This is a genomic window from Streptomyces sp. NPDC127197 (assembly GCF_042672405.1).
Classification (GTDB): domain Bacteria; phylum Actinomycetota; class Actinomycetes; order Streptomycetales; family Streptomycetaceae; genus Streptomyces; species Streptomyces flavusporus.
Map to the genome: position 1 here is coordinate 54,585 of NZ_JBHXVG010000030.1, position 44,375 is coordinate 98,959.

Below are 44,375 nucleotides of genomic sequence, written 5' to 3' on the forward strand. Positions count from 1 at the left end.
AGAGTTCCAGCAGGCGCTGCACGAGATCGACGACGAGCTCACCGCCCGCATCCGTGGCCTGCAGGCAACGCGAGGGCGCCTGCGCCAGCTCGCCGCCGGGCAGCTGGCACCGCTGCCCACTGAGGTCGGTACCCATATGGAGCACCTGGCCCGCTGGGGATTCACGCCTCGATGGGTGGACCTGCAACGCGACCTGTGGATCCTCGTGTTCGCCACCCACCCAGACCGCGCGATCACCCTGTTTCACGACCAAGCCGAGACCCTGGTCGACCCGGCGCTACGGCAGCTCTTCCTCGACTACGACCACGCGCACGACCTTGACGCCGACGATCCCCGCATCGACGACCTCGCCCGCCGGATCGCCGAGGCACATCGGGAACGCTACGGACCCGACGAACTGCCCGGGCTGGATGCAGCCTTCGAGATCCCTGCCCTCATCCAGGGCACGGTCAACGCCTCGTCCCCGGCATGGCAGCGACTCGACACGCTCATTCGCGCACAACTGGACGCGTGACTCGACATGTATGGACGCACGGTCCCGACTGCGTGCGGAAACCAGTCAGCGCGCCACGAACTGCAGGGCAAACGTTGCTTGATGTGGCAATAACCCGCCCCAACCGGTGGCACGGCATCTTGATGCAGTCGGACTCGCGGCCCTGACCGCAGCCGGCATCCCTGGAGCTCAAGGCGTCGCTGGTGGCGTGGGTCGAATGTGAAGCTGAGGCGTTGGGCAGGCTTCGGCGGGGGCAGCAGGTAATCACCTTCCGGTTGCTGCCCGCTGGGGGCCACCGGCAGGAATCGGTCCCGTCGGCGGAATAGCGATCGACGTAGGTACGGGCTGAGCTCTGCTCGACGGCGTCAGCGGTCACGTCAGTCTCCTCACCTGCAGCGTGCGGTGTTGCAGGACAGGAGTCCGGTTGTGCCCAGACTGGTTGCGGCCGCGGTCACGAGTCATGCCATCGGCGTCATCGGCCAGTCGGATCAGCAGCCCGAAAGCAAGGTCGTGGAAACCGCAGCGCCAGCGCCCGGCACCACGTCCGCGCACTGGGGGAGTTCCGAGTGAGGTGCCGGGCGAGCAGCGCACCCAGCACCTCACCGGGTCGTCGACTGCATGCGGCAGAGCAGGGTCCAGAAGGGAGCGACGACGTCAGACTGATGGCCCTCTTCAGGAGAGGTAGTCGGCGATGAGGGTGGCGAATTCGTCGGGGGTGGCCAGGCGGATGCCGAGGGTTTCGGCTTTGGTGCGTTTGGACCCGGCGCCTTCTCCTGCGACGACCAACGTGGTCTTCTTCGACACAGTGGAGGAGGAGCGGCCGCCGGCGTGTTCGATGAGCTCGTTCATCTGGTTGCGACTGAGCTGTTCCAGGGCGCCGGTCATGGCGCCGGTGACGACGACGGTCATGCCGGTCAGCGGCCCGCCGGCCTGCTCCGGGGCTTCTGCAGGTTCGGCTGCGTCTTCGGGGCCGGCCGTGGTGGGGGCCGGGGTGGCTCCGGGCTCGGCCATGTTGACGCCGGCTTCGGTGAGTTTGTCGATGAGCGGGGTAAGTTCGGCGAGTTCGGCGACGATGGACGAGGCCTTCTCCGTGCCGATGCCCTCGATCTGCTGCAAGGCGTCGGCGTCGGCGGCGCGGATGTGGTCCATGGTGGCGAAGTGGCGGGCGATGCGGCGGGACATGGACCGGCCTGTGCCGCGCACGCCGAGCGCGCACAGCACCCGCGACAGCGGCCGGCTCTTGGCCGTGGCGAGTGCGGTGAGGAGGTTGTCGGTGCTGGTCTCTCCCATCCGCTCCAGGCCAAGGAGCTGCTCGCGGGTGAGGGTGAACAAGTCGGCGAGATCGGCGACCAGGCCGGCCTCGACGAGTTGGACGACGCGGGTGTGGCCGAGGCCTTCGATGTCGAGCTGGTCGCGTCCGGCGGCGTAGGAAAGGGCGGCCACCAGGTGGCAGTTGCGGCCGTTCTCACAGCGCCAGCGCTGCTCGCTGGTGTCGATGCCGGAGCCGCACCGCGGGCACGCCTCGGGGAAGACGATGGGCTGTTCGTCGCCGGTGCGCAGCTGGGCGACGGGGGCTTCGACGCGGGGGATGACGTCGCCGGCGCGATAAACCATGACGTGGTCGTCCAGGCGGAGGTCGCGGCGGGTGATGTCGGCCGGGTTGTGGAGGGTGGCGTAAGTGATGGTGGAGCCGTCGATCTCAACAGGTTCCAAAACAGCCCGGGGGGCGATGATGCCGGTACGGCCGACGTTCCACTCCACCTCCAGCAGCCGGGTGATCTTCTCGACAGCGGGGAGTTTGTAGGCGATTGCCCAGCGCGGGGCACGCGAGCCCGATCCGGCGGCCTGCTGGTCGGCGGCCAAGTCGGCCTTGATGACGACCCCGTCGATGCCGAACGGCAACTGGCCGCGCCGCTCCGCGATCTCCTGCACCCGGGCCAGCACCTGCTCGGCCGTGTCAGCGGTGATGCCGGGCACGGCGGTGTCCGCGGTGGTGTTCACCCCCCACGCGGCGGCCTGCGCCATCAGGTCACTGTGCGGGCGCTCACCCAGCTGCGCGGCGAGTGCCGCCTCGGTGTCGGGCAGGGGCAGCAGCCCGTAGCCGAAGAACGTCATCGGCACCGTGTAGGCGCGGTCCTTAGCGCGCAGGGTGCCCGCCGCGGCGTTACGCGGGTTCGCGAACTGCTGCCCGCCGTGAGCGGTGCGCACCTCGTTGGCGTACTCGAACTGGACGGTGGTCATGAGGACTTCCCCGCGCACCTCCACGCTGACGGGTTCGGACAGCGTGGCCGGCAGACCCTGGATGGTGCCGATCGCGTGCGAGACGTCCTCCCCGGCCGTCCCGTCGCCGCGGGTGATCAGCCGCATCAGCCGGCCCCGGGTGTAGCGGGCGGCAATCGCGATTCCGTCGAGCTTCACCTCGACGCTGAACCGTTCCGCCTCGTGCCCGATTCGGCGCGCCAGCGAGGCCGTCCAGGCGACGAACTGCTCAGGCGTGAAGACGTTGTCCAGGCTCAGCATCGCCACGGTGTGGGGCACATCCCCCTCCGCCGCACCGCCGGCGACCTTCCCGGTCGGCGAGTCGGGCAGCACCTGGCCGGGATGTTCGGCCTCCCATGCTGCGATACCGCGGACCAGCCGGTCGTAGGTGTCGTCGTCCAGGGGTGAGGTGCCGCTGGCGTAGTAGGCGGCCGCGGCCTTCACCGCGTCCTCAACCGCCTGCGCGTAGGCGGCGGCATCCACGATCACTGCTACAGGTGTCGTCATGCCCGTCATCCTGCACGCCACCACTGACAACGCCCTGGCGCGCTTCGCCGCTGGAGGCCTGAGCGCTCACTAGACCGCGCCCCCCGGCGAGCCCGCTTCCAGACACCAGCCGCTCGGTGTCCCCAGATCTCCGGGCCCCTCGCCGTCTTCGGGCGGTGGGACGTTTGGTTTCACCCACATCTAGCCAGGATGCCCCGGCCTTCAGGCCGGGGAAGCGGCCGTACTCACCCAGTACCTCTGTGGTGCAGGCGCTCAGCGTGGTGATGCCCCGGCCTGTGAGCCACACGGCCAGCCGGCACCAGGTCCCGATCGTCTGACAGAGCACCTTGGGTGCCTGGCGTGAGCGCCACGTGGGATGGCGCTCACGCAGGAACACCGCGGGCAGTTCACCGTTGATCAAGGTCCAGGCGGCCAGTCGCATCTCCTCCCGGAACGTGTCGGGGAACGTAGGCCAGTGGATGGTGCTGTGCGTGACCCCCGGGTTGGCGTTCATGGGGATCAGTGGCCAGGCCGGAGCCGCGTAGCGCGCGATGGGACCGGTGTAGCCGTCGACGACCCGGTGGGCGGGGATGACGGGGTGTCGGGTCCGGGAAGGACACAGACAGGGGCTGGTGGCCGTCACGGGGCGAGGTCTCCGTTGAGCAGCAGGGCGATGAGTTCGCGGTCGGTGTTGGTCACGTCGGCCAGGGCGCGGGTCCACACCGCGGCGCCGAGCTGGCCCTTGAGGTGTTCCAGGCCGGCGTGCCCGTCCTCCCACTGGTTTTGCCACTGGTCCGGCTCGATGGCGGTGCGCAAGTTGTCGAGTGCGTGGTGTAGGTGGGCCAGGCGGCTGTGGTGTGCGGGGTGGATGCGGGCGTTGGGGCAGGCCAGGCACATCAGGAACGAGGCCGAGCAGCCTCCGCCGGGGCCGGGATAGGGGCTGTTATCGTAGTCATGGCAGTCGGCGGTGGCTGTCGGCTGATCGGCCGGATCGGCTCCCTCGCGCAGTTCGGCGGCGAACGCGGTTGCGTGGGCTTTGGTCACGACGGCTTCGGCTGCCTCGGCGATGACCGGGATCGCGGCCTGGCGGACCTGGGGATCGGCCAGCGCGTAGACGCGGTCGTGTGTGGCCTGGCTGTTCTGTCCGGGCACGCGCCGGTGCAGGGTGTTCACCGTCCGCCGCCCCCTGCGGAACGGCGAGGAGGAGAAGCCCTGTTGGGTCGCCCAGCTCTTGGCCGTACTGCCGGAGATACCGAACCCGAACACCCCGATGCCCGACTTCTTGCTGGTCTCGTCCTGCGGGTCCAGCGGGGCCTTGGCGGAGCGCCAGATCAGGAAGCGGTCCGTGCCGGGGCTCAGCGTGTGCACGGCCGCGCGGGCGAACACGGTGGCCTCCAGTGCCTGTGTGATGAGCCGCCCGGGGGAGGCGGCTCCGTCGTCGGTGAGGTTGCGGGTCTCGAAGTACCGGCCGGCGCCCCGCTTGTGCTTCTCTAGCTCGACCCGGTAGATCCGCGGGCCGTCGTTGCCGGCGTCCGGGGCCGCTTGCGGCACCTTGAACCGGTTGATCACCGACAGATTCCAGCCGTGCTCGGCCAGCAGCAGCACCCCCAGTGCGACCGTCTCCATCCGGGTCAAGAACAGCCGCTGCCACGTGTGCTCGGGCCGCTCCCCGCCCAGCACCCGCGCATAGCGGTCGAGCACCCGGCCGCGCTGGCGAACCCGGGTGTCGTGGGGAGCCTCACCGGTCCGTGTCAGACAGTCCAGCCCTCACCCAGCAGCCATGCCTCGCTGCCGCGAGTGAACGCCCCCGACCGCCATTGGGTGAGGTGGCGGGCGTTGTCCGTGATTCGTAGATGTGCGGCACGGAACATTCGCTGCGCCATGGTGACGATCGCGTCGAACTCGGCATCCTGGAAGGACACTTCCTTCGCCGTGGGTTGCAGGACGCGGCGGGCGAGCGCTTCTCGTGCCGCCGTGGACAGCCGCGGGTCGTCCAGCAACAGCCCCCGCACGGTGGTGATCTGGCGGTAGCCGAAGCGGGTGTTCGGCCGGCTAAGCCTCCACTGCTTCCAGAACCCGGCGGTCAGCTGGTCGAGGTCGGCAACCGGTGCGTCCAGCGTGGCCAGGTACGCGGTGAACGCCTGCACGGGGAGCCAGAAGTACCTGCTGCTGTGGTGCGAGGTCCACCGGCTCAGCACGCACCGCGCGGCGAACAGGAGGGCCAGCGACCGGCGCAGGGCATCCGCGACCGGCAGCGTACGGAAGTCGTAGACCGCGACGGCCCCGTTCGGTCTCGGTGTTCGACGACGAGGCCGTCACCCACCAGAACCGGTGGCCTGCGCACCGGCGTTGTCGGCATCGGCGCAGTGCGCCCGCGCCGGCTCATCCTGCCGCCCGCGGGGTGACCTGCAGCTTGGCTTCGATGTCCTGGATGCCCTCGGCCTCCCGCGCCAGACGCGCGAACACCTCATCCATCTCCCATGCCGGCCGTTCCCCTTCGCGGAACGGGGGTGCGGTGGTCAGCAGCGACCGCAGCTGAAGGTCGGCGACCGGGGCCAGATACCGTTCGCGGGTCGTCTCAAGGAATGCATGACCCAGCAGGTCCTGCACCATCCGCCACGGATCCCCGTAGAGCAGTCGATAGTCCCGCCGCTCCTGCGGGCTCAGACCGAACCGCTGGTCCATCAAGTGGTGCAGGATCACCAGCATGTGGGCGAAGCTGTGCCGGCAGGAATGCGGCGTCGCATACGGCGCCCGGCTGCGATGCGGGTCCAACCGACGCTCCGGCTCCGGATCCAGCAGCGCCCGGCACCGCCGGTTCGCCGCCGCGAAGATGTTGTTCCACGAATGCGGCTGGAACGGCAGCCCCATCTCGTTCAGCCACAGCCACAACGGCTCCGGCCCCTCCGGGCCTTCGGTGTACCACGTCATCCGTTCGCCCGTGGTAGCCTCCGTCAGTGCAATGCGGCCGGTGACGCCCTGGCGGTCGCACCAGTACACCGTCGGCTTCGGCCCCGGCTCACCCGGGTGACCAGCCGCATATTCCGCACGCCGTCGTACCGGCCCTGTGCCTGGGCCGTGCGAATGGCCTCGGGGCGCGAGGACTCGACGTAGCTCTCGATATCGCCCACCACATGAGCCTCGACATAGTAGGTACGGGCCTTCTTGGAACGAGTGACGGCCGCGGCGAGGCGCCCCGTGTAGTAACGGCTGCCCTCCAGGCGCAGTGACGGCACCTCGAACGTCAACAGCGAGGCGCCCTCCAGCCGCCGCATCCCCGAAGAGGTCAACAAGCGCACGAACGCAACGTTGCGGCCCTCCAGCCGACCCACCCATCCCTGCGCGGGCAGCCCGTCAGCGCTGTACCCGCGCAGCCCGACATTCATCCACAGCCGGAACATCCGAGGCGTCAACCAGTGGACATTGCTACCCCGGGTGTCCTTCGCCTTCCCGTCCGGCACCTCGACGACCTGCCCATGCTGGCCCACCACCCGATGCACCGGCACCGGATTGCGCGGAAGGAACTCGTTACCCGGCTTCGTCGCCCACGTGTACAAGTTCATCAGCGCGGCCAGCTCACGATTCCACTTGTTCCCGCCCACCCGCACTGGGTTTTCGGGCGAGGTCATGTCCCGCGGGGTGATGTAGTCACGGCAGCTGTTTCGGTTCCGGTTGTGGGGTGATCTGCGGTTCGGGTGTGGTCGGCTTGTCGGTGAACAGCTCTGCCATGGAGGCTTCCGACAGGTAGCGGCGGTCGAAGACCTGCCACTCGTCGTGGAGTTCGGCCAGGACCGCGGCAGCCAGCCGGTCCAGGGCGGCGGGGTTGGCAAACACCTGGACCACGTCGGCCCGCCGTTTGATCTCCCGGTTCAGCCGTTCCAGCGGGTTGGTGCTCCAGATCTTCTTCCAGTGCGCCGGCGGGAAGTCCGCGAACGCGGTGATGTCCGTAGCAGCGTCCAGCAGCATGGCCTTGACCTGGGGGAACTGTCGTCCGAGCATGTCGGCCACCACGTTCAGCTGGGTGCGCACCTGCTCGGCGGTGGTCTGCGCGAAGATGGTGCGGATGGTCGCTGCGACCATCTCCCCGGAGCCCTTTTCGATCACCGAGAAGACGTCTCGCACGAAGTGAACGCGGCACCTTTGCCAGGCCGCGCCGAGGAAGACGGTGCGGATCGCGGCCACCAGGCCGCTGTGGCTGTCGGAGATGACCAGCTGGACGTTCTCCAGACCGCCGGCCCGAAGCGAGCGCAGGAACTTGGTCCAGAACGGCTTCGATTCGCTGTCACCGACCATCAGCCCGAGGATCTCGCGGTGCCCGGTGGCGGAGATCCCGGTGGCGATGACCACCGCCTGGGACACGATCCGGTGGTTGACCCTCGCCTTGCAGTAGGTGGCGTCCAGGAACACGTAGGGGAAGACAGTGTGGTCCAACGGCCGCTCTTTGAACGCCTCCAGCTCGTGGTCGAGCTCGCCGCAGATCCGCGACACCTCCGACTTGGAGATCCCGCTGTCCGCACCGAGCGCTTTGACCAGGTCGTCCACACTGCGGGTGGACACCCCGTGCACGTATGCCTCCATCACCACGGCGAACAACGCCCGGTCGATGCGCCGTCGACGTTCCAGCAGGGAGGGGAAGAAGGAACCGCTCCGCACCTTCGGGATCTTCAGGTCCAGGTCGCCGGCCTGGGTGGTCAGCAGCCGCTCCCGGTGCCCGTTGCGCCAGGTCGTGCGCTTGTCGGAGTGCTCGCCCGGGGCGGCACCGATCACCTCGGTGGCCTCGGCCTCGATGAGCTCCTGCAGGATGCGCTCGCACGCCACCCTGATTGCCTCAACTCCGTCGGCCCGACGTAGTGACTCCAGCAGCCGCATCAGCTCAGACTGGGACAGGGCCATCGTGCGCTCCTCCGGCTGAACTGCCCGTTCACCAGGGAGACTTGCGCGATGGCCTGCCCTTGCTCAGGGAGCATGCACGGTCAGCGGATGCACGCCCCGGGCAGACACCCGCGCGTTCCGGGACCACGCCCGGCTACACCACTTCATGGGACGCGATCTCGGGCGACGTCTGGCGCCAGAACTGGAAGTCGACGACATCCGCCTCTACCGCCTGCGTCCAGACCTTCCCGCGCTGCCACAGAAAGTTGAGGAACAGGCACAGGTCCGTGATGTAGTTGCGCTTCGTCTCTTTTGTGAATGCCCGGAACGGGCTGCCGCGCGTGTACAGGCTGAGGAGTTCGTCGATGCGGTAGTCCGGTGCCAGCAGAATCGGGTTACCAGGCCGGATCCCGGTTGACTCTTCGAGCTCCGCCAGGTCAGCCCATCCCGCTAGTACGGGTACGCGCGGTGGGGTAGTCAGCGCCGGCTCGGGGACCCAGAACACACGTCACTTGCTCATCGCGCCACCCTGTCAGATCGGCTTCAACACGCCGATTCAATAGGGATGGTGCGCCACTTCTCCCAGTCGCCGTGTGCATCGAGGAGGGCGTCGTGGTCGCCGGTGTCGGCCAGGTAGGCCGGGACGGTCTCCGGCTCCTGGGGGGCCGGTTCGGGCTTGGCTGGGGTGAGGGTGAGTGGGGCGCGGGCTTGGGCGGCGGCGCGCCCCCGGACAGGACCCGGGGGCCGTACGGCGCGTGATCGGGGCCGGGCAGCCTGCCCGGCCCCGATCGCATGTCACAGCGGCGTGATCACGTACTTCTCGCCCGCCTGGGCGTCGAACGCGACGACGGCGCTCTCGGGGCGCTTCACGTCAGTGCGTGCACCGCCCTCGGCGTGCACCGCGACCGGTGCCGCGGTGCGCAGCCGGACCGCGCCGGTCCGGCGTGCCGCAAGGCGGGCGTGGGTCAGCGCGCCGTCGCTCCAGGAGACGTCGACGGTGAGGGCGCCGCGGGCGAGGAGGCCGGTGACCTGGCCCTGCGGAAGCTGCGGGGGCAGCGCCGGCAGGAGGTGGACCTCGTTGGTATGGGACTGCACCAGCCATTCGGTCACTCCCGCGGTGGCGCCGAAGTTGCCGTCGATCTGGAACGGCGGGTGCAGGTCGAACAGGTTCGGAGCGGTGCGGTCGGGAGTGAGGAGGTCGGTGAGGAGTTTGTAGGAACGCGATCCGTCTTCCGCGCGCGCCCAGAAATTGATCTTCCAGGCGAGGGACCAGCCGGTACCGGCGTCCCCGCGCATCTCCAGCGTCTTCAGTGCGGCCCGGAACAGTTCGGGGGTGCCACGCTTGGAGATCTGGTTACTCGGATGCAGACCGTACAGGTGGGAGACATGGCGGTGCTGTTGCTCGGGTGCGCCGGCGTCCCAGTCCTGCTGCCACTCCTGCAACTGCCCCAGCGCGCCGATCTTCATGGGCGGAAGCTGGGCTCGGGCCTGGCGCACCTGGGCGGCGTACGGGCTGGTGACGCCGAGCGCGTCACAGGCGGCGAGGTAACCGTCGAACAGGTCGCGCAGGATCTGGTTGTCCATGGTGGGGCCCGCGCAGGCGGACACGCCGGCGTGGTGGGCGTTCTCCGGCGACACGGACGGGCAGGTCACCAGATACCCGGTGGTGGGGTCCGTGACGAGGGCGTCGAGGAAGAAGCGGACGGCGCCCTCGACGACCGGCAGGCGTCGGCGCAGCGCCTCGCGGTCACCGGTGAAGCGGTAGTGCTCCCAGACCGAGGTGGCCAGCCAGGCGCCACCGGTGGGCCACATGCCCCAGAACGCGCCGTCGACCGGCGCGGTGCCGCGCCAGGCGTCGGTGTTGTGGTGGGCGACCCAGCCGTTCGCGCCGTACTGCACCCGCGCGGTCTTCTGTCCCGCCTGGGCGAGGTCGTCGAGCAGGGCGAAGATCGGCTCCCAGCACTCCAGAAGGTTGGTGGTGGAGGCCGGCCAGTAGTTCATCTCCGTGTTGATGTTGATCGTGTACTTGGAGTCCCAGGGCGGGGAGAGCTGGTCGTTCCAGATGCCCTGCAGGTTGGCGGGCTGGGTGCCGGGGCGGGAGGAGGCGATGAGGAGATAGCGGCCGAACTGGTAGTGCAGGGCCACCAGATGAGGATCGTCGGACTGGGCGAAGGCGGCCACCCGCTGGTCGGTCGGTGCGTTGGCGGCATCCGTGACGCCGAGGTCGAGGGTGACGCGCCGGAAGAGGGCGCGGTGGTCGCGCACATGGCGGGCGCGCAGCTGTCCGTAGGGGGTGTCGGCGGCGGCGTTCAGCGGGCGCTCGGCGCGGGCGCGATGGTCGCCGGAGGCGTCGCGGTAGTCGTTGTAGCTGGTGCCCACGGACACCAGCAGGGTCACCGCGTCGGCTGCGGTCACGGTGAGGGTGCCGTTCTCGCTGCGCACGGTGCCGCCTTCGGCGCGGGCACGGACCAGCGCGCGGAAGCGGACCCGGCCGGTGATGCCCTCGCGGGTCTGCCCGGTGCCCTCCAGCGCGGCGGTGACCCGGTCGGGGGAGGACTTCTGGGTCTGCTGGGGGCTGTCGAAAGTGGCGGTGAGCGAGAGGGCGCCGGGGGTGTCGGCGGTCAGCCGGACCACGATCAGCTGGTCGGCATGGCTGGCGAACGCCTCGCGGCGGTAGGCCACCCCGCCGCGTGTGTACGTCGTGGTGGCCACGGCGGTGTCGAGGTCCAACTCCCGTCGGTAGGAGCCGACGTCACCCGTGCCGGGGAACGTCAGGCGCAGATCGCCGACCGTCTGGTACATCAACTCCCCGACCGGGTTGCCCAGGAAGGTCGAGTTGATCAGGTCCTGGGCCGAGCCCCACTGGCCGGCGAAGATCTGGCGCCGGATCTCGGGGAGGTTCGCCAGGCCCTGCGGGTTGGCCGGTTCGTAGGGGCCTCCCGCCCACAGTGTGTCCTCGTTGAGCTGGAGCCGGTCGGTGTCGACTCCGCCGAACACCATGGCGCCGAGGCGGCCGTTGCCGAGGGGCAGGGCCTCCAGCCACTGGCCTGCGGGCTTGCTGTACCACAGGGCCAGGCGCGAGGCGTCCGACACGGCGGCGTCCTCCGCCTCCGTCGCGGCCTGTGGGGCCGCGGCGGCCGGGAGACCGACGGCCAGTGCGGCCGATGTCGCTGCGGAGGTGACGAGAAAGTCTCTTCGTTCCATAAGAATGCCTGCCTTTCGAGTGCGGGTTGGGCTGGTCATTCGGGAGTGGTGCGGGCGGGTGCACAACAGCGGGCGGTGTCTAGTCCTGCGCCTTGCCTCCGGTGATGCGGGACAGCGCCAGGGCGACGAGGATGATCGCGCCGTTGAGGGCGCCGATCCACTGGGCGGGGACACCGCCGAGGGTGAGGACGTTCTGGATCAGGAACAGCAGCAGGATGCCGGTGAACGCGCCGAAGACCGTTCCCTTGCCGCCGTTGAGGCTGATGCCGCCGATGACGGCGGCGGCGAACACGGTGAAGATGTAGCCGTTGCCCTGGGCGGAGGCCACCGAGGCCAGGCGTCCCGAGAGCAGCAGGCCGCTCAGCGCGGCGAGGACGCTCGCGGTGACGATGACGATCCACAGCACCCGGTCGGTGCGGATGCCGGCCGCCTTCGCCGCGTCGACGTTGCCGCCGATCGCGTAGAGGGAGCGGCCGAAGCTGGTGAAGCCGAGCACGACGATGCCGATGGCGAAGAGGATCAGGCAGATCCACACCGAGGCGGGCATGCCCAGCCACTGGGTGGTGCCGAGGTAGAGCATCGACTGGGGCAGCTGGAAGAAGGTCTGGCCGCCGGAGATGCCGGTCAGGATGCCGCGCAGCACGATCAGCATGCCGAGCGTCACGATGAAGCCGTTGAGCCCGAACCGGATGATGAACAGCGCGTTCACCACGCCGATGAGGAGACCGACCGTCAGGGTGACGGGGATGGACCAGGCGCCGGGCAGCAGTCCGACCCCGTGTGCCGCGCCCGCCGGGACGGTGAGCCAGGCCGCGACGCCGGGGGCGAGTCCGACGGTGGACTCCAGGGAGAGGTCCATCTTCTTGACGATGAGCACCAGGGTCTGGGCGAGGACCAGCAGGGCGATCTCGGACATGGTCTGCAGCACGTTGACCAGGTTGTCGGGCTGCAGGAACACCGGATTGACCAGCTGGCCGACGATCGCCATGACGATGATCGCGGGGATGAGTGCCAGGTCCCGCAGCCGTGCGAAGGCCAGCCTCCGCTCGCCTGCCCTGCCGGTGGCTGGCTGGTCGCTCACGGGGTCCGGCGGGCCGTCGTTAGGACTCTTCGCGGCGGCCGCAGTCGCGCTCTCAGACATCGAGGTCCACTCCTTCCATTGCGGCCACGAGCTCGTGGTCGTGCCAGCCGCGGGCCCTTTCGGCCACTACTCGGCCCTGGAACATCACCAGGACCCGGTCGCACATGCGCAGGTCGTCGAGTTCGTCGGAGGCGATGAGCACCCCGGTGCCGGACTCGGCGATCTCCTCGACCTTGCCGAGGAGGAACCCCTTGGACCGCACGTCGACGCCGGCGGTCGGATTGATCAGGACCAGCACCTTCGGATCGCTGGCCAGGGCGCGGGCCATGACGACCTTCTGCTGGTTGCCCCCGGAGAGCCCGGAGACGGGCAGCTCCGGCCCCGGCGTCTTGATCGCCAGGTTCTCGATCATGGAACGGGCGTAGGTGTCCCGGCGGCGTCCGTCGATGAAGCCGGGCGGACCGAGCCGTTCGGGGATGGTGAGGGTGCCGTTGTCCGCGATGGACATCTCCGGTACGTAGCCCTGGTGGTGGCGGTCCTGCGGGACGAAGCCGGCGCCGGCCTTCAGGGCCGCGGGCACGCTGCCGGGGCGTGGACGCACCCCGGCGATCCGCACCGTGCCGGTGTCGGCGGCGCGCAGTCCGACGACCGTCTCCGCCACTTCGATGCGGCCGCTGCTCGCCGCGCCGGCGAGACCGACGATCTCCCCGCCGCGGATACGGACGGACACGTCCTCGTAGATCCCGTTGAGCGTCACGTCCTCCACGACGAGCACATCGGGGGATTTACTGTCCGTCGGGCGGCGGCGGGCCCTGGCGGCCTCGGTGGCGCCCTCGCCGGTCATGGCGGCGACCAGTTCGGCGCGGGGCAGTTCGGCCACCGGGGCGGTCAGGATGTGCCGGGCGTCGCGGAACACCGTCACCGTGTCGCAGATCTCGTAGATCTCCTGGAGGTGATGGCTGATGAACAGAAATGTCACGCCCTGCCGTTGCAGGTCCCGGATGCGGGCGAACAGTCGGTTGATCGCGGCTCCGTCCAGCTGCGCGGTGGGTTCGTCGAGGATGATGAAGCGGGCCCCGAAGGACAGGGCCCGGGCGATCTCCAGGAACTGGCGCTGTTCGACGTCGAGTTCTCCCGCCGGGGTGCGCACGTCCACGTCGACCGACCAGGCCCGCAGCAGTTCGCGTGCCCTGTCGCGCACCGTCCGCCAGCTGATCAGGCCGCCGCGACCGCGGTCGTGCCGGTTGAGGAAGAGGTTCTCGGCGACCGTCAACTCGGGGATGATGGTGGACTTCTGGTACACGCACGCCACCCGCTGCCGCCAGCCGTCCCGGTCCGCGAGCCGGGGCGCCGGTTCGCCGTTGAAGGTGACCGTGCCCTCGTCCGGTGCGTGCAGTCCGGTGAGGATGGAGACCAGCGTGGACTTGCCCGCGCCGTTGCGCCCGACGAGTGCGTGGGTCTGCCCGGGTGCGATCGTGATCCGGGCGTCGCGCAGCGCCACCGTGGAACCGAACCGCTTCGTTATCGCCGCCGCCTGGGCGACGGGCGCAGCCGTAGACATGTCAGCGAATCGCCTTCCGGTCAGCTGAGGTTGTTGCCCCACAGGGAGCTGTCGTCGCTCTTGAGGCTGGGGACCCCGCCGTAGGTGCCGCCGTCCGCCGTCACCAGGGGCGCGGAGAGCTGGTCCTCCAGAAGGCCCTCGCGGACCTGGATGATCGTGCTGTCGTGGTCGGTCTTGCCGGGTTTGAACGTCTTGCCGTCGATCGCCGCCTTGAGGTAGTAGAGGGCGTACTTGGCATAGAGGTCGGCCGGCTGGGAGACGGTGGCGTCGATCTTGCCCGCGGCGATGTTCTTGAGCTCCTCGGGGATGCCGTCGTTGGAGACCACGAACACGTGCTTCTTGTCCTCGGGGCCGACCAGCAGGCCCTTCTGCTTGAGCACCTGCAGGGTGCCGGAGAGCGCGAAACTGGACTGCATGTAGACGCCCTTGATGTCGGGGTGGGCGGTAAGGTCGGTCTGGAGCTTCTGCGCCGCGACGGCGCCGTCCCAGTTGGTGGCTTCGCCGAAGACCTTGATGTCCGGGTAGTTCTTCTTCATGCAGTCGTTGAACGCCTCCGTGCGGTCACGGCCGTTGACGGAGGCGAGATCGCCCTGGAGCATGACGACCTTGCCCTTGCCGCCCAGCTTGGTCCCCAGGAACCGGCAGGCCTTCTCGCCGTAGGCGCGGTTGTCCGCGCGCACGACCATGTACACGTTGCCGGTGTCGGGGCGGGTGTCCACGGAGACGACCGGGATCTTCTTCGCCTCCAGCTGCGCCAGGGTGGGTGCGATGGCGGCGGTGTCCTGCGGCGCCATCGCGACGCCCTTGACGCCCTGGCTGATGAACGTCTGGACGTCGGCGGTGAGTTTGGCGACGTCGTTCTGCGAGTTGGTGGTCTTCAGGTCGAGTCCGAGTTCCTTGGCGAACTGCGGGGTGTACTTGATGTACGAGTTCCAGAAGTCGGTGTCGGAGCGCGGGTAGTCGACCCCGACCACGGTGGAACCACCGCCCTGGCCCGAGGCCGACGCGGATCCCGAACCCCCGCAGGCGGTGAGTGCGGGGACGGACAGGGCGGCGAGGGCGCCGAGACAGGCGTACCTGGTGAACCTGAGCTGCATTGCTCGCTCTCCTTGCTGACGGGGTCGCGCGGAACGGGCTGCGTGCAGGACCGGTCGTGCGGTGTGCGGGTGCCGGTCGCGAGAGGGGAGGGGAAGGAGCGGGGTCAGGTGCGCGGACGGATCCGCAGGCCCTGCATGCCGCCGTCGACGGGGAGGTCGGTGCCGGTGGTGGAGCCGGACAGAGGGCTTGCGAGGTAGGCGATGGCCGCGGCGACCTCGTCGGCGGAGACGAGACGGCCCATCGGCTGGCGGGCGTTGAGGGCGGCGCGTTCGGCCGCGGGGTCCGCGGCGCGGTCCAGGAGGCGGCCGATCCAGGGAGTGTCGGCGGTGCCGGGGTTGACGCAGTTGACGCGGATCCCGCAGTGCACGAGGTCGGCCGCGGTCGCCCGGGTCAGGGCCAGCACGGCGCCCTTCGTCGCGGAGTACAGCACCCGGTCGGGCAGCCCGGCGGTGGCGGCGATGGAGCAGGTGTTGACGATGGCCGCGCTGTCGGAGCGGCGCAGATGGGGGAGGGCGGCCCGGGTCACCCGGACCATGCCGAGGACGTTGACGTCGAACACCCGGTGCCACTCGTCGTCGGCGTTCTCCTCGATGGTGCCTTGGGCGCCGATGCCGGCGTTGTTGACCAGGATGTCGATGCCGCCGAGGACGCGCGCGGCCTCGGCGACGGCCTCCCGCACGCCCGTGTCGTCGGCCACGTCCGCGCGGATCCCGATGAGGGGATCGGGCAGGCCGTCGGGTTCGAGGTCGAGGCAGGCGACGCGGGCCCCGCGGGCGGACAGCAGGCGTGCGGTGGCCAGTCCGATGCCGGAGGCGCCGCCGGTGACGAGGGCTGTCAGTCCCGCGCAGTCGGGAGCGCTCATCCCTCGGCCTCCCCGCTCCACACCGGGCCGTCGGGGTAGCGGTGGTCCGCCAGGGACTGCGGATGGAGTTCGGCGCTGATGCCGGGGGCGGACGGGGCGAGATAGCGGCCGTCGCGGATGCGGACCGGGTCGGTGAAGTGCTCGTGCAGGTGGTCGACGTACTCGATGACGCGGTTCTCGGTGGTGCCGCTGACGGCCACGTAGTCGAACATCGCCAGGTGCTGCACCATCTCGCACAGTCCGACCCCGCCGGCGTGCGGGCACACCGGGACGCCGAACTTGGCGGCCAGCAGCAGGATGGCGACGTTCTCGGTGACGCCGGCGGTGCGGCTGGCGTCGAGCTGCAGGACGTCGAGGGCTCCCGCCTGGAGGAGCTGTTTGAACATCACCTGGTTGTGGGTGTGTTCACCGGTGGCCACCTTGACCGGCGCCACGGCCCGGCGGATGGCGGCGTGGCCGAGGATGTCGTCCGGCGAGGTGGGCTCCTCGATCCAGTACGGGTCGTAGGGGGCGAGCGACGCCGTCCAGTCGATGGCCTGCTGGACTCCCCATGCCTGGTTGGCGTCGACGGCGATCCTGATGTCCGGGCCGACCGCCGCGCGGGCCAGCCGCATGCGGCGTTGGTCTGCCTCGCGGTCGGCGCCGACCTTCAGCTTGATCTGGCCGAATCCGTCGGCGACCGCCTCCTTGGACAGCCGCACCAGCTTCTCGTCGTCGTAGCCGAGCCAGCCGGGGGTCGTGGTGTACGCGGGGTAGCCGTGCTCCAGCAGGTGCGCGGTGCGCTCGGCGCGGCCGGGCTCGGCGCGGCGCAGGATGTCCAGGGCCTCGTCGCGGGTGAGGGCGTCCTGGAGGTAGCGGAAGTCGACCAGGGCGACCAGCTGTTCGGGGGAGAGTTCGGCCAGCAGCCGCCAGACCGGCTTACCGGTGCGGCGTCCGTACAGGTCCCAGACGGCGTTGACGATTGCCGCGGCGGCCATGTGGATGGCCCCCTTCTCCGGGCCGAGCCAGCGCAGTTGGCTGTCGCCGGTCAACCGCCGGGAGAAGGCGCCGAGATCGGCCAGTACCTCCGCCACCGGGAGCCCCACGATCAGCGGGGCCAGGGCGCGTACGGCGGCGACCTCGACGTCGTTGCCGCGTCCCACGGTGAAGGCGAGTCCGTGTCCCCGGCCCCCGGCACTCGTGCGGATCGTCACGTACGCCGCCGAGTAGTCGGGTTCGGGGTTCATGGCATCGGAGCCATCGAGGTCCCGCGAGGTCGGGAACCGTACGTCCACGGCCTCGAGCGCGCTGATGAGCTCACTCATCGGGCCCGGCACCTTCGGTTCGCAGGGTCCGGTGTCGTGTCGGCTCCATGGCCACCACCCATCGTCGTGTGTCAACGAGATGTCCGCTCTGCTACGGCAGACGCCGGACATGGGATGGATTTATAGAGTCACCCCGCCTTGGTGTCCATACCTCAGGAGAGAAATATGTAAGTGGTCGCTGTCCACCTGCTCATTTGCAGTGAAGGTATATGTGAGAGCGCCTTCGGGTCATCCCATCCCTTCCTGAGTGATGGGATGTATTGCTACGCTGCCGCCGCCTGGGCAACGAGCAGGGAGCAGCCGCATGTCACTGACCGACAAGGCCATCGACCGCATCAGGGACCTCATCCAGTCCGGCGAGCTGCCGCCGGGCGCCAAACTGCCGCCCGAGCAGCAGCTGGCCGCGGAGCTGGGGCTGTCCCGCAACCTGATGCGGGAGGCAGTCAAGGCACTGGTGGTCGCACGCGTGCTGGAGATCCGCCGGGGCGACGGTACATACGTGACCAGCCTCGAACCTGAGCTGCTGCTGAGCAGCATCGGATCGGCGGTGGAACTGCTCCGCGGCGACACCCTGCTGGAGCTGACCGAGGTGCGCCGGCTGTTCGAACCGGTCGCCACCGGACTGGCCGCCACCCGCATCTCGGCCGGGGAACTGGCCGAGGTGGAGCGGCACCTGGACGCGATGCGGGCGGCCCGGGAGGACGTCGAGCGGCTCAACGAACACGACGCGGCGTTCCACCGGGCGGTGGTCGCGGCCACCGGCAACGCCACCCTCGCCACCCTGCTGGAGGGGATCTCCAGCCGGACGGTGCGCGCACGCGTCTGGCGCGGTCTGGTCGACGACAACGCCGCCGCCCGCACCGTCGCCGAACACGAGGCGATCTTCCAGGCACTGGCCGCCGGCGACGCCTGCCTGGCGCAGGCCGCCGCGCTCCTGCACGTCAGCACCACCGAACAGTGGCTGCGCGAGCACCTGGAGCCGAACAGCGCCGTCCCGGACCGGCCGTGAACACCGGGCGGCTCCCGACCACCCTCGTCCATCACACGTCACCAGCCCCGTGCCCGGCCCGGACAGCCGTGGGCCACGGGCAGGCACGTTCGCTCAGTGAGGAGCACTTCGATGAGGTTTCTGCGCGTGGGCCCTGCGGGCTCGGAACGCCCCGCCGTCCTCGGCACCGACGGCCTCGCCTACGACCTGACCCCGCTGACCGCCGACATCGACGGCGCCTTCCTGGCCGGTGACGGCGTGGAGCGCGCCCGCGCCGCGCTGGCCGGGGAAGCCCTGCCGCGCATCGACATCAGCGGGCAGCGTACTGGAGCACCCGTGGCCCGCCCGGGCAAGGTCGTGTGCATCGGGCTGAACTACGCCGATCACGCCGAGGAGACCGCGACCCCGCCCCCGGCGGAGCCGGTTATCTTCATGAAGGCGTCCAGCACGGTGGTCGGACCCGACGACACCGTCCTGATACCGCGCACCAGCACCCGGACGGACTACGAGATCGAACTCGCGGTCGTCGTCGGCCGCACCGCCCGCTACCTGGACTCCCCGGCTGCCGCCGCCGACGTCGTCGCGGGCTACGCCATCGCCGACGACGTCAGCGAGCGCTCCTTCCAGCACGAACGCGGCGGACAGTGGGACAAGGGCAAGTCCTGCGAGACCTTCAACCCGCTCGGGCCCTGGCTGGTGACTCCCGACGAGACCGGGGACCCCCAGGACCTGGCGCTGCGGCTGTGGGTCAACGGCGAACCGCGCCAGCACGGGCACACCAAGAACATGATCTTCGGAGTGCACCACGTCGTCTGGTACTTGAGCCAGTTCATGGTGCTGGACCCCGGCGACGTGATCAACACCGGAACCCCGGCGGGCGTGGCCTTCGGCGCCAACGACTTCCCCTACCTGCGGGCCGGTGACGTGGTCGAGGCCGAGATCGACCGGCTCGGCCGTCAGCGGCACGTCGTCGGGCAGGCCTGATGTTCGCCGCGGCGCACCCCTGGTATGCCGAACGGGTCCCCCTCGGCCGCTCCCGCGTCACCGTCAGCCGCATCGGGCTGGGCACCGCACCGCTGGGCGGTCTGTTCTCCGCGGTCGGCGGCCGGGAGGCCACCGGCACGCTGGAGGCGGCCTGGGCGGCCGGGATCCGCCACTTCGACACCGCCCCGCACTACGGTGCCGGGCTCGCCGAACGACGGCTCGGCGCCTTCCTGACCGGCCTCGGTCACGCGCGCGCGGACTGCACGGTGTCCACCAAGGTCGGCCGGCTGCTCGTGCCGGGCGAATCCGCACCAGGGGATGAGGACTTCCACGGCGACCCCGGCCTGGTCAGGATCCGCGACTACAGTGCCGACGGTGTCTACCGCTCCCTCACCGAGAGCCTGGAGCGCTCCGGCCTCGACGCCTTCGACATCGTGCTCATCCACGACCCGGACGACCACTGGAAGGAGGCCCTCACCGGCGCCTACCCGGCACTGGCCCGCCTGCGCGCCGAGGGAGCGGTCCGGGCGATCGGCGTCGGGATGAACCAGACGGCGATGCTCACCCGCTTCGTCACCGAGACGGACCTCGACTGCGTCCTCGTGGCCGGCCGCTACTCCCTGCTGGACCGCAGCGCGGCCGACGAACTGCTGCCCGCGTGCGCCGAACGCGAGGTGGGCGTCCTGGTCGGCGGGGTCTTCAACAGCGGCATCCTGGCGAACCTCGCACCCGACGCCACCTACGACTACGCGCCGGCCTCCGAAGCGGTGCGGCGCCATGCCCTCGCCCTCAGCGAGCGCTGCGCCGCCCACGGTGTGGCGCTGGCCGCCGCAGCCCTGCGGTTCCCGCTGCGGCACCCCGCCGTCACCGGCGTCGTCGTCGGGGCGCGCAGTGCCCAGGAGATCACCGTCAACGTCGCACACGCCGGCGCGACGATCCCCGAAGAGCTGTGGGCGGATCTCGACGCCCTCGAACGCGAACGGGACGGATCATGAGCAGGATCGACGCACACCACCACGTCTGGCGGCCGGCCTCGGCCCCCGGGCCCGCCCCGGGCCCCGGCCCGCGGCGCCGCGTGCACACATGGCTCGACGCGCCCGGCATGGCCCCCCTGCGGAGGGACTTCACCATGGCGGACCTGGCGCCGTCGGCCCTGGCGGCGGGCATCGACCGTACGGTCCTGGTCCAGGTCCTGCCCGACCTCGACGAGACCGCGGAGTTCCTGTCCCTGGCCGCGGCCGACTACCTGGTCGCCGGCGTCGTGGGCTGGGCCGACCTCACCTCGGACGGCTTCGCCGACACCCTGGACGCCCTGCGGGCGGCGCCCGGCGGCGACCATCTGGTCGGCCTGCGGCACCTGGTGCAGAGCGAACCGGACCCCGGCTGGCTGAACCGGCCCGACGTGCGCCGGGGCCTGCGCACGGTCGCGCAGGCGAACCTCGCCTACGACCTGCTCGTCCTCCCGCACCAACTGCCCGCCGCCATCAGCACCGTCCGGGAGCTGCCGGAACTCACGTTCGTCCTCGACCATCTGGCCAAGCCGCCCATCGCCACGGGCGCACTGCAGCCCTGGGCCTCGCTGATCCGTGAACTGTCGGCCCAGCCCCAAGTGTTCTGCAAGCTGTCCGGCATGGTCACCGAGGCCGACCGCAACGACCGGAGCCTGGCCGCCCTGCGTCCCTACGCCGACGTGGTGCTCGACGCCTTCGGCCCGCAGCGGGTGATGTTCGGCTCGGACTGGCCGGTCTGCCTGCCGGCCGCCTCCTACGCGGAGGTCGTCGGCGCGGCGGAGGCACTGACCGCCGGCCTCACCCCGGCCGAACGCTCCCAGGTCTTCTCCACGACGGCGGAACGCGCCTACGGACTGGGCGAGAGCGACCAGCAGGGACGATCCGCGGACGACGGCCCGGTGGGGGTGGTCCGGTGAAAGTACGCCTGGCCTACGGGCAGTCGGGGCTCGACATCGAGGTCGATCCGCGCACGGCGACGGTCGTCGAACCCGTCCATCAGGAGGGAGCCGCGGACCAGATGGCCGTCCTGCGCGCGGCGCTGCGCGACCCGGTCGCCGGACCGCCGCTGCGCGAGCGGGTCCGCCCGGGGCAGACGGTGGCCATCTCGGCCTGCGACGGCACCCGCCCGCAGCCTCGCCACCTGATGATCCCGGCCGTCCTGGACGAACTAGAGGGCGTCGTCCGCCGGGAGGACGTGGTGATCCTCGTCGCGACCGGCACGCATCGCGGCAACGACGAGTCCGAGCTGCGGGCGATGTTCGGCGACGAGATCGTCGACGGGGTACGGATCGTCAACCACGACGCCCGCGACGCCGGCCAACTGACGTGGATCGGCACCTACGGCAACGGCGTACCGGTGTGGCTCAACCGCGAGTGGTGGGAGGCGGACGTCCGCATCACCACCGGCTTCGTCGAACCCCACTTCTTCGCCGGCTTCTCCGGCGGCCCGAAGCTCGTCGCCCCCGGGCTCGCCGCGCTGGAGACCGTGCTCGTGCTGCACGACGCGGCCCGCATCGGAGACCCGCGCGCCACCTGGGGCATCACCCACGGCAACCCGGTCCACGACGACGTGCGCGCCATCGCCGAGGCCACCGGTGTCACCTTCGCGCTGGACGTGGTGCTCAACCGGGACAAGGACATCGTGGCCGCGTTCGGCGGCGACCTGCTGCCCATGCACGCCGCCGCGACGGCCACGGCCAAGCGCATGGCGATGCGCCCCGTCGAGGCGCCGTTCGACGTCGTCGTCACCACCAACTCCGGCTTCCCGCTCGACCAGAACCTGTACCAGGCGGTCAAGGGGATGTCGGCGGCCTACCAGGTGGTCCGGCCCGGAGGGACGATCGTGTGCGCGGCCGAGTGCCGCGACGGCTTCCCCGACCACGGCTCCTACCGCCGGGTGCTGGCCTCGGCGCCGTCCCCGCAGGCCCTGTTCGCCGACATCGGCGCGCGCACCGAAACGGTTCCGGACCAGTGGCAGGTGCAGATCCAGGCCCGCATCCAGTCGGGCAGCCGCGTCATCATGCACACCTCCTTCCTCAGCGACGAGGAGCTGGCCACGGCCCATCTGCGGCAGACCCGCGACATCTCCGCCACCGTCGCGGAGGCGCTGGCCGCCGCGGGCCCGGACGCCCGCGTGTGCGTCCTGCCGGAAGGTCCGCAGACCATTCCCTACATCGGACGGGGGCGGCCGTGAACGAGGTGCTGGACCTGGGTTACGCCCGGCTCGACCTGGGCCGTGAGGCCCGGCAGGGCCTGCCGGAAGTGGTCTACGGCCCCGGCAAGACCGTGGAGCAGATCGCCGGAATCGTCACCGGCCTCCTGCGCCACAACACCGGTCCCGTCCTCGCCACCCGCGTCGCCCCCGAAACGGCGGCGGCGGTCCTGGGGCAGGTGGAAGGCGGAACGTACGACGAGAAGGCCCGGCTGCTGACCTGGCGGCCGGCCGCCACCGGGGAGTTCTCCGTCGTGGTGGCGGCCGCCGGCACCTCCGACGGCCCGGTGGCCGCGGAAGCCGCCGCCGTGGCCTCGGCCATCGGGCTGGACACGACGGTCGTCCACGACGTCGGAGTGGCGGGACTCGACCGCGTCCTGCAGGTACGCGGCCGGCTGCAGGAAGCCGACGCGGTGATCGTGGTGGCCGGCATGGAAGGCGCCCTCGCCAGCGTCGTCGGCGGTCTGGTCCGCGCCCCGGTCGTCGCGGTGCCCGTCTCCACCGGGTACGGCGCCTCACTGGAAGGCGTCACCGCGCTGCTCGCCATGCACGCCTCCTGCGCCGCCGGGGTGACCGTGGTCAACATCGACTCCGGATTCTCCGCGGCCATGGCGGTCCACCGCATCGCCCAGACCCGGCCGCCGGCAGACCGCGGAGGCGCCGAGTGATCTGCTGGATCAACCCGTTCACCGGGCTGGCCGGAGACATGCTGCTGGCCGCCCTGATCGACGCCGGGGCACCGCTGGACCGGATCCGGTCCGCCGTCGCCGCCACCGGTCTGACCGGCTGGAACCTGACCGCCGAGCGCATCACCGACCACGGACTGGCCGCCACCAGGGTCCAGGTGGAGGTCACCGACCCCCACACCGAGCGGCGGGCCGTCGAGGTGCTGGAGATGGCCGCCCGGGCGGCCCCCCGGCCCGTCGCGGCCCTCGCCAGCGCCGCCGTGACCGCGATCGCCGAGGCGGAGGGGCGGCTCCACGACGCCGACCCGGCCGACGTCCACCTGCACGAACTCGGCGGCCACGACACTCTCGTCGACATCGTCGGCAGCGCCGCGGCCCTGCACGCCCTCGGGGTGACCGACGTCGTCAGCGCGCCCCTGCCGCTCGGCCGGGGCCGCGTCGACGCCGCGCACGGCGTCCTGCCCTGCCCCGCGCCGGCCACCCTCGCCCTTCTGGCGGGAGCCGCCGTCACGGGCAGCGACCTGCCGGGCGAAACGGTGACACCCACCGGCGCCGCGCTGCTGCACGCCGCCGGAGCCCGCTACGGCCCGCCCCCGCCCATGACCCTGGACGCCACCGGCTACGGCGCGGGCACCCGCCGCCTGCCCGACCGGCCCAACGTCGTCTGCGTCAGCCTCGGTTCGCCTCTTCCCAGCGCACCGGACGAGGACGTAGTCGTGCTGGAGACCAACCTCGACGACGTCACCGGCGAACTCCTCGGGCACGTCATCACCAGGGCGCTGGACGCCGGCGCCCTCGACGCCTGGACGACCCCGGCGGTGATGAAGAAGGGCAGACCCGCGCAGGTCCTGCACGTCCTCACCAGCCCGCACCAGGAACGACGGCTACGCGATCTGGTGCTGTCCGAGACCGGTGCCCTCGGCATCCGGCGCGTCGGCGCCACCCGCACCACGCTGCCGCGCGCCTTCGAGGCGGTGGAGGTGGACGGGTACCCCATACGTGTCAAACACGGTCCGTACGCGGCCAAGCCGGAGTACGACGACGTGGTGGCCGCGGCCGCCGCACTGGGTCTGTCCCTGCGCGCCGTCGCCGTGCGCGCACTGCGTCTGAGCCGAGCGGGAACGATGACGACGAGCCAGGAGGAAGAACGTGCCCAGTGACGCCACGTTGGAGCACCGGCTCGCGGACCGCGTGCGCGCGCTCGGCGGCCCCGTGGCCGTCGCCTATTCCGGCGGCGCCGACTCCGCGCTGGTCCTCGCCGCGGCCGCACGGGTGCTCGGGCCCGCGCAGGTCCTGGCGGTCACGGCCGTGTCGGAGAGCCTGGCCGACGGAGAGCTTTTTGCCGCCCGGCGTCTCGCCGACGACCTCGGGGTCACCCATCTCACCCCGCGCACCCACGAGTTGGCACGCCCCGGCTACCGGGCCAACGGCCCTGACCGCTGCTATTTCTGCAAGTCCGAGGTACTGGACACCATCGCGGCGCTGGCCCACGAGTACGGCTTCGAGACGGTGGCCACCGGCACCAACGCGGACGACGCCGCGGATCCCTACCGGCCGGGCATCCGCGCCGGCCGGGAACGCGGCATCCGCACCCCGCTCCTCGACGCGGGGCTGACCAAGGCGGAGGTACGCCGCCTCAGCCGGCACTGGTCGCTGCCCACCTGGAACAAACCGGCGACACCGTGTCTCGCCAGCCGGGTTCGTTACGGCATCGAGGTCACCCCTTACCGCCTGGCCCGCGTCGACCGCGCCGAGGCGGCCGTCCGGACCCTCCTGGCCGAGGCCGGACTGCAGGTGACCGACCTCCGGGTCCGCGACCTCGGCGACCGGGCCCGCGTCGAGGTGGACCCGGCGCTCGTATCGCGGACCGCGGCACTTCCGACACTCGGCGAGGTGCTCGCCGCCGCCGGCTTCGCCGACCTGCCCCACCAGGTCGAACCGTTCTGCTCGGGACGGCTCAACACCGAGCCCTGAAACCGAGGTGTCGGGGTGTGCTGGATCAGACCTGTACCGCATCGCCCGTTGGGGAGCCTCTATGTCCTTCGTCAAGCCTGAGCGGTCATGCGACGGCTGCTTCGGGTTCGCGTGATTCGTAGAAGGTGCCGTCGCGGAGCATGGCGAAGAGCACGCTGACGCGGTGGCGGGCGAGGCGGAGGAGGGCCTGGGTGTGGGTCTTTCCCCGGGCCCGGCATTTGTCGTAGTAGGTGCGGGAGGCGGGATCGTGCAGGGCGGCGAAGGCCGAGAGGAACATGGCCCGTTTGAGCTGCCGGTTTCCGCCTCGTGGTGCGTGTTCGCCGTGGATCGAGGTCCCCGAGGACTTCGTTGTCGGGGCGAGTCCGGCGTAGGAGGCGAGGTGGGCGGCGTTGGGGAAGCTGGTGCCGTCGCCGACGGTGACCAGCACAACGGCGGCGGTCCTGACCGCGACCCCCGGCATCGAGGTCAGGACCTGGGAAAGAGGGTGCTCCTCCAGCAGGGCTTTGATCTGGGCTTCCAGAGCCCGGCGCTGTTCGTGGACGGCGGCCAGGGAGCGGGCCAGGGACGGGATGACGACGTCGAGGGTGCCGGTCCCGGGAACGATGACGGTTTGTTCGTCGAACGCGTCGAAGATCTCGTCGATCAGCCGGGTGGCCATGCGCGGGGCCTTGGGCCGGATCACTTCGACGAGTCTGCGGCGTCCGGCCTTCCGCAGGGCAGCCGGGGAGCCGTAGCGTTCGAGCAGCCAGGTGACGGCGGGGTGGTCCAGGCGGGGGCCAAGGACGCGTTCCAGTGAGGGGTGGAACTGGGTGAGCAGGCTGCGTATCCGGTTGGAGGTGCGGGTGGCCTCGGCCGCGAGGTCCTGGTCGAAGCCGACCAGCACGGTCAGTTCGGCGGTGATCTCGTCGGTGAGCTCCAGCGAGCGCAGCGTGTGCGGCATCGTGCGAGCAGCGTCGGAGATGACCGCGGCGTCCTTCGCGTCGGTCTTCGCCTCGCCCGGGTAGAGATCGGCGATCCGGCGCATCGCAAGTCCGGGCACCCATGAGGGCCGGGCCTGTCAAGGGCAGACGTGTGCCTGGCCCGATGTGTGCTGGGGGGACACCCGGGCGGGGGCCTTGATCTTGCCCCGAGGGGCTGGGGCTGTCGGTTGTTCCCCGGAGGTAGGTCGGGCGGAGAGGTCTCACATGCACCCATTCGGCTCCGTGCACCGTCTTCGGCCGGCGCCATGACCCCGGTCCGGGGACCGGGCTGCTCATTCAGGTAGTCGAGTCGGTGGGGCCGACTCATGCGTAGACGCGAGCGCGCCCGGGGACGTGGCCCTCTCGGCAGAGACGTGTGACTGTCATCGGCTCGTTGACGCCTCCCGGACCGGACGGGTCTCCAGCTGGCCGGCTTCGTACTGGACGAGCAGATGCCAGGCATGGGTGAGGAGTTTGCGGGCGATCGCGATCGTGGCGATCTTCTTGCCCCGCCGGTGGGCGATCTGCTGGTAACACGTGGCGAACTGCGGGGATCGTTTCGCGGTCTGGGCCGCCTCATTGAGGATCCAGCGCACCCAGGGATCTCCTTGCTTGGAGATGTGGCCGTAGCGGACGGTGCGGTCCGAGCCCCGGACGGTGGGGGTGAGCCCGGCCCAGGAGGCGAGCTTGCGGGCCGAGGGGAACCGGCGGATGTCCCCGATCTCGGCCACAAGGACCAGAGCGGTGAGCGGCCCGATTCCCGGCAGGGCGGTCAGCGTCTGCACGCGTGGGTCGGCCTTGGCCGCGGCCGTCAGTTGCGTATCGAGCCGGTCGATCGGGACTTGGACGGCATCGATCATCTCGAGCAGATCGCTGACCACGGCCCGGGAGGCCGCCGGCAGCGGGAGCTGGTCCAGCCATGCGCGTCCGGGGCCGCTCCAGCAGCTGCGGCTGGTTCTCCCCTCGCACCCATGATCGGCCAGCACCGCATGGATCCGGTTGCGCAACAGGGTCCGTTGCCGGACCAGTTGAGTCCGGTGCCGGAGCATGGCCCGCTGTTGTCGGACCCGTGGCGGGGCGATCCATGCCTCGGGCAGCAGATCCGCTCGCAGCAGCTGGGCCAGGGTGGCCGCATCCACCTTGTCGTTCTTCAGCCGGGCCGAGGCGATCGCCTTGCACTGCAGCGGATGCACCAGGTGCGGCTCGAAGCCGTGCTCCTTGAGCAGCTCTACCAGCCAGCCCCAGCCGAAGGCCGCCTCGAACGCGACCGGGGTTCCTGCCGGCAGATTCCTGATTACTCCCAGTATCGGTATCCGGCCGTTGACCACGTTCCTGTTCACGCCGATCTCGCCGCTCTCGTCGGCGATAGCGATCTGCGACCTCTTGCGGTGCACGTCAATCCCGACGTAGACAGACATCCCGGGCCTCCTTCCCGAGCTCGTACGGACCCGGAACCAGAATCGACCGGGCTGAGCACGGAAGGGGGCCCGGCCCTCATAGCGTCAGGTAGGCGACCTTGCCGGTGTCGCGGGCGACGGTCAGCGGGAGGGCGCCGATGGAGGCGGGCTGGTCGACGATGACGAGCACGGTGCCGAACTTCGCGGCCAGCTTGTCGAAGACGGCCCGCAGCTTCGGCTCGCTGTTGGGCAGCTGCTTGTCGAAGACCTTCTTGCCGGCCGGGGTGAGTCCGTGACCGTGGTGAACGGTCTTGCCGACGTCCAGGCCGAGGAAGACGCCCACGTCGCCGATGTCGAACATCGTGCTCCCAACTGCTTCGGTGCGGTGCTGGCCAGGGAGTTGGCGCCGTACGCGCGCATCCACGTTATGCAGACCTGCCGCCCGCGGGATGCCGGGCATTGCGCTCGGCGGGGCGGTAGTCGGACCTCTCATCAGCGTCTCCAACGGCGCCTCCCGGGCCCGGTGACACCACCCCCCAGGTCATGCTTTCGACAGGGGGAACAGTCATGCCGGGCCCGGAGGCCAGCGGTCCTCTTGTAGGACCGCGAAGAACATAACGGGGGGCTGACGTGCGCTAACGCGACCCCGTCCACGTCTTAGTGTGAGAGAAGGTGCCGGCGCGGCGGGCGAGCGGCGAGTCGGGGACGGGGCGGCGCTTCGGTGAAACAGCTGATCGCGTTCCCTGGTGTGCGGCTATCAACGGTGCATGGTCGAAGCTGTGCTGCGCGGCCTTGCTGCCGCCGCCCTCACCGTCCTGCCCGCCCTCGTCTCAGCTCCCGTCCACGCCGCGGAGACACTGCCCCTGGCCGAAGCCGTCGCCGGCCTGCCGGTGGGAAGTGAGTCCCGCGACGGCTACAGCCGCGACAGCTTCCGCCGCTGGAACGCCGGCGATGACCCCAAAGGGCCCCGCCAATGGCGCTACGTGGCATCGTCGGCGTAGATCCGCCTTGCCCGATCGGCCGGATAAGAGCCGACGTCCGTCATCGGGTTCTGTACGACGCTGCCCAGGTAGCAGCCGACCGCCGAGTAGTACTGCGCAGGCCCAACGGTCAGCAGCCCGCCGGCGAGGAAGGTGCCCTGCACGTCGGCGAGCGGCAGGACCGGTCCCTCGAGTGCGGCGCCGGCCGCGATGCCGGCGTTGTAGGCCCCGGAGTTCGCCCTGAGGGCGATGTCCGTGCGGCCCGGCGCGCAGTGCAGCATCTCGTTCTGGGTGACCACGAGCACCGGCCCGAGCGCACCGCCCATCAGGACCAGGCGTACCCGGCCACAACGTTGGTCGCATCGTTGGGGTAGGGCGAGATTCACGGACCCGGCTTGACCCTCACGTTGCGTGAGGCTGGAGGGTGGGATGCATGAGCGACTACTACAACGCGTTCGAGATGAGTCCCGTGCCCGCTCCCGGCCCGGATGCGGTCCCGCCGGAGCCGTTCCGTGGCATCTATGGAATGCCCGCTTTCGTGACGATCCCCACGAGCGACTTGGCGGCGTCGGTGGACTTCTGGACTCGGGGGCTCGGGTTCTTCGAGTTGTTCAGCATCCCCGGCACGCTTGTGCATCTGCGCCGGTGGGCGTTCCAGGACGTACTCCTCGTCTCGGCGGAGAGCGTTCCGGAGCAGACGCCGGCGATGAGCTTCAGTTTCGCGTGCGTGCTCAGCCAGGTCGATTCCCTTGTCGAGGCCTGTCGTGCGTTGCGCCCGAACTCGGTCGACGGTCCACGGGACACTCCCTGGAACACCCGCGATGTGGAGGTGATCACCCCCGAGAACGCACGGATTGTTTTCACTGCGGCGAAGCCCTTTGATCCGGCCAGTCAGGAGGCGCGGAACCTTGAAGCCATCGGGATCACCGCACCGGGCGTCGGTCGCGGCGACAATGAGAAGCATGCCTGATGCCACCGACGCCGATGGCCTGACCGTCGGTCAGGTCTCGACGAGCCTGGGCGTGACAGTCCGCACGCTGCACCACTGGGATGAGATCGGTCTGGCGCGACCGTCGCTGCGCACGGCTGGCGGATACCGGCTCTACACCGCTGGTGATCTGGAACGCCTGCACCGCATCGTCGTCTATCGTGAGCTCGGTCTCGGCCTGGACAGGATTCGGGCCGTCTTGGACGACCCGACCGCAGACGTGCCCGGCGCATTGCGCGCGCAGCGCACCCAAGTTGCTGAACGGATCGAACGCCTCAAGGAGCTCAGCGCCGGACTGGATCGGATGATCGACGCCCACGAGCGCGGCCTGCTGCTGACCGTCGAGCAGCAGGCCGCGATCTTCGGCCCCCAGTGGAACCCGGACTGGCCCGTCCAAGCCCGTCAGCGCTACGGAGACACGACGCAGTGGCAGCAGTACGCCGAACGCTCGGCCTCTCGTGGTCCGGAGGAATGGCAGGCCGTCACCGACGCCATGGCCGGCCTCGAACGCGCCCTCGGGGATGCGATGGACGCCAGCGTCACACCTGGTAGCCCGGAAGCGAATCAACTCGTCGAGCGGCACCGCGAAGTTTTTGCCTCGTACTTTCCCCTCACCAGGCAGATGCAGGTCTGTCTCGGCCGCATGTATGAGGCCGAGCCGGGATTTGCTGCCCACTACGACGGCATCCGCGCCGGCCTTGCCACGTGGTTCCGTCGCATCATCGACGCCGGCGCGCGCGCCCACGGCATCGACCCCGACACCGCGACCTGGCAGTAGAGCGCGGGGCCGGAAGCCTGCACCCGTGGGGGCGTCCGACGCCTTCACGAACCGGAGGTTCTCCTGACTCACGCAAACGCCCGCCTGCACCCTCGCGGAAGCGGCTGTCATTGAGCGGTCCCATGCGGGCTGGAAACAGGCGCACATCGTTGCAGCCATGGGGGTGTCTCGCCGCTGCGTGAAGCGCTGGCTCGACCGCTACGCAACAGAAGGTGACGCAGGACTTCAGGACCGCTCTTCCCGTCCGCACCGCTCCCCGCGCCGGACCGCCCGCTTCACAAGGCGCCGGGATCGCGGCGAGTACCGCGCTCACCGGCCGGCTCCCGAAGCGGCGAGCTCCACCGCTGTGCGAAGGTCCCCGTCCGTCGCATGCAGGTAAACGGCAGTGCACGCGGACGAGACATGACCCAACAGCGTCTGCATCACGTCCGGATCGACCCCGCTGCGGATCCATCGGGTGGCGGCCGTGTGCCGCATCATGTGCGGACAGGTGCGGAAGCCGCACCGGTTGCCGATGCGCTCGATGATCTGCTTGGCGTTGGAGTACGTCATCGGCCGCGCCGGGTACGGGCCGACCAGGTTGACGAACACGTAATCGCGGCCGACGGCCCCTGGTACCTCGTCGCGTTCTGCCAGGTGGTCGCGGTATGGTGGACGCGTCCAGGTGCGCAGGCTGCGGCTACTTCTCCTGTCAAGAGGGAGACGCGGGTTCGAATCCCGCCGCCGGCTCCGGCCGGTGTCGTCCAGTGGCCGAGGACACCAACGTCGCCGCCGCCGACCTTGATCTCTGGACACTTCAGGCACGAGCCGCCCGCCACGGGGAGTGAGTCGGGCGGCTCGCCGCGCTCACTGCTCCATGCCTCCGGCTCGCCGTCCCGCCGCTCGATCAGCCGCGACCACCGCACCCACTCCTCGTCGACGTCCTCCAGGCCCGCAACGCGGAGGAACTCGACGACGTCCAGCAACCCGTATGTCACCCCAACGAAATGATCGTCCACCCGCACGCGCCGGCCACCGTCCGCAGCAGGCGGATAGATCACGATGGGCTGCGTAGTGGCCGTGGCACCAGGGTGCGAATCTGGGGCAGGTGCGCGCATGCGGGGCGCCCGGCGGGCCACTGTCGGCGCGCTCGCCGCCTTCGTGCTCAGCGCCCGCCACGACATCCCCAGCGTTACCGGCTGCACCGCGCTCTGGGCGATCATCGCGGCATCCTGTTTCGCAGCAGCAGCCACTGCTGTGCTCGCCCGAAGAGACTCGTGAGACAGCCCGGCAGACTGGCTCCGCGCGAAGAAGTGTGCTGCGAGACTGACGCGGCATCGGTCAACGTGAGGCAACTCGAAACCCGTAGGCCACCGGAACGCCCTATGTCACGGGGCCAGAGGACCTACACCAGCCTGAGAGCGCCCATGGTGCGGAAGTTGTGCAGGAGCCCGGTGGCCGCCACGCCAGTCCTGGTGCGGTCGGCTGCGCCAGGACATCGTGGCCTTGCACCGCGACCTGCTGGGGTCTTGGGTCGAGGGCGCCCATCCGGAGATTTTGATCCCGCTGAACGGACGCGGCGGAACGACGCGCCGCTCGCCCGCCTGACCGTGGCACGCGTTATGGGCGCTGGGCGACAACGTCGTCGATACGGGAGGCGCCGGCGGCCGGGTCGATGAAGCCGAGGGCGGTGTGGAGGTCGTCGCGGCGCGCTTCGAGGGGAAGGCGCCAGATGGCTTCGTGGCGGGCGATGCGGTTGCGGAGTCTGTGGAGCCGCTGAACGGGGCCTTCGACGAGGGTCAGGGCGCGGCTGGGGGGTTCCTCGGGGTGCACCAGCAGGGGCCGCGTCCCGCCCTTCTATCTCCAACCTGTGTTGTTCCTAGAATGGCCGGGTGGAGGACATCGACGCGATCGCGGCGTTGCAGGATCCGGTGCGGCGCCGCTTGTACGAGTACGTGGTGGCGCAGGGCCGCGAGGTCGGCCGCAACGAGGCCGCCGAGGCGGCCGGGGTGGCGCGCACGCTCGCTGCGCACCATCTGGACAGACTGGCCGAGGCCGGGCTGCTGGAGAGCGGCAGCCGCCGCCTGACGGGTCGCTCGGGGCCGGGGGCGGGTCGTCCCGCCAAGGTGTACACGCGGGCGCGGGCCGAGCGGGCGGTGTCGCTGCCCGCCCGCGACTACCGCACCGCCGCCGAGCTGCTCGCCGAGGCCGCCGAGCAGGCCGGGCTGGACGCCGGGCTCTGCGCGGCCGCGCGCCGCCGGGGCGAGGCCCTGCGCGGCTCGGCGGCGCCCTGCGGCGGCCTCGAAGAGGCCATGGAGATGCTGGCCGCCCGCGGCTATGAACCGCACCTGGAAGGCGCCGAGGAGGCGACCGGGGCAGCCGCGCGCGTCGTCCGTATGCGCAACTGCCCCTTCCATGCCGTCGCCGAACGCTTCCCGCCGCTCGTCTGCGGCATGAATCTCGCGCTGCTGGAGGGGCTGCTCGGCACGGACGGTCCCGTCCGCGCCCGCATGGACGCCCGACCGGGGGAGTGCTGCGTGGTGGTCGAGACTTCTAAAAACAATTCTGATTGACATAGAAAAGGGGGCCGTGCTGGGATGTGGCCATGACCGCATCCGCGCATGCCGCCCACCTCGCCCAGCTCAACGTCGCCACGCTCCGCCACCCCCTCGACGACCCGCGCATGGCGCCGTTCGTCGAGATGCTCGACCCGGTCAACGCTGCAGCCGACGGCGCGCCCGGCTTCGTGTGGCGGCTCGTGGAGGAGGGGGCGGCCGACGCCACCGGCCTGCGCCCGGCGGGCGAGGACGTCATCGTCAACCTGACGGTGTGGGAGACCCAGGAGGCCCTGTGGGACTTCACCTACCGCAGCGGGCACCTGGAGGTGATGCGGCGGCGCCGCGAATGGTTCGAGCGGCACGTCGAGGCGCACCTGGTGCTCTGGTGGGTCCCCGCCGGTCACCTCCCGACCGTCGGCGAGGCCCTGGAGCGGCTGGCGGACCTGCGGGTGCACGGGCCGTCCCCGCGCGCGTTCACCTTCGCCTCTTCCCACACCGCCGCCGAGGCCGCCCGGCACCTTCAGGCCGTGCCGCCGGCGCAGCCTGAGCAGGCCGCCCGGAGCGCGCGGCAGGCGGCGGCCGACGGCGCGGCGGCGGTGTAGGGGAGGGGATGCAAGCCGCCTTCCTCCTCGGCGACCAGGGCGGTGTAGCCGAACTTGGTGGGGTGCGGGGGGTTGCCCTTGCGGATGGGCCGGGTATCGGGGTCGGCTAACGACACCAGCCGGCCGGGAATCGTGCGGATCCCCTTCACCGCAAAGCGGTCTGCTCCAGCCGCCGGCACGTGCCCGCCACGGTCTCGGCCGACTCGCCGACCAGGTGCGTCAGCCGCCCCGAGGGCTGTTTGCCCAGCGCACGACGGGCGTTGCGCTCCACCGCAGCAACGTCCCGCACGGTCGCGCGGGCCACGGTAGCGATCTCACCGGTGAGCCGGTCGATCTCGCCCAGCGCCTGGCCGGTGCGCCTGCGCAGGGTGCGTGAGACCAGCACCGCCCGCTGCTCGTCCGTCAGAACTCCCCGCGCCACGAACCAAGATCGGGTGTGGCTCGTTTGGCCCAACTTGGGTGTTGTTGCGCCAGTTGAGGGCTCGCGGTCCTTACGGTCTTGGTGTTGATGCTCCGTGCTCGGGGCGATTCCAGCGGTGCCGGCTGTCCTGCTCGGCAGGACGTCCGAGGCCGGGACAGCAACGGACTTGCCCGGGCGACCAGGAGTGGTGACTTGCGATCTGCGGCAGCCTCATCAGGGCCTGGCAGTCTTGGCCGGAACCGTGAGACCGCGGCACTGGCGCTGCTGTCGTTCGCGATGCTGATCGTCTCACTGGACCAGTACATCGTTGTGGTGGCGCTGCCTGACATCGCACGCGATCTGGGCTACTCGGCGCAAACGCTTCAGTCGGTGATCAGCGCTTACGCGGTGGCCTCGGCCGGCTTCCTGCTGTTCGGCGGTCGCGCTGCGGACCTGCTCGGACGGCGCAGGATGCTGGCGACCGGACTTGCTCTGTATGCCGGAGCGTCACTGGCGGGCGGACTTGCCACCGGGCCGGGCATGTTGCTCGCTGCACGCGCTTTTCAAGGTCTCGGTGGGGCCTTGGTCTTCCCCACCACGCTGGCGCTCATCAACACCACGTTTCCTGAAGGTCAGGCGCGCAACCGCGCTTTGGGCATCTGGGGCGGTGCAGGCGCGGCGGGACTTGTGATCGGCGTATTGCTCGGCGGACTACTGACCCAGGCTTTCGGCTGGGAAGCTGTCTTCTTGGTCAATGTCGTCTTGGCGGGTCCGGCACTGCTGCTTGCGTTCGTACTGATCCCGCCCGACGGTGAACGTGAGAAGGGCCGCACGTTTGATCTGCCTGGCGCGCTGAGTGTCACTCTGGGCGTCACCTTGATCGTATTTGCTCTGGTTCAAGGACCCGAGGTGGGCTGGCTTTCGCCGGGCATTCTGATCAGCGCCGTGGCCGGCCTGCTGTTGATCGGAGCGTTCGCAGTAATCGAGCGGCGCAGCTCCGACCCGCTGATGCCCCCGCGGCTGCTGTCGAACACAAACCTCATCACGGGCGTCGTCACGGCGTTCATGTTCATGGCGACCTTCGGGTCTGTGCTCTACTTCCTGTCGATCTACTTTCAACAGATCCTCGGCTACGACGCCCTGCAAACCGGCGCCGGATTCCTGATCCCCACAGCGGTCGTGGTGGCAGGCTCGACGACGGCCGGCCAGTTCGTCACCCGGTTGGGGCTCAGAATCACGCTGGTGACTGCTCTTGCCTTCGGCGCGCTCGGCGCTGTGCTGCTCGGCGTTGCGATCTCGCCGGACGGCTCGTACGCCGAACTGATCCCAGGACTTATTGCGCTCAGCATCGGTGACGGCGTGGTGTTCACCACCATGTTCATCGCAGCCGCGACCGGAGTGGCAGACCGAGAACAAGGCATCGCCTCAGGCATCGCCTCCACCGGCTCCGGCGTCGGTGCCGCAGTCGGCCTCGCCCTCCTCGTCCTTGTAGCGACCGCAGGTCTCGACGACCTCACTGGCGATCGCCTGCGCATCGCGGCCGCAGACGGAATCAGCACCGCGATGTTCGTGGTGGCGGGCGGGATCGTCGCCACGCTTCTCGTCGCTGTGATCCGGTGCCCGACACCACCAGCACCGGAATCAGCTGCCGTACCCCGCCAGTGGCGTCGCTGCTGACACGGCGGCTGACAGGCCACCCTGAGCTGTCACGGCGGCAGCGGCATCGAGGTTGCCAACGCCTCGTGCGCCCGGCGCCTGGTCGAACTGTGCGACGCCGACCCGGCGATGATCCGACACGCCGCCGACCGCAAGGGTCACGACCTGCAGTACTCACTGGACTTCGGCGAGATCACCAAGCTGGGCTTCAGCCCGGCGGTCGAGTTCGCGGCCAGTCTTCAGAGCACGGTGGCGCGGTACCGCGACAATCCCTGGCTGGTGGCCGGCAGACGCCGGCTGACGAGGGCGCAAAGACCACCGCGGCCGTTTCGCAGCCTGGCGGGGATGCGCCCACGGCCCGACACGCTGCGGCGTCAGTTGTCTGATTTGAGCCGTTATGTCGCCTTCAATGGTGGTGACCATGGATGAGGAGAGGGCGCATGAGTACGCAGACCCCGGCCGGCTACACCTACGGCTCGACCCCGCCCAGCCCTGTCTCCAGGGACGACCTGGCCAAGCTGGAGGCGAGTGTCCTGTTCACCGCCGAGGACGAGCAGGCGCTGCGCATGGCGGGCGATGTGCTGGAGGACCAGGTCGAGGCCATCCTGGACGTCTGGTACGGATTCGTCGCCTCGCACCCCCACCTCGTCGCCTACTTCGCCACCCCGGACGGCACGGTCCTGGACGACTACCTGACGCGGGTCCGCGGACGGTTCGGCCAGTGGATCATGGACACCTGCCGTCGCCCCCACGACGAGAACTGGCTCTCCTACGCGCACGAGATCGGCCTGCGCCACACGAAGGACAAGAAGAACCAAACCGACGCGGTGGACTCCGTGCCCTATGTCCCCCTGCGCTACATGGTGGCGTTCATCTACCCGATCACCGCCACCATGCGCCAGTTCCTGGCGAACAAGGGGCACGCCGAGGAGGCAGTGGAACGCATGCACCAGGCATGGTTCAAGTCGGTGACGCTGCAGACCGCCCTCTGGCTCCAGCCCTACGCGGCCGACCAGTGGTGAGACCGTGACCAGGCGAGGGCGGGCGGTGCGGGGTTCCCGACTGACGAGCAGTTCGTCCACGCCGTAGCGCAGCATGCCCGATCCGCTCGGCGAGGATGCTCTGGCCTGTTGCTTGCCCAGCATGGTGCGGTGGCGGAGCAGCAGCCCCAGCACCGGCGGAGCGACGTCGTCGTTGCCGGGAAAGACCGCGAGGAAGCAGGCCTTCAGCAGCAGCGACTCCCGCGAAGAAACGGCCCGAGTAGTGCACGGAGGCGCTCATACTTCCGGAAAGGCGCGGACGCTCCTTCCGGAAGGGGGCCCGACGCTACGAAGTGCGGCGCCGGCAGCAGTCCCCGCTCCCCTTGCTGAGCAGGCCAAGAAGGCCTTCTTGGACCTCAGGCTCTTCGAGCTCCCCAACTCGGTCGCTGGTGAGGTCCGCGCCGCACGCCATCCAGCCTCTGCGGTCGAACGGCGGGACCTCCCCGGCGGCCCTATCGCTGCCTCGCGAGCCATTCGTCGAAGGTGGTCGGTGCAATGCGGGCGCCCTCGCCGGGCAGCAAGACGTCACCGGCCATCTCCAAGCCGAGCACCGACGACCACGTCGGCACAAGCTTGACCGCGTGGCCGCGCGCGTCGTTGGTACGCCGGGCCATGTCCACCAGGTCCTGCAGATCCGGGCCAGCGACATCGCGGTAACGCCCCTGTGGCGTGCCCGTGGCGATCTCGGCGAGAACATCGGCCACGTCCTCGGGCGCGATCGGCTGTACGAGCAGCGGTGGGATCGTGGCGACGCCGTCCTGCTCGGTCCAGCCCGTCACCGTCGCGGCGAAGTCGTGGAACTGGGTGGCCGGAACGATTGTCCACGGCACCGGGCCCTCGATCACGAGGCGCTCCTGCTCCCGCTTGCCGGCGTAGTGCGCGTTGCCTGCAACACGATCGACCCCAACGATCGAGAGCAGCACATGGTGACGGACCCCTGCCCGCTTCTCGGCAGCGAGCAGGTTCTGCGTGGCGGTGCCGAAGTACGCCACTGCCGCGTCCCGGTCCGCTCCCGTGTAGCTGGTGGCGTCGACGACGGCCTCGACACCCGTCAGGGCGGCGTCGAGGCCGTCGCCGGTGGTCAGGTCCACGCCGAGCGAGCGGCTGATGCGAACGACGTCGTGTGCCGCCCGCTCCAGGGCGGCGACGGTAAGGGCCCCGATGTTCCCGGTCGCGCCGGCAACGGCGATTCGCATGGTGATCTCGCCCTTCTCTCTCGTTCCGCCTCCGGGTACATCTTGGACTGAAAAGACGCCGCGGGAACGCCCGCCGCGCCCCGGCCAATCATCGCCTTGGTGGGCAGCTGGACGACGCTGGGCACTGCTTCCCCTTGCCGCAGATAAAGGGATCGCTTCCTGACGCGGATGTTTCTGCCTCCTGCCCGTGTCCGTGCGGCCGTCGTGGTAGGTCGGTGACGGTCCGGGCCCGGCGACTGGCTCGATGCCGTGGCGAAGGGTGTCCGAGTGGACCAGGGCCGCCGCCGGGCCCATCGGCCGAATGTCCCGCGTCGGTTTGAGCGGTGGACGGACACGGTACGGACAGTTCCACAGCTCAGCGCAAGGACACAACCCCATGGACCTGAAGCTCGAAGTCATCGTGCTGCCCGTCTCCGACACGGACCGGACCAGGACCTTCTACGAGAAGCTGGGCTTCCGCCGGAACCTCGGCGCGTACAACAGGAGCCGCACATGAAGATCGTGTTGCTGGGCGCCACCGGCATGGTCGGCAGCCGTATCGCCGCCGAGGCCGCCGCCCGAGGCCACCAGGTGACGTGCGTCAGCCGCTCCGGCGAGGCTCCCGTCCCGGGCGTGGCCTCGACCGCCGCGGACGCGGCGGACACATCCCGGGTCGCCGCCCTCGCCGCCGGGCACGACGCGATCGCCTCTGCCCTGGTACCGCCGCGCGACGGCAGCGACCCGAGGGAGCCCTTCCTCGCCCTGAACCGCGCTGTGGTCGACGCCGCCCGCACCGCCAACGTCTCCCGGCTCGTCGTGGTCGGCGGTGCGGGCAGTCTGGAGGTGGCGCCCGGCCAGGCGCTGGTGGACCAGCCCGACTTCCCCGCCGACCTCCTCGGCGAAGCCCTCGCGCACCGCGACGTTCTCGCCTTCTACCGCACGGTCGACGATCTCGACTGGACCTACGTGTCCCCGCCAGCCGAGATCGCCCCGGGCGAACGGACCGGCAACTTCCGCATCGGCGGCGACCAGCTGCTGAGCGACGCCGAGGGCCGCAGCCGCATCAGCGCCGAGGACTACGCGGCCGCTTTCGTGGACGAACTCGAAAGCAGCGCACATCTGCGCACCCGGATCACCGCCGCGTACTGAGCCGGCGGGGGGTATGAACCGCTGTCGCATGACAGCGCACGAGCATGTTCTGGGGCGTATGAGTGAGTGTCCGGGCTGCGGCAGGTGTGCTCCCCGGGGAGGGGAACGGGAGTTCTCACATCGAGTGGGTGACCTTTTCGGGTGGTGGCCGTTGGGTGCGGTGACGGGTTCTTCGGTGCCGGTTGAGGGGGGAGCGGGGTGGGTGGGCTGCGGGAGGTGGCGGCGCCGTTCGTCGTGCCCGGTCCCTCGGGGGTGGCGGTCCGCGACCGGCTCAAGCACCTGACCGCCGTGGACGAGGAGGTGCTGCGCCTGGTCGGCGACCATCTGGGCGCGCTGGCCTCCCGTGACCTGAAGGCCCGTTGCGCGGCCGGGCCGGACCACGACAGCGACGCCTGGGCCGAGCGCAAGCGGATCCTCACGACGCAGTCGTCGTCCCGCTGGGCCGGGAGCATCACGAAGGCCACCCACGACCAGTGGGCGCTGGCCCGCCGGGCTCAGCTCGCGCACATCCAGAACCTTGAAGCCGGGGTGCGGACGATCGCGCACCGGCTGTCCCTGCCCGTGGGCGCGAAGGGCACCAAGCACTCTCCGGGCGGCTACCACGGCAGGCAGGAGTGGTTCGCCGAATCCCGCCGCCTGCACGTCCTCGAAGACCGGCTGGGCGCGGCGCGGGCCGACTGGCAGGCCGGGCTCGTGCGCGTGGTGCGGGGCGGGAAACAGCTGCTGAACACCCGCCACCACCTGCAGGCCGCCCGGCTCACCGAAGCCGAGTGGCGCCGGCGGTGGCAGGCCGGGCGCCGGTTCCTCGCCGCGGACGGCGAGTCCGGCAAGCGGTACGGCAACGAGACCCTCCGCGTCACCCCCCGACGGCGAGGTCTCGATCAAGCTCCCGGCGCCGCTGGAGCACCTGGCGAACGCCCCGCACGGCCGGTACGTGCTCGCCGCCCGGGTGGCGTTCGCGCACCGGGGCGAGCAGTGGCGCAACCGCGTGGCCGCGAACCGGGCCGTCGCCTGCCGCATCCACGAAGACGTGCCCCGGGGCCGCTGGTACCTCACCGCCTCCTGGACCATTCCCCCGGTCACCACCGTGCCCCTGGCCACCGCCCACGCGAGGGGGCCTGGTCGGCGTCGACACCAACGCCGACCATCTGGCCGCCTGGCGTCTCGACGAGCACGGCAACCCGGTCGGTGCCCCGCGCACCTTCGCCTACGACCTGTCCGGCCCCGCCCCACACCGTGACGCCCAGGTCCGCCACGCCCTCATCCGGCTGCTGCACTGGGCCAAGCGGTACGGTCTGGCCCTCGCGGTCGAGGACCTCGACTTCGCGGCGGACAAGACCCGGGAGAAGCACGGCAGACGCAAGCAGTTCCGCAAGCTCATCTCCGGCATGCCCGTGGCGAAACTGCGCTCCCGGCCGGCGTCGATGGCCGCCGAACTGGGCATCCCCCTCGTCGCCGTCGACCCCGCCTACACCTCCAAGTGGGGCGCCCAGCACTGGCAACGCCCCTCGCCGGCAAGACCAGGACGACCACCCGTCACCACGCCGCAGGCGTGGCGATCGGCAGGCGCGCCCTGGGGCACCCGATCCGGCTGGGGGTACCTCCCAGGCCCTTAAGGCACTGGGGGAGGACGGCACCGCCCCGCGACGACCAGAGCGATCGTCGCGGGCATCGGACCGCCCAGGCCGGACCAGGCACCCCAGGGCGTGAGGAAAGCCGCCCCCGCATCCCCGGACCACGGACACGATCCGTGCCGCCCGGACGCGGAGCGAAAGCGGCCGACCAGTGTGCCCAACACCGTTCGGGGCACACGGCTGAGCACGAGTTCTGGCAACAGGACCCACTCCCGCTCAGTCCGTAGGAACGGTGGACCGCTCCGAAGAGGGGCGGGCGCAGCCCGGTCGCGGTGACGGCCGTGGCGGCGCGTCAGGTGCGGTTCGGTGCCGGCTTGGGCTCGGAGAGATGTGTTGCCGCGCGGCGGGGGAGCAGCAGCGGGGTCGCCAGCAGGAGCACGCCGGCCAGGCCGATGGCCGTGCGCGGGCCGAGCAGGCCGCCCAGCACGCCCCAGACGGCCGTCAGGAGTGCGGTCGTGGCCTTGGTCGTCACCGCCCAGGCGGTCAGTGTGCGGGTGACCCGGTCGGTCGCGGTGCGCTGGAGGCGGTAGGTGGCGTAGACGGGGTTGAAGACCCCGCAGCAGAAGATGAGCCCGAGTTCGACGCCCGTCACCAGCAGTAGCCCTCCGGTGCCCGGCCCGAGGAAGGCCAGGCCGACGGGCCAGATCGCGCGTAGCGTCCCGGCCACGACCAGGACCTGGTGCTGCCCGAACCGGGTGACGAGCGGTTGGGTCAGCCGCGAACCGAGCAGCCCGCCGATCGAGGGTGCGGCGAAGGCGAGGCCGTACTGCCACGGTGCGAACCCGAGTTGGCCGAGCATCAGGACGGCCAGCAGCGGCTGGGCGGCCATCACCAGGCCGTTGAACAAGGCGGTGTTGAAGAACAGCGGACGCAGCGTCGCGTCGGTGAGGATGTACCGCCAGCCGTCGAGCAGGTCCCCGGCCCGCATGCGTGCGGCCTCCCGGCGCTCGGGCCGCGGCTCGTGCCCGCCGATCGCGCGGATGCCCAGGGCCGAGAGCAGGTAGCTGACCGCGTCGGCCACCACCGTCGCCACCGGACCGAGGAGTCCGATCGCGGCGCCGCCCAGCGGCGGTCCGATGATCGTGGTCGTCCAGGTCGTGGACTCGAATCGGGCGTTGGCGACGAGCAGGTCCTCGGCCGGCAGCAGCGTCTTCAGGTACGCGCCGGAGGCGGCGCGGAAGGTGATGTCGGCCGCCGCGACGACGACCGAGACCAGCAGGAGCTGAAGGAAGGTGAGCACGCCGAGCGCGAACGCGGCGGGGACCGTCAGCAGCGCCGCGAACCGCACCAGGTCCATCGCGACCAGCACCGGCCGCTTGCGGCGGAACTCCACCCACGGCCCGAGCGGCACCGCCACGGCCGCGCCCACCGCAGCCCCCACGGAGGAGAGCGCGGCGACCTCGGCCGGTCCGGCGTGCAGCACCCGGATGGCGATCAGCGGGAACGCGCCGAAGGCGAGCCACGTGCCGAGCGCGCTGGTCCCGTACGCTGCCCAGAGCCACCCGAACCGCCGCCCCAGCCGATGTCCGAGCAGGTGTCCCAGCCGGTGCCCGCTCCTCATGCCCGATGCCCCTCGCCACTCACCCGCACAACCGATCCGTGATCGGAAGCATCAAAGCGAGGGCCATGTCCAGGGGTCAAACAACTACAAGGTCGCCAGCCACAACCAACGGTTGTGGCCGTAGGGTGTCGGCGTGGACCTCGACACCGTCCGGACCTTCGTCGCCGCCGCCGACGCGGGGCAGTTCCAGGAGGCCGCCGCCGAGCTGGCGGTCACCCAACAGGCCGTCTCCAAGCGCATCGCCGCGCTGGAGCGCAACCTCGGCGTGCGGCTGTTCACCCGCACCGCGCGCGGCGCCGAACTCACCATCGACGGGCAGGCCTTCCTGCCCCACGCGCGCGAGCTGCTGCGCGTCGCCGACCGCGCGGTCGCGTCCGTGCGCACCGGCCGCCGTCCGCTACGCGTCGACATAATCGCCTCGCGCGGCGCGACATCGGGCCTGATGCGCGGCTTCCACCACGCGCACCCCGAAATCGACCTCGACGTGGTGATGCTGTTCGACATCGAGACGGCCCTCACCGCCATCCGGTCCGGCGCGATCGACGCGTCCTTCCGCGCCGTCGCCGTGCCCGGCCGGCCCCTTCCCGAGGACATCGAGTCCGTCCGGGTGCTCGACGAGCCGCTCCAGCTCCTCACCGGCCCCGCCCACGCGCTGGCGGGCGCCCGGTCGGTGACCGTCGCTCAGCTCGCCGGGCACCGGATCTGGATGCCCGGCATCGTCCCCGGTACCGAGTGGGCCGCCTACTACGACGACCTCGTCGCCGAGTTCGGCCTCACCATCGAGGCAACCGGCCCCAACTTCGGCTCCGACGCGCTCCTCGACACCATCGCCGACACCCCGGCCCTGGCCACCTTCATGGGCGCGCAGACCCGCCTCGTCTGGCCCGCCGACCACGGCCTGCGCCGTATCCCGGTGACCGACCCGACGCCCGTCTACCCGCACTCGCTCCTCTGGCACCGCGACAACCCTCACCCAGCGCTGACCACCCTCCGCACCCACCTCGCCGCCACAGCAGCCGGCCACGACGCCGCCGGGACCTGGGCGCCGAGCTGGGTGATTCCGCGCTGAACGCCGCCGCGTCTTCGATCATCGTGGTCGGATCGACGGACGGTGCCCCGGGGCATGGCCCAGATACGTCAGGAACCCGCCACGGGATGATCTTGGGAACCTGAACGGGTCCGCCCGTCGCCCGTTCGGCTAAGCCTCGAGCAGGGCGCCTGAGCAATCGTGCAGCGGGCCGTGCACGACCGCCTCGAGATGGGGGGGCGCGCCGGCCTTCGTCGTCAACGGGCCCGTCGCCCAGGCAACGGCAAGGCGCTGGACACCGCCCGGGACAAGCTGCAGATCCATCAGCGGCCTGTACGAGGCGATCGCGGAACTGCAGGATGGTCCCGGCCTATGGGGGCCACCTGTCGCATCCTGCAGGCGACGCCAGAACCGGCACCCAAATACACCCCTGACTCCGGTTCTGGCATCATCACCTGGCCATAGGGCAACGGGCGCACTACAAGGCGCTCTCCCAACGAGGAAAGAGTGTCTGTGCACAGAGGCATACGACGCGTCCTGATGGTCGGTGTCCTGTCAGCAGCCGCCGCGGCCACCGCGGCCTGCAGCCCGAAAGCCGATCCCGCCGACGGCAAGTCCAGCTCCCCCGTATCCGAACAGAAGCCACTGACCGAGGCAGAACTCACGGACGCTCTGCCCGTCGGAGCAGACTTCCCCGGCTTCATCGCGGAGCCTCAGGCCATGCCCCTGCTGGAAGCCGAGGACGTCGTGACGGTCGACAAGCCGGCCTGCCGCCCGATCGCCGACATGATGAGCGTGCGTCCCGAGCACCCGCGCCAGGCCATGGTCTGGGCCACGATCAAGGCCAACGACGCGCCTTCCCAAGAGACCCCCGGCAGCGTGACCCTGACCAGCCATACCGGCCAGGAAGCCGAGGCATGGATGGATGAACTCAAGGAAGCCCTGACCAACTGCACCACGTTCACGGCCACCTCCGAGCGCGGCTGGACCCACCGGTTCACCATCAGGCCGCTGCCCCCGGTGACGGCAGGAGACGACTCCGTCACCTACCTCCTGACCAACGCCCTGGCCCCTGACGGGAAAGGCAACGTCATGACCGTCGTTCGCACCGGAGGGACCTTCGCTACCTACCTCATGAACCAAAACACAGGTAAGCCCGTCCCCATAGCAGCTTCCCTCGCGAATCAGCAGCACACGAAGCTCCAGGCCATTGCGGCCAAGCCCTGAACAGCCAGGCCCCACAGCCGGAAAACGATCACCGTGAACCGGGACGAACGTTTCACAGCGCACTGCGTAGCTGCTGATCAGAGTCTTTCGTCGGTGCGTGTGTCCTGAACGCAAGGAGGAGTTCTATGTAGGAAGAGCGCCTTATTGCGGTGCTGCGTGGAAGATGAAGGATCTGGCCCTTCGGAGTCGCC

Annotated in this window: 40 protein-coding genes, 1 tRNA gene and 5 pseudogenes (1 of these 46 only partly in view); 24 read left to right on the forward strand and 22 right to left on the reverse strand. The window is 70.2% G+C overall.

What is annotated here, in order from left to right; all coding sequences use genetic code 11:
• Nucleotides 1–514 carry the 3' portion of a MerR family transcriptional regulator gene (locus ACFVJQ_RS34130; RefSeq protein WP_385789490.1) on the forward strand. The gene continues 218 nt to the left of window position 1, outside the view, so the window shows 514 of its 732 coding nt (coding positions 219–732); its start codon lies beyond the left edge, outside the window; the stop codon is at nucleotides 512–514.
• A 651-nt stretch (nucleotides 515–1,165) separates the two neighbouring features.
• Here ACFVJQ_RS34130 and ligA read toward each other — a convergent pair.
• From ligA to ACFVJQ_RS34195, 13 genes are all read right to left on the reverse strand, one after another.
• The gene (gene ligA, locus ACFVJQ_RS34135) at nucleotides 1,166–3,268 is read right to left on the reverse strand and encodes an NAD-dependent DNA ligase LigA (RefSeq protein WP_385514636.1); all 2,103 of its coding nucleotides are present in this window, start codon (nucleotides 3,266–3,268) and stop codon (nucleotides 1,166–1,168) included.
• Nucleotides 3,269–3,877: 609 nt separating this feature from the next.
• Nucleotides 3,878–4,939: a hypothetical protein gene (locus tag ACFVJQ_RS34140; protein WP_385789492.1), complete on the reverse strand. Its 1,062-nt coding sequence runs from the start codon at nucleotides 4,937–4,939 to the stop codon at nucleotides 3,878–3,880.
• Between the two features lie 50 nt (nucleotides 4,940–4,989).
• A complete protein-coding gene (locus tag ACFVJQ_RS34145) occupies nucleotides 4,990–5,436 on the reverse strand; it encodes a hypothetical protein (RefSeq protein WP_385789494.1) in 447 nt (148 codons plus the stop codon).
• Nucleotides 5,437–5,620: 184 nt separating this feature from the next.
• Nucleotides 5,621–6,169, reverse strand: coding sequence for a hypothetical protein (locus ACFVJQ_RS34150; RefSeq protein WP_385789496.1), 549 nt, complete (start codon nucleotides 6,167–6,169; stop codon nucleotides 5,621–5,623).
• 23 nt (nucleotides 6,170–6,192) lie between these two features.
• Entirely contained in the window at nucleotides 6,193–6,867 is a 675-nt protein-coding gene (locus tag ACFVJQ_RS34155; protein ID WP_385789498.1) for a hypothetical protein, read from the reverse strand.
• Between the two features lie 19 nt (nucleotides 6,868–6,886).
• Complete coding sequence (locus ACFVJQ_RS34160; protein ID WP_385789500.1) at nucleotides 6,887–8,131, reverse strand: IS256 family transposase; 1,245 nt, start codon at nucleotides 8,129–8,131, stop codon at nucleotides 6,887–6,889.
• A gap of 133 nt (nucleotides 8,132–8,264) precedes the next feature.
• Nucleotides 8,265–8,615: a hypothetical protein gene (locus tag ACFVJQ_RS34165; protein WP_385789502.1), complete on the reverse strand. Its 351-nt coding sequence runs from the start codon at nucleotides 8,613–8,615 to the stop codon at nucleotides 8,265–8,267.
• A gap of 290 nt (nucleotides 8,616–8,905) precedes the next feature.
• Nucleotides 8,906–11,314, reverse strand: coding sequence for a glycoside hydrolase N-terminal domain-containing protein (locus tag ACFVJQ_RS34170; protein ID WP_385789504.1), 2,409 nt, complete (start codon nucleotides 11,312–11,314; stop codon nucleotides 8,906–8,908).
• A gap of 79 nt (nucleotides 11,315–11,393) precedes the next feature.
• Nucleotides 11,394–12,455: an ABC transporter permease gene (locus ACFVJQ_RS34175; protein ID WP_385275920.1), complete on the reverse strand. Its 1,062-nt coding sequence runs from the start codon at nucleotides 12,453–12,455 to the stop codon at nucleotides 11,394–11,396.
• Nucleotides 12,448–13,956 carry a sugar ABC transporter ATP-binding protein gene (locus ACFVJQ_RS34180; protein ID WP_385514628.1) on the reverse strand — a complete coding sequence of 503 codons (1,509 nt, stop codon included), beginning with the start codon at nucleotides 13,954–13,956 and terminating at the stop codon, nucleotides 12,448–12,450. Before ACFVJQ_RS34180 ends, ACFVJQ_RS34175 begins: the two co-directional genes overlap by 8 nt.
• Nucleotides 13,957–13,976: 20 nt before the next feature.
• Nucleotides 13,977–15,053 carry a sugar ABC transporter substrate-binding protein gene (locus ACFVJQ_RS34185; protein WP_385275914.1) on the reverse strand — a complete coding sequence of 359 codons (1,077 nt, stop codon included), beginning with the start codon at nucleotides 15,051–15,053 and terminating at the stop codon, nucleotides 13,977–13,979.
• Between the two features lie 104 nt (nucleotides 15,054–15,157).
• On the reverse strand, nucleotides 15,158–15,916 hold the full coding sequence (locus ACFVJQ_RS34190; protein ID WP_385275911.1) for an SDR family NAD(P)-dependent oxidoreductase: 759 nt from the start codon (nucleotides 15,914–15,916) through the stop codon (nucleotides 15,158–15,160).
• Nucleotides 15,913–17,220 (reverse strand): enolase C-terminal domain-like protein, encoded by a 1,308-nt coding sequence (locus ACFVJQ_RS34195; protein ID WP_385275908.1) that lies wholly within the window; start codon nucleotides 17,218–17,220, stop codon nucleotides 15,913–15,915. Before ACFVJQ_RS34195 ends, ACFVJQ_RS34190 begins: the two co-directional genes overlap by 4 nt.
• 304 nt (nucleotides 17,221–17,524) lie before the next feature.
• Here ACFVJQ_RS34195 and ACFVJQ_RS34200 point away from each other — a divergent pair, with 304 nt between their 5' ends.
• The 8 genes from ACFVJQ_RS34200 (at nucleotide 17,525) to larE (ending at nucleotide 25,074) form a co-directional block, all read left to right on the forward strand.
• A complete protein-coding gene (locus ACFVJQ_RS34200; protein WP_030655812.1) occupies nucleotides 17,525–18,229 on the forward strand; it encodes a FadR/GntR family transcriptional regulator in 705 nt (234 codons plus the stop codon).
• A gap of 111 nt (nucleotides 18,230–18,340) precedes the next feature.
• On the forward strand, nucleotides 18,341–19,192 hold the full coding sequence (locus tag ACFVJQ_RS34205; protein WP_385789508.1) for a fumarylacetoacetate hydrolase family protein: 852 nt from the start codon (nucleotides 18,341–18,343) through the stop codon (nucleotides 19,190–19,192).
• Entirely contained in the window at nucleotides 19,192–20,187 is a 996-nt protein-coding gene (locus ACFVJQ_RS34210) for an aldo/keto reductase (RefSeq protein WP_385275902.1), read from the forward strand. The genes ACFVJQ_RS34205 and ACFVJQ_RS34210 overlap by 1 nt, the downstream gene beginning before the upstream one ends.
• Nucleotides 20,184–21,119 (forward strand): amidohydrolase family protein, encoded by a 936-nt coding sequence (locus ACFVJQ_RS34215; RefSeq protein ID WP_385789510.1) that lies wholly within the window; start codon nucleotides 20,184–20,186, stop codon nucleotides 21,117–21,119. The genes ACFVJQ_RS34210 and ACFVJQ_RS34215 overlap by 4 nt, the downstream gene beginning before the upstream one ends.
• Complete coding sequence (larA, locus tag ACFVJQ_RS34220) at nucleotides 21,116–22,396, forward strand: nickel-dependent lactate racemase (protein ID WP_385789512.1); 1,281 nt, start codon at nucleotides 21,116–21,118, stop codon at nucleotides 22,394–22,396. The genes ACFVJQ_RS34215 and larA overlap by 4 nt, the downstream gene beginning before the upstream one ends.
• Nucleotides 22,393–23,082, forward strand: coding sequence for a nickel pincer cofactor biosynthesis protein LarB (larB, locus tag ACFVJQ_RS34225; RefSeq protein ID WP_385514623.1), 690 nt, complete (start codon nucleotides 22,393–22,395; stop codon nucleotides 23,080–23,082). The genes larA and larB overlap by 4 nt, the downstream gene beginning before the upstream one ends.
• The gene (gene larC / locus ACFVJQ_RS34230; protein ID WP_385514622.1) at nucleotides 23,079–24,260 is read left to right on the forward strand and encodes a nickel pincer cofactor biosynthesis protein LarC; all 1,182 of its coding nucleotides are present in this window, start codon (nucleotides 23,079–23,081) and stop codon (nucleotides 24,258–24,260) included. The genes larB and larC overlap by 4 nt, the downstream gene beginning before the upstream one ends.
• Nucleotides 24,250–25,074, forward strand: coding sequence for an ATP-dependent sacrificial sulfur transferase LarE (gene larE / locus ACFVJQ_RS34235; protein ID WP_385789514.1), 825 nt, complete (start codon nucleotides 24,250–24,252; stop codon nucleotides 25,072–25,074). Before larC ends, larE begins: the two co-directional genes overlap by 11 nt.
• An 85-nt stretch (nucleotides 25,075–25,159) precedes the next feature.
• Here the strand turns inward: larE and ACFVJQ_RS34240 are convergent.
• The 3 genes and pseudogenes from ACFVJQ_RS34240 to ACFVJQ_RS34250 all read right to left on the reverse strand — a co-directional run.
• Nucleotides 25,160–26,119, reverse strand: a pseudogene (locus tag ACFVJQ_RS34240) (IS110 family transposase); the annotation flags it as partial.
• 297 nt (nucleotides 26,120–26,416) lie between these two features.
• The gene (locus ACFVJQ_RS34245) at nucleotides 26,417–27,451 is read right to left on the reverse strand and encodes an IS110 family transposase (RefSeq protein ID WP_385514620.1); all 1,035 of its coding nucleotides are present in this window, start codon (nucleotides 27,449–27,451) and stop codon (nucleotides 26,417–26,419) included.
• A gap of 85 nt (nucleotides 27,452–27,536) precedes the next feature.
• Nucleotides 27,537–27,791, reverse strand: a pseudogene (locus ACFVJQ_RS34250) (transposase); the annotation flags it as partial.
• Nucleotides 27,792–28,197: 406 nt separating this feature from the next.
• On the opposite strand from ACFVJQ_RS34250, the gene ACFVJQ_RS34255 reads away from it, so the two are divergent.
• Nucleotides 28,198–28,431, forward strand: coding sequence for a hypothetical protein (locus tag ACFVJQ_RS34255; protein ID WP_385514619.1), 234 nt, complete (start codon nucleotides 28,198–28,200; stop codon nucleotides 28,429–28,431).
• Here ACFVJQ_RS34255 and ACFVJQ_RS34260 read toward each other — a convergent pair.
• Nucleotides 28,410–28,736, reverse strand: a complete 327-nt coding sequence (locus ACFVJQ_RS34260) for a hypothetical protein (protein WP_385789517.1) — start codon at nucleotides 28,734–28,736, stop codon at nucleotides 28,410–28,412. The two genes, ACFVJQ_RS34255 and ACFVJQ_RS34260, sit on opposite strands and share 22 nt — an antisense overlap.
• 107 nt (nucleotides 28,737–28,843) lie before the next feature.
• Between ACFVJQ_RS34260 and ACFVJQ_RS34265 the strand changes: the two genes are divergently transcribed.
• From ACFVJQ_RS34265 to ACFVJQ_RS34275, 3 genes are all read left to right on the forward strand, one after another.
• Nucleotides 28,844–29,380: a VOC family protein gene (locus tag ACFVJQ_RS34265; RefSeq protein WP_385514617.1), complete on the forward strand. Its 537-nt coding sequence runs from the start codon at nucleotides 28,844–28,846 to the stop codon at nucleotides 29,378–29,380.
• Nucleotides 29,373–30,176, forward strand: a complete 804-nt coding sequence (locus ACFVJQ_RS34270) for a MerR family transcriptional regulator (RefSeq protein WP_385789519.1) — start codon at nucleotides 29,373–29,375, stop codon at nucleotides 30,174–30,176. Before ACFVJQ_RS34265 ends, ACFVJQ_RS34270 begins: the two co-directional genes overlap by 8 nt.
• 109 nt (nucleotides 30,177–30,285) lie before the next feature.
• Complete coding sequence (locus ACFVJQ_RS34275; protein ID WP_385789543.1) at nucleotides 30,286–30,555, forward strand: helix-turn-helix domain-containing protein; 270 nt, start codon at nucleotides 30,286–30,288, stop codon at nucleotides 30,553–30,555.
• On the opposite strand, the gene ACFVJQ_RS34280 is transcribed toward ACFVJQ_RS34275, so the two are convergent.
• Entirely contained in the window at nucleotides 30,486–30,848 is a 363-nt protein-coding gene (locus ACFVJQ_RS34280; RefSeq protein ID WP_385789545.1) for a tyrosine-type recombinase/integrase, read from the reverse strand. The genes ACFVJQ_RS34275 and ACFVJQ_RS34280 overlap by 70 nt on opposite strands.
• Here ACFVJQ_RS34280 and ACFVJQ_RS34285 point away from each other — a divergent pair.
• Nucleotides 30,808–30,905: transfer RNA gene (locus ACFVJQ_RS34285), tRNA-Asp, on the forward strand. The two genes, ACFVJQ_RS34280 and ACFVJQ_RS34285, sit on opposite strands and share 41 nt — an antisense overlap.
• Nucleotides 30,906–31,775: 870 nt before the next feature.
• Here the strand turns inward: ACFVJQ_RS34285 and ACFVJQ_RS34290 are convergent.
• Complete coding sequence (locus ACFVJQ_RS34290; protein ID WP_385789521.1) at nucleotides 31,776–31,988, reverse strand: hypothetical protein; 213 nt, start codon at nucleotides 31,986–31,988, stop codon at nucleotides 31,776–31,778.
• A gap of 59 nt (nucleotides 31,989–32,047) precedes the next feature.
• Between ACFVJQ_RS34290 and ACFVJQ_RS34295 the strand changes: the two genes are divergently transcribed.
• Both ACFVJQ_RS34295 and ACFVJQ_RS34300 read left to right on the forward strand, forming a co-directional pair.
• Complete coding sequence (locus tag ACFVJQ_RS34295) at nucleotides 32,048–32,728, forward strand: helix-turn-helix transcriptional regulator (RefSeq protein WP_385514614.1); 681 nt, start codon at nucleotides 32,048–32,050, stop codon at nucleotides 32,726–32,728.
• 32 nt (nucleotides 32,729–32,760) lie between these two features.
• The gene (locus ACFVJQ_RS34300; protein WP_385514613.1) at nucleotides 32,761–33,315 is read left to right on the forward strand and encodes a DUF3291 domain-containing protein; all 555 of its coding nucleotides are present in this window, start codon (nucleotides 32,761–32,763) and stop codon (nucleotides 33,313–33,315) included.
• Nucleotides 33,316–33,329: 14 nt separating this feature from the next.
• Here ACFVJQ_RS34300 and ACFVJQ_RS34305 read toward each other — a convergent pair.
• A pseudogene (locus tag ACFVJQ_RS34305) lies at nucleotides 33,330–33,694 on the reverse strand (ISNCY family transposase); the annotation flags it as partial.
• A gap of 234 nt (nucleotides 33,695–33,928) precedes the next feature.
• On the opposite strand from ACFVJQ_RS34305, the gene ACFVJQ_RS34310 reads away from it, so the two are divergent.
• The 3 genes from ACFVJQ_RS34310 to ACFVJQ_RS34320 all read left to right on the forward strand — a co-directional run bounded on the left by ACFVJQ_RS34310 (nucleotide 33,929) and on the right by ACFVJQ_RS34320 (nucleotide 36,393).
• A complete protein-coding gene (locus ACFVJQ_RS34310; RefSeq protein ID WP_385789524.1) occupies nucleotides 33,929–35,392 on the forward strand; it encodes an MFS transporter in 1,464 nt (487 codons plus the stop codon).
• A 108-nt stretch (nucleotides 35,393–35,500) separates the two neighbouring features.
• On the forward strand, nucleotides 35,501–35,800 hold the full coding sequence (locus ACFVJQ_RS34315) for a hypothetical protein (protein ID WP_385514611.1): 300 nt from the start codon (nucleotides 35,501–35,503) through the stop codon (nucleotides 35,798–35,800).
• 11 nt (nucleotides 35,801–35,811) lie between these two features.
• Nucleotides 35,812–36,393: a protoglobin domain-containing protein gene (locus ACFVJQ_RS34320; protein WP_385789526.1), complete on the forward strand. Its 582-nt coding sequence runs from the start codon at nucleotides 35,812–35,814 to the stop codon at nucleotides 36,391–36,393.
• 470 nt (nucleotides 36,394–36,863) lie between these two features.
• Here ACFVJQ_RS34320 and ACFVJQ_RS34325 read toward each other — a convergent pair whose 3' ends face one another.
• Nucleotides 36,864–37,607 carry an SDR family oxidoreductase gene (locus ACFVJQ_RS34325; RefSeq protein WP_385789528.1) on the reverse strand — a complete coding sequence of 248 codons (744 nt, stop codon included), beginning with the start codon at nucleotides 37,605–37,607 and terminating at the stop codon, nucleotides 36,864–36,866.
• Between the two features lie 376 nt (nucleotides 37,608–37,983).
• Here ACFVJQ_RS34325 and ACFVJQ_RS34330 point away from each other — a divergent pair.
• The 3 genes and pseudogenes from ACFVJQ_RS34330 to ACFVJQ_RS34340 all read left to right on the forward strand — a co-directional run.
• A pseudogene (locus ACFVJQ_RS34330) lies at nucleotides 37,984–38,067 on the forward strand (glyoxalase); the annotation flags it as partial.
• Nucleotides 38,068–38,099: 32 nt separating this feature from the next.
• Entirely contained in the window at nucleotides 38,100–38,735 is a 636-nt protein-coding gene (locus ACFVJQ_RS34335; protein WP_385514608.1) for an NAD(P)-dependent oxidoreductase, read from the forward strand.
• Between the two features lie 198 nt (nucleotides 38,736–38,933).
• A pseudogene (locus ACFVJQ_RS34340) lies at nucleotides 38,934–40,596 on the forward strand (IS200/IS605 family accessory protein TnpB-related protein).
• Between the two features lie 65 nt (nucleotides 40,597–40,661).
• Here the strand turns inward: ACFVJQ_RS34340 and ACFVJQ_RS34345 are convergent.
• Nucleotides 40,662–41,930, reverse strand: a complete 1,269-nt coding sequence (locus ACFVJQ_RS34345; protein WP_385789530.1) for an MFS transporter — start codon at nucleotides 41,928–41,930, stop codon at nucleotides 40,662–40,664.
• 133 nt (nucleotides 41,931–42,063) lie between these two features.
• On the opposite strand from ACFVJQ_RS34345, the gene ACFVJQ_RS34350 reads away from it, so the two are divergent.
• Nucleotides 42,064–42,999 (forward strand): LysR family transcriptional regulator, encoded by a 936-nt coding sequence (locus tag ACFVJQ_RS34350; protein ID WP_385514606.1) that lies wholly within the window; start codon nucleotides 42,064–42,066, stop codon nucleotides 42,997–42,999.
• 498 nt (nucleotides 43,000–43,497) lie between these two features.
• Nucleotides 43,498–44,184, forward strand: coding sequence for a hypothetical protein (locus ACFVJQ_RS34355; RefSeq protein ID WP_385789533.1), 687 nt, complete (start codon nucleotides 43,498–43,500; stop codon nucleotides 44,182–44,184).
• The last annotated feature ends 191 nt before the right edge of the window (nucleotides 44,185–44,375 follow it).

Coding starts and splice junctions, on each gene's coding strand:
- ACFVJQ_RS34245 (WP_385514620.1), bottom strand. CDS start 27,451: ATGTCTGTCTACGTCGGGATTGACGTGCACCGCAAGAGGTCGCAGATC.
- ACFVJQ_RS34355 (WP_385789533.1), top strand. CDS start 43,498: ATGGTCGGTGTCCTGTCAGCAGCCGCCGCGGCCACCGCGGCCTGCAGC.
- ACFVJQ_RS34265 (WP_385514617.1), top strand. CDS start 28,844: ATGAGCGACTACTACAACGCGTTCGAGATGAGTCCCGTGCCCGCTCCC.
- ACFVJQ_RS34320 (WP_385789526.1), top strand. CDS start 35,812: ATGAGTACGCAGACCCCGGCCGGCTACACCTACGGCTCGACCCCGCCC.
- ACFVJQ_RS34325 (WP_385789528.1), bottom strand. CDS start 37,607: ATGCGAATCGCCGTTGCCGGCGCGACCGGGAACATCGGGGCCCTTACC.
- ACFVJQ_RS34215 (WP_385789510.1), top strand. CDS start 20,184: ATGAGCAGGATCGACGCACACCACCACGTCTGGCGGCCGGCCTCGGCC.
- ACFVJQ_RS34185 (WP_385275914.1), bottom strand. CDS start 15,053: ATGCAGCTCAGGTTCACCAGGTACGCCTGTCTCGGCGCCCTCGCCGCC.
- ACFVJQ_RS34150 (WP_385789496.1), bottom strand. CDS start 6,169: ATGACGTGGTACACCGAAGGCCCGGAGGGGCCGGAGCCGTTGTGGCTG.
- ACFVJQ_RS34180 (WP_385514628.1), bottom strand. CDS start 13,956: ATGTCTACGGCTGCGCCCGTCGCCCAGGCGGCGGCGATAACGAAGCGG.
- ACFVJQ_RS34205 (WP_385789508.1), top strand. CDS start 18,341: ATGAGGTTTCTGCGCGTGGGCCCTGCGGGCTCGGAACGCCCCGCCGTC.
- ACFVJQ_RS34200 (WP_030655812.1), top strand. CDS start 17,525: ATGTCACTGACCGACAAGGCCATCGACCGCATCAGGGACCTCATCCAG.
- ACFVJQ_RS34335 (WP_385514608.1), top strand. CDS start 38,100: ATGAAGATCGTGTTGCTGGGCGCCACCGGCATGGTCGGCAGCCGTATC.
- ACFVJQ_RS34210 (WP_385275902.1), top strand. CDS start 19,192: ATGTTCGCCGCGGCGCACCCCTGGTATGCCGAACGGGTCCCCCTCGGC.
- ACFVJQ_RS34155 (WP_385789498.1), bottom strand. CDS start 6,867: ATGACCTCGCCCGAAAACCCAGTGCGGGTGGGCGGGAACAAGTGGAAT.
- ACFVJQ_RS34270 (WP_385789519.1), top strand. CDS start 29,373: ATGCCTGATGCCACCGACGCCGATGGCCTGACCGTCGGTCAGGTCTCG.
- ACFVJQ_RS34170 (WP_385789504.1), bottom strand. CDS start 11,314: ATGGAACGAAGAGACTTTCTCGTCACCTCCGCAGCGACATCGGCCGCA.
- ACFVJQ_RS34315 (WP_385514611.1), top strand. CDS start 35,501: ATGATCCGACACGCCGCCGACCGCAAGGGTCACGACCTGCAGTACTCA.
- ACFVJQ_RS34175 (WP_385275920.1), bottom strand. CDS start 12,455: ATGTCTGAGAGCGCGACTGCGGCCGCCGCGAAGAGTCCTAACGACGGC.
- ACFVJQ_RS34345 (WP_385789530.1), bottom strand. CDS start 41,930: ATGAGGAGCGGGCACCGGCTGGGACACCTGCTCGGACATCGGCTGGGG.
- ACFVJQ_RS34160 (WP_385789500.1), bottom strand. CDS start 8,131: ATGGCCCTGTCCCAGTCTGAGCTGATGCGGCTGCTGGAGTCACTACGT.
- ACFVJQ_RS34300 (WP_385514613.1), top strand. CDS start 32,761: ATGACCGCATCCGCGCATGCCGCCCACCTCGCCCAGCTCAACGTCGCC.
- ACFVJQ_RS34195 (WP_385275908.1), bottom strand. CDS start 17,220: ATGAGTGAGCTCATCAGCGCGCTCGAGGCCGTGGACGTACGGTTCCCG.
- ACFVJQ_RS34255 (WP_385514619.1), top strand. CDS start 28,198: ATGGTCGAAGCTGTGCTGCGCGGCCTTGCTGCCGCCGCCCTCACCGTC.
- ligA (WP_385514636.1), bottom strand. CDS start 3,268: ATGACGGGCATGACGACACCTGTAGCAGTGATCGTGGATGCCGCCGCC.
- ACFVJQ_RS34190 (WP_385275911.1), bottom strand. CDS start 15,916: ATGAGCGCTCCCGACTGCGCGGGACTGACAGCCCTCGTCACCGGCGGC.
- ACFVJQ_RS34260 (WP_385789517.1), bottom strand. CDS start 28,736: ATGGGCGGTGCGCTCGGGCCGGTGCTCGTGGTCACCCAGAACGAGATG.